Origin of the sequence: Methylophaga thalassica MP, assembly GCF_000214595.1 — a bacterium.
In the GTDB taxonomy this organism is placed as follows: Bacteria; Pseudomonadota; Gammaproteobacteria; order Nitrosococcales; family Methylophagaceae; genus Methylophaga; species Methylophaga thalassica.
The window spans coordinates 1-56,546 of the sequence record NZ_AFIG01000002.1 but is presented as its reverse complement, the minus strand read 5'-3'; the positions used below and the strand labels follow the sequence as shown (position 1 = coordinate 56,546).

General features: G+C 41.4%; 65 protein-coding genes and 3 pseudogenes (1 of these 68 running past the window's edge). 35 read left to right on the top strand and 33 right to left on the bottom strand.

The genetic code is table 11. The annotated features are described in order from the left end of the window. The 3 genes in view from phnE to MAMP_RS11075 are tightly spaced (at most 9 nt apart) and all read left to right on the top strand, a layout consistent with a single transcriptional unit that may run on beyond the window. Positions 1-552, top strand: partial view of a phosphonate ABC transporter, permease protein PhnE gene (phnE, locus tag MAMP_RS11085; protein ID WP_007146138.1) — the 3' portion only. 255 nt of this gene lie to the left of the window's left edge; only the last 552 of its 807 coding nucleotides appear in the window; its start codon lies off the left edge, out of view; its stop codon occupies positions 550-552. A 9-nt stretch (positions 553-561) separates the two neighbouring features. After that, positions 562-1,578 carry a phosphonate dehydrogenase gene (locus MAMP_RS11080; protein WP_007146137.1) on the top strand — a complete coding sequence of 339 codons (1,017 nt, stop codon included), beginning with the start codon at positions 562-564 and terminating at the stop codon, positions 1,576-1,578. After that, positions 1,566-2,435 carry a LysR family transcriptional regulator gene (locus MAMP_RS11075; RefSeq protein WP_007146136.1) on the top strand — a complete coding sequence of 290 codons (870 nt, stop codon included), beginning with the start codon at positions 1,566-1,568 and terminating at the stop codon, positions 2,433-2,435. Before MAMP_RS11080 ends, MAMP_RS11075 begins: the two co-directional genes overlap by 13 nt. Positions 2,436-2,874: 439 nt before the next feature. Here the strand turns inward: MAMP_RS11075 and MAMP_RS11070 are convergent. The 5 genes from MAMP_RS11070 to MAMP_RS11045 all read right to left on the bottom strand — a co-directional run bounded on the left by MAMP_RS11070 (position 2,875) and on the right by MAMP_RS11045 (position 9,881). Beyond that, positions 2,875-4,037, bottom strand: a protein-coding gene (locus MAMP_RS11070; RefSeq protein ID WP_139031926.1) for an IS3 family transposase whose coding sequence is annotated in 2 segments (ribosomal slippage) — positions 2,875-3,782 and positions 3,782-4,037 — 1,164 coding nt in all. Because the reading frame shifts where the segments join, the coding sequence is not laid out codon by codon here. A 48-nt stretch (positions 4,038-4,085) separates the two neighbouring features. Continuing rightward, entirely contained in the window at positions 4,086-4,439 is a 354-nt protein-coding gene (locus MAMP_RS11060) for a hypothetical protein (protein WP_007146132.1), read from the bottom strand. Further along, positions 4,436-6,505, bottom strand: coding sequence for a hypothetical protein (locus tag MAMP_RS11055; protein ID WP_007146131.1), 2,070 nt, complete (start codon positions 6,503-6,505; stop codon positions 4,436-4,438). Before MAMP_RS11055 ends, MAMP_RS11060 begins: the two co-directional genes overlap by 4 nt. Next, the gene (locus MAMP_RS11050; RefSeq protein ID WP_007146130.1) at positions 6,502-8,424 is read right to left on the bottom strand and encodes a hypothetical protein; all 1,923 of its coding nucleotides are present in this window, start codon (positions 8,422-8,424) and stop codon (positions 6,502-6,504) included. The genes MAMP_RS11055 and MAMP_RS11050 overlap by 4 nt, the downstream gene beginning before the upstream one ends. Then, entirely contained in the window at positions 8,424-9,881 is a 1,458-nt protein-coding gene (locus tag MAMP_RS11045; protein WP_007146129.1) for a site-specific integrase, read from the bottom strand. The genes MAMP_RS11050 and MAMP_RS11045 overlap by 1 nt, the downstream gene beginning before the upstream one ends. Before the next feature lie 95 nt (positions 9,882-9,976). Here MAMP_RS11045 and MAMP_RS16635 point away from each other — a divergent pair. The 4 genes and pseudogenes from MAMP_RS16635 to MAMP_RS11025 form a co-directional block, all read left to right on the top strand. Next, a pseudogene (locus tag MAMP_RS16635) lies at positions 9,977-10,240 on the top strand (endonuclease); the annotation flags it as partial. Continuing rightward, positions 10,226-10,504, top strand: a complete 279-nt coding sequence (locus MAMP_RS16630; protein ID WP_454557343.1) for a sunset domain-containing protein — start codon at positions 10,226-10,228, stop codon at positions 10,502-10,504. The pseudogene MAMP_RS16635 and the gene MAMP_RS16630, both read left to right, overlap by 15 nt. A 14-nt stretch (positions 10,505-10,518) precedes the next feature. After that, positions 10,519-10,689 (top strand): carbon storage regulator CsrA, encoded by a 171-nt coding sequence (csrA, locus tag MAMP_RS11035; protein WP_007146127.1) that lies wholly within the window; start codon positions 10,519-10,521, stop codon positions 10,687-10,689. Positions 10,690-10,931: 242 nt separating this feature from the next. After that, entirely contained in the window at positions 10,932-11,399 is a 468-nt protein-coding gene (locus MAMP_RS11025) for a hypothetical protein (RefSeq protein ID WP_040576531.1), read from the top strand. Positions 11,400-11,438: 39 nt separating this feature from the next. On the opposite strand, the gene MAMP_RS11020 is transcribed toward MAMP_RS11025, so the two are convergent. After that, positions 11,439-12,122, bottom strand: coding sequence for an AcaB family transcriptional regulator (locus MAMP_RS11020; RefSeq protein ID WP_007146125.1), 684 nt, complete (start codon positions 12,120-12,122; stop codon positions 11,439-11,441). Positions 12,123-12,296: 174 nt separating this feature from the next. Here MAMP_RS11020 and MAMP_RS11015 point away from each other — a divergent pair, with 174 nt between their 5' ends. The 10 genes from MAMP_RS11015 (at position 12,297) to MAMP_RS10975 (ending at position 17,696) form a co-directional block, all read left to right on the top strand. Beyond that, positions 12,297-12,608 carry a hypothetical protein gene (locus tag MAMP_RS11015; RefSeq protein WP_040576530.1) on the top strand — a complete coding sequence of 104 codons (312 nt, stop codon included), beginning with the start codon at positions 12,297-12,299 and terminating at the stop codon, positions 12,606-12,608. Positions 12,609-12,790: 182 nt separating this feature from the next. Next, positions 12,791-13,588, top strand: a complete 798-nt coding sequence (locus MAMP_RS11010) for a PRTRC system ThiF family protein (protein WP_007146124.1) — start codon at positions 12,791-12,793, stop codon at positions 13,586-13,588. 93 nt (positions 13,589-13,681) lie between these two features. Further along, positions 13,682-14,590, top strand: a complete 909-nt coding sequence (locus tag MAMP_RS11005; protein ID WP_007146123.1) for a PRTRC system ParB family protein — start codon at positions 13,682-13,684, stop codon at positions 14,588-14,590. Then, positions 14,590-14,994: a hypothetical protein gene (locus MAMP_RS11000; protein ID WP_007146122.1), complete on the top strand. Its 405-nt coding sequence runs from the start codon at positions 14,590-14,592 to the stop codon at positions 14,992-14,994. The genes MAMP_RS11005 and MAMP_RS11000 overlap by 1 nt, the downstream gene beginning before the upstream one ends. A 117-nt stretch (positions 14,995-15,111) precedes the next feature. Then, positions 15,112-15,471 carry a hypothetical protein gene (locus tag MAMP_RS10995; RefSeq protein ID WP_139031925.1) on the top strand — a complete coding sequence of 120 codons (360 nt, stop codon included), beginning with the start codon at positions 15,112-15,114 and terminating at the stop codon, positions 15,469-15,471. Between the two features lie 68 nt (positions 15,472-15,539). Beyond that, a complete protein-coding gene (locus MAMP_RS10990) occupies positions 15,540-16,097 on the top strand; it encodes a hypothetical protein (protein ID WP_007146120.1) in 558 nt (185 codons plus the stop codon). Continuing rightward, a complete protein-coding gene (locus tag MAMP_RS10985) occupies positions 16,097-16,321 on the top strand; it encodes a PRTRC system protein C (protein ID WP_319946203.1) in 225 nt (74 codons plus the stop codon). The genes MAMP_RS10990 and MAMP_RS10985 overlap by 1 nt, the downstream gene beginning before the upstream one ends. 10 nt (positions 16,322-16,331) lie before the next feature. Then, positions 16,332-16,499 (top strand): hypothetical protein, encoded by a 168-nt coding sequence (locus MAMP_RS16200; RefSeq protein ID WP_007146118.1) that lies wholly within the window; start codon positions 16,332-16,334, stop codon positions 16,497-16,499. Between the two features lie 127 nt (positions 16,500-16,626). After that, a complete protein-coding gene (locus MAMP_RS10980; RefSeq protein WP_007146117.1) occupies positions 16,627-16,812 on the top strand; it encodes a hypothetical protein in 186 nt (61 codons plus the stop codon). An 8-nt stretch (positions 16,813-16,820) separates the two neighbouring features. Next, on the top strand, positions 16,821-17,696 hold the full coding sequence (locus MAMP_RS10975; RefSeq protein ID WP_007146116.1) for a hypothetical protein: 876 nt from the start codon (positions 16,821-16,823) through the stop codon (positions 17,694-17,696). Between the two features lie 71 nt (positions 17,697-17,767). Here the strand turns inward: MAMP_RS10975 and cadR are convergent, their stop codons facing one another. Next, entirely contained in the window at positions 17,768-18,175 is a 408-nt protein-coding gene (gene cadR, locus MAMP_RS10970; RefSeq protein WP_007146115.1) for a Cd(II)/Pb(II)-responsive transcriptional regulator, read from the bottom strand. 97 nt (positions 18,176-18,272) lie between these two features. Between cadR and MAMP_RS10965 the strand changes: the two genes are divergently transcribed. The 7 genes from MAMP_RS10965 (at position 18,273) to MAMP_RS10935 (ending at position 23,040) form a co-directional block, all read left to right on the top strand. Continuing rightward, entirely contained in the window at positions 18,273-19,169 is an 897-nt protein-coding gene (locus tag MAMP_RS10965) for a cation transporter (RefSeq protein ID WP_007146114.1), read from the top strand. Between the two features lie 9 nt (positions 19,170-19,178). After that, positions 19,179-19,685: a signal peptidase II gene (lspA, locus tag MAMP_RS10960; RefSeq protein WP_007146113.1), complete on the top strand. Its 507-nt coding sequence runs from the start codon at positions 19,179-19,181 to the stop codon at positions 19,683-19,685. Between the two features lie 21 nt (positions 19,686-19,706). Continuing rightward, positions 19,707-20,996 carry an ISL3 family transposase gene (locus MAMP_RS10955; RefSeq protein ID WP_007146112.1) on the top strand — a complete coding sequence of 430 codons (1,290 nt, stop codon included), beginning with the start codon at positions 19,707-19,709 and terminating at the stop codon, positions 20,994-20,996. Positions 20,997-21,165: 169 nt separating this feature from the next. Next, positions 21,166-21,363 (top strand): hypothetical protein, encoded by a 198-nt coding sequence (locus MAMP_RS10950; RefSeq protein ID WP_158005168.1) that lies wholly within the window; start codon positions 21,166-21,168, stop codon positions 21,361-21,363. Further along, positions 21,360-22,097: a PRTRC system protein B gene (locus MAMP_RS10945; protein WP_007146110.1), complete on the top strand. Its 738-nt coding sequence runs from the start codon at positions 21,360-21,362 to the stop codon at positions 22,095-22,097. Before MAMP_RS10950 ends, MAMP_RS10945 begins: the two co-directional genes overlap by 4 nt. Positions 22,098-22,200: 103 nt before the next feature. Further along, complete coding sequence (locus tag MAMP_RS10940; RefSeq protein ID WP_007146109.1) at positions 22,201-22,548, top strand: hypothetical protein; 348 nt, start codon at positions 22,201-22,203, stop codon at positions 22,546-22,548. Between the two features lie 81 nt (positions 22,549-22,629). Continuing rightward, entirely contained in the window at positions 22,630-23,040 is a 411-nt protein-coding gene (locus MAMP_RS10935) for a hypothetical protein (RefSeq protein ID WP_007146108.1), read from the top strand. Positions 23,041-23,109: 69 nt separating this feature from the next. Here MAMP_RS10935 and MAMP_RS10930 read toward each other — a convergent pair whose 3' ends face one another. Continuing rightward, complete coding sequence (locus tag MAMP_RS10930; protein ID WP_007146107.1) at positions 23,110-23,508, bottom strand: hypothetical protein; 399 nt, start codon at positions 23,506-23,508, stop codon at positions 23,110-23,112. A 306-nt stretch (positions 23,509-23,814) separates the two neighbouring features. Between MAMP_RS10930 and MAMP_RS10925 the strand changes: the two genes are divergently transcribed. From MAMP_RS10925 to MAMP_RS10915, 3 genes are all read left to right on the top strand, one after another. Continuing rightward, positions 23,815-25,233, top strand: coding sequence for a protein kinase domain-containing protein (locus tag MAMP_RS10925; protein ID WP_040576527.1), 1,419 nt, complete (start codon positions 23,815-23,817; stop codon positions 25,231-25,233). Positions 25,234-25,552: 319 nt separating this feature from the next. Further along, complete coding sequence (locus MAMP_RS10920; RefSeq protein WP_007146105.1) at positions 25,553-25,924, top strand: MbcA/ParS/Xre antitoxin family protein; 372 nt, start codon at positions 25,553-25,555, stop codon at positions 25,922-25,924. 62 nt (positions 25,925-25,986) lie between these two features. Beyond that, positions 25,987-26,670, top strand: coding sequence for an RES family NAD+ phosphorylase (locus MAMP_RS10915; protein ID WP_202796135.1), 684 nt, complete (start codon positions 25,987-25,989; stop codon positions 26,668-26,670). Between the two features lie 678 nt (positions 26,671-27,348). Here the strand turns inward: MAMP_RS10915 and MAMP_RS10905 are convergent. The 7 genes from MAMP_RS10905 to MAMP_RS10870 all read right to left on the bottom strand — a co-directional run bounded on the left by MAMP_RS10905 (position 27,349) and on the right by MAMP_RS10870 (position 32,781). Continuing rightward, positions 27,349-28,644 carry a DUF5623 domain-containing protein gene (locus MAMP_RS10905; RefSeq protein WP_007146102.1) on the bottom strand — a complete coding sequence of 432 codons (1,296 nt, stop codon included), beginning with the start codon at positions 28,642-28,644 and terminating at the stop codon, positions 27,349-27,351. A gap of 377 nt (positions 28,645-29,021) precedes the next feature. After that, positions 29,022-29,300 carry a DUF5983 family protein gene (locus MAMP_RS10900; RefSeq protein ID WP_007146101.1) on the bottom strand — a complete coding sequence of 93 codons (279 nt, stop codon included), beginning with the start codon at positions 29,298-29,300 and terminating at the stop codon, positions 29,022-29,024. 239 nt (positions 29,301-29,539) lie between these two features. Further along, a complete protein-coding gene (locus tag MAMP_RS10895; protein WP_040576524.1) occupies positions 29,540-30,004 on the bottom strand; it encodes a hypothetical protein in 465 nt (154 codons plus the stop codon). Between the two features lie 115 nt (positions 30,005-30,119). Continuing rightward, positions 30,120-30,557, bottom strand: coding sequence for a hypothetical protein (locus MAMP_RS10890; protein WP_007146098.1), 438 nt, complete (start codon positions 30,555-30,557; stop codon positions 30,120-30,122). A gap of 176 nt (positions 30,558-30,733) precedes the next feature. Next, the gene (locus MAMP_RS10885; RefSeq protein ID WP_007146097.1) at positions 30,734-30,934 is read right to left on the bottom strand and encodes a hypothetical protein; all 201 of its coding nucleotides are present in this window, start codon (positions 30,932-30,934) and stop codon (positions 30,734-30,736) included. Positions 30,935-31,473: 539 nt separating this feature from the next. Further along, a complete protein-coding gene (locus tag MAMP_RS10880; RefSeq protein ID WP_007146096.1) occupies positions 31,474-31,938 on the bottom strand; it encodes a hypothetical protein in 465 nt (154 codons plus the stop codon). Positions 31,939-32,133: 195 nt separating this feature from the next. Beyond that, a complete protein-coding gene (locus MAMP_RS10870; RefSeq protein ID WP_007146095.1) occupies positions 32,134-32,781 on the bottom strand; it encodes a hypothetical protein in 648 nt (215 codons plus the stop codon). A 298-nt stretch (positions 32,782-33,079) separates the two neighbouring features. On the opposite strand from MAMP_RS10870, the gene MAMP_RS10865 reads away from it, so the two are divergent. The 5 genes and pseudogenes from MAMP_RS10865 to MAMP_RS10840 all read left to right on the top strand — a co-directional run bounded on the left by MAMP_RS10865 (position 33,080) and on the right by MAMP_RS10840 (position 37,413). Next, positions 33,080-33,706 carry a glyoxalase superfamily protein gene (locus tag MAMP_RS10865; RefSeq protein ID WP_007146094.1) on the top strand — a complete coding sequence of 209 codons (627 nt, stop codon included), beginning with the start codon at positions 33,080-33,082 and terminating at the stop codon, positions 33,704-33,706. Positions 33,707-34,271: 565 nt separating this feature from the next. Then, positions 34,272-34,625 carry a class I SAM-dependent methyltransferase gene (locus tag MAMP_RS10860; RefSeq protein WP_007146091.1) on the top strand — a complete coding sequence of 118 codons (354 nt, stop codon included), beginning with the start codon at positions 34,272-34,274 and terminating at the stop codon, positions 34,623-34,625. A gap of 31 nt (positions 34,626-34,656) precedes the next feature. Next, a pseudogene (locus tag MAMP_RS16440) lies at positions 34,657-35,635 on the top strand (IS3 family transposase); the annotation flags it as partial. Between the two features lie 194 nt (positions 35,636-35,829). Beyond that, positions 35,830-36,778 (top strand): annotated as a pseudogene (locus MAMP_RS10845) (IS3 family transposase). A 23-nt stretch (positions 36,779-36,801) separates the two neighbouring features. Next, a complete protein-coding gene (locus tag MAMP_RS10840; protein ID WP_139031923.1) occupies positions 36,802-37,413 on the top strand; it encodes a hypothetical protein in 612 nt (203 codons plus the stop codon). 314 nt (positions 37,414-37,727) lie between these two features. On the opposite strand, the gene MAMP_RS10835 is transcribed toward MAMP_RS10840, so the two are convergent. The 6 genes from MAMP_RS10835 to MAMP_RS16150 all read right to left on the bottom strand — a co-directional run bounded on the left by MAMP_RS10835 (position 37,728) and on the right by MAMP_RS16150 (position 41,538). Continuing rightward, the gene (locus MAMP_RS10835; protein WP_272941596.1) at positions 37,728-38,063 is read right to left on the bottom strand and encodes an OB-fold protein; all 336 of its coding nucleotides are present in this window, start codon (positions 38,061-38,063) and stop codon (positions 37,728-37,730) included. Positions 38,064-38,481: 418 nt separating this feature from the next. After that, complete coding sequence (locus tag MAMP_RS10830; protein WP_007146084.1) at positions 38,482-38,799, bottom strand: HigA family addiction module antitoxin; 318 nt, start codon at positions 38,797-38,799, stop codon at positions 38,482-38,484. Positions 38,800-38,812: 13 nt separating this feature from the next. Then, positions 38,813-39,103: a type II toxin-antitoxin system RelE/ParE family toxin gene (locus tag MAMP_RS10825; RefSeq protein WP_007146083.1), complete on the bottom strand. Its 291-nt coding sequence runs from the start codon at positions 39,101-39,103 to the stop codon at positions 38,813-38,815. A 68-nt stretch (positions 39,104-39,171) separates the two neighbouring features. Then, the gene (locus MAMP_RS10820; RefSeq protein ID WP_007146082.1) at positions 39,172-39,480 is read right to left on the bottom strand and encodes a hypothetical protein; all 309 of its coding nucleotides are present in this window, start codon (positions 39,478-39,480) and stop codon (positions 39,172-39,174) included. A 367-nt stretch (positions 39,481-39,847) separates the two neighbouring features. Continuing rightward, a complete protein-coding gene (locus tag MAMP_RS10810; protein WP_007146081.1) occupies positions 39,848-40,915 on the bottom strand; it encodes a tyrosine-type recombinase/integrase in 1,068 nt (355 codons plus the stop codon). 425 nt (positions 40,916-41,340) lie between these two features. Further along, the gene (locus tag MAMP_RS16150) at positions 41,341-41,538 is read right to left on the bottom strand and encodes a hypothetical protein (protein WP_007146079.1); all 198 of its coding nucleotides are present in this window, start codon (positions 41,536-41,538) and stop codon (positions 41,341-41,343) included. Between the two features lie 649 nt (positions 41,539-42,187). Between MAMP_RS16150 and MAMP_RS10805 the strand changes: the two genes are divergently transcribed. Together MAMP_RS10805 and MAMP_RS10800 are read left to right on the top strand one after the other, a co-directional pair. Beyond that, positions 42,188-43,186, top strand: coding sequence for a PRTRC system protein D (locus MAMP_RS10805; RefSeq protein WP_007146078.1), 999 nt, complete (start codon positions 42,188-42,190; stop codon positions 43,184-43,186). Then, positions 43,186-43,449: a hypothetical protein gene (locus MAMP_RS10800; RefSeq protein WP_007146077.1), complete on the top strand. Its 264-nt coding sequence runs from the start codon at positions 43,186-43,188 to the stop codon at positions 43,447-43,449. Before MAMP_RS10805 ends, MAMP_RS10800 begins: the two co-directional genes overlap by 1 nt. A gap of 204 nt (positions 43,450-43,653) precedes the next feature. Here MAMP_RS10800 and MAMP_RS10795 read toward each other — a convergent pair whose 3' ends face one another. The 3 genes from MAMP_RS10795 to MAMP_RS10785 all read right to left on the bottom strand — a co-directional run bounded on the left by MAMP_RS10795 (position 43,654) and on the right by MAMP_RS10785 (position 45,872). Further along, positions 43,654-43,839, bottom strand: coding sequence for a hypothetical protein (locus tag MAMP_RS10795; RefSeq protein WP_040576521.1), 186 nt, complete (start codon positions 43,837-43,839; stop codon positions 43,654-43,656). Between the two features lie 226 nt (positions 43,840-44,065). Next, positions 44,066-45,286, bottom strand: a complete 1,221-nt coding sequence (locus MAMP_RS10790) for a TraI domain-containing protein (protein WP_007146076.1) — start codon at positions 45,284-45,286, stop codon at positions 44,066-44,068. Positions 45,287-45,446: 160 nt separating this feature from the next. Further along, the gene (locus tag MAMP_RS10785) at positions 45,447-45,872 is read right to left on the bottom strand and encodes a hypothetical protein (RefSeq protein ID WP_007146075.1); all 426 of its coding nucleotides are present in this window, start codon (positions 45,870-45,872) and stop codon (positions 45,447-45,449) included. Positions 45,873-46,343: 471 nt separating this feature from the next. Here MAMP_RS10785 and MAMP_RS10780 point away from each other — a divergent pair, with 471 nt between their 5' ends. Then, entirely contained in the window at positions 46,344-46,871 is a 528-nt protein-coding gene (locus MAMP_RS10780) for a DUF1385 domain-containing protein (protein ID WP_139031922.1), read from the top strand. A gap of 32 nt (positions 46,872-46,903) precedes the next feature. Here the strand turns inward: MAMP_RS10780 and MAMP_RS10775 are convergent, their stop codons facing one another. The 9 genes from MAMP_RS10775 to MAMP_RS10735 form a co-directional block, all read right to left on the bottom strand. After that, complete coding sequence (locus tag MAMP_RS10775) at positions 46,904-48,454, bottom strand: conjugal transfer protein TraG N-terminal domain-containing protein (protein WP_007146073.1); 1,551 nt, start codon at positions 48,452-48,454, stop codon at positions 46,904-46,906. 3 nt (positions 48,455-48,457) lie between these two features. Next, positions 48,458-48,820 carry a hypothetical protein gene (locus MAMP_RS10770; protein ID WP_007146072.1) on the bottom strand — a complete coding sequence of 121 codons (363 nt, stop codon included), beginning with the start codon at positions 48,818-48,820 and terminating at the stop codon, positions 48,458-48,460. Beyond that, a complete protein-coding gene (locus MAMP_RS10765) occupies positions 48,820-50,175 on the bottom strand; it encodes an integrating conjugative element protein (RefSeq protein WP_007146071.1) in 1,356 nt (451 codons plus the stop codon). Before MAMP_RS10765 ends, MAMP_RS10770 begins: the two co-directional genes overlap by 1 nt. A gap of 10 nt (positions 50,176-50,185) precedes the next feature. Continuing rightward, positions 50,186-51,172, bottom strand: a complete 987-nt coding sequence (locus MAMP_RS10760; RefSeq protein WP_007146070.1) for a TIGR03756 family integrating conjugative element protein — start codon at positions 51,170-51,172, stop codon at positions 50,186-50,188. Continuing rightward, on the bottom strand, positions 51,172-51,591 hold the full coding sequence (locus tag MAMP_RS15730) for a TIGR03757 family integrating conjugative element protein (RefSeq protein WP_007146069.1): 420 nt from the start codon (positions 51,589-51,591) through the stop codon (positions 51,172-51,174). The genes MAMP_RS10760 and MAMP_RS15730 overlap by 1 nt, the downstream gene beginning before the upstream one ends. Further along, a complete protein-coding gene (locus MAMP_RS10750; protein ID WP_007146068.1) occupies positions 51,584-54,307 on the bottom strand; it encodes a conjugative transfer ATPase in 2,724 nt (907 codons plus the stop codon). The genes MAMP_RS15730 and MAMP_RS10750 overlap by 8 nt, the downstream gene beginning before the upstream one ends. Then, positions 54,307-54,708, bottom strand: a complete 402-nt coding sequence (locus tag MAMP_RS15925) for a TIGR03751 family conjugal transfer lipoprotein (protein ID WP_083821527.1) — start codon at positions 54,706-54,708, stop codon at positions 54,307-54,309. Before MAMP_RS15925 ends, MAMP_RS10750 begins: the two co-directional genes overlap by 1 nt. After that, positions 54,665-55,993 (bottom strand): TIGR03752 family integrating conjugative element protein, encoded by a 1,329-nt coding sequence (locus tag MAMP_RS10740; protein ID WP_007146067.1) that lies wholly within the window; start codon positions 55,991-55,993, stop codon positions 54,665-54,667. Before MAMP_RS10740 ends, MAMP_RS15925 begins: the two co-directional genes overlap by 44 nt. Continuing rightward, a partial coding sequence (locus MAMP_RS10735; protein WP_040576520.1) for a TIGR03749 family integrating conjugative element protein occupies positions 55,993-56,546 on the bottom strand: 554 nt, incomplete at its 5' end. The genes MAMP_RS10735 and MAMP_RS10740, both read right to left, overlap by 1 nt.

Genomic DNA, 56,546 nt, shown 5'->3' with positions numbered 1-56,546 from the left:
GCCGGTACCGCAATTGCAGTTATATTTTCTGTGCCTATGGCATTTCTGGCAGCGCGTAATACCTCACCTCATGGTGTGATCTTTCAGCTGGCGCGCATCGTTCTAAATGCCCTTCGATCCGTTCCGGAACTGATTATGGGGATTATTTTTGTGGCTGCCGTCGGCTTCGGTGCCTTACCCGGTGTGCTGGCTTTAGCGCTGCATTCCATCGGCATGGTAGGTAAATTCTTTGCCGAAGCGATTGAGCACGTGGATGACGCTCCGGTGGAAGCCGCCCGTGCCGCTGGTGCCTCACCGATGCAGGTGCTCTATCACGCAATTCTTCCCCAAGTGATGCCGCAGTTTGCCGATGTCGCAATTTATCGCTGGGAATATAACTTCAGAGCTTCGACAATCATGGGCATGGTAGGCGCTGGCGGTATCGGTTTTGAACTTATGGGTTCACTACGCATTATGCAATATCAGGAAGTATTGGCTATCCTGCTAGTGATTCTGCTGATGGTCACATTGGTCGATGCCTTGAGCGGCCTGTTACGCAAAAAATTCAAGTAGGAGATAACGATGAAACCAAAATTGGTAATTACGCATAAAGTACATGAAGAGGTGTTGGCCATATTAGCACCGCATTGTGAGTTGATCACGAATCAGACCCCGTTCAGCTTATCACGCAACGATACAATGAAACGGGCGAAGGATGCAGAAGCCTTGATGGTATTCATGCCGGATCGGGTAGATACCATTTTTTTAGAGTCTTGCCCGCAACTGAAGGTCATTGGTGCGGCATTAAAGGGCTATGATAATTTTGATGTCGATGCCTGCACTGAACACAATGTCTGGCTGACCTTTGTACCAGACCTATTAACAGTACCCACAGCTGAATTAACCATCGGCCTAATGGTCGGATTAATTCGGCATATACGGGCGGCGGATCAACATGTACGTATTGGAAACTTTAAGGGCTGGCTTCCACAGTTTTACGGAATGGGAATTGAAGGATCCACTATTGCGATTATCGGCATGGGTGCAATTGGTCAGGCCATTGCACAAAGGCTGAGCGGTTGGGGTGCAACCTTAGTCTATACCGACACTCAGCCTCTGGATGCAGAACAACAAGCAGCATTAAAACTTGAATTTTTGTCTTTGGACGACGCCCTTGCTCAGGCCGATATCGTGATTATGGCACTGCCATTAAACTCGCAAACGCAACATCTTTTAAATACACAACGTTTACAGCAGATGCGGCCCGGTTCATTTTTGGTGAATCCCTGCCGTGGGTCTATTGTTGATGAAAGTGCCATTTTAGATAAGCTTAATAGCGGCCATTTAGCCGGATATGCCAGTGATGTTTTTGAAATGGAAGACTGGGCACGTCTCGACAGGCCAAAGGAAATCAATCCCAATTTATTAACACATCCCAACACCTTGTTCACGGCACATATCGGTTCAGCGGTGAGCAAGGTCAGGTTAGCCATTGAAACACGTGCGGCTGAAAATATTCTCAGGGTTTTGAACGGCGAGCCTCCATTGGATCCGGCCAACCAATTACCCGCACAAAAGGAAATAGCATGCTCAATCTGATCTGGCTGAAAAGTTTGATCATGGTGATTGAGCAGCGCAGTTTTCAGGCAGCTGCCGAGCAGCTGGGATTAGCCCAACCAACTATCTCGCAGCATATTCAGAAGCTGGAAGAAACGCTCTGCGTATCCTTGATTCATCGTGTGCGTAGCGGTTGCCAGCCGACTGAATATGCCCTTCGTCTTTTGCCGTATGCGCAGAGCATGTTGCGACTACAAGACAGAGCCTTGCTGGCTGTGAATCAACCCTCCATGAGAATTGGAGCCAGTTCAAATATCGGCATTTATCTGTTGCAGCCTTACCTGCAGAATTACCGGCATAAACAAGCGTTTATAAATGACAAACTGGATATCGTAATAGACAGCAACCCAGTCGTTGCCGAAAAACTGGAAAATGCTGAAATCGATATCGCCTTGATGGAATGGTGGCCAGGTAAAGCTGGTTTTGAATCTCAAATCTGGAAAACTGAAGCATTAGTCTTGATTACGCCTCCAGATCATCCACTTGCAAAACTGTCATCGATCAGTAAATCAATATTGTCCGGGCTGAATTTGTTAGGCGGAGAATCTGGCAGCGGAACAGGAAGGATACTCAAAAACTACTTGCAGGAATGCCAGCATTTTCCCACTGTATCAATGCAACTGGGCAGCACAGAGGCCGTTAAGCAGGCGGTTCGGGCAGGCATAGGAATATCGCTGGTATTTGCATCGTCTGTTGTTGATGAGGTGCAACATGGAAGTTTATGTGCAATCCCTTTAGAGGATCATGCGCTAACAAAAGACATCCAGCTGGTCTGGCGGCAGCAATCGACCATTCAGCAAAAACAGCCGCAATTTGTTGAATATTTACTCAGTTCATAGGTCAATCTTTAACAAAAAATATGATACTGCTCCCACGCAAATATAGATTCACCCAACGTATGACTAGGCAAGCACTTTAAAAACACAAATGATTCTTAGGATCATTGGGTCAGAATAGTTTATTTTCGAGCAAATATTGGGAGATTTGGTCACTACGACATTTAAAGATAGCCGTTTAAGTTAATACTGAAACAGGCAAGAGAGAAGAGATTGTTTTAGGTGGCGGGTTCAAGATTCAAACTGGCTGTTTTATCTCTATCTAAAATAAGGCTACCGAGCGGCAGCTTTGCGGACCAATAAGCCATAGTGGGGTTGTCAGCTTTAGTCACGACACATATTAAAATTGTAAGGCCGATACACTTTATTGCATACTAGATTTCTTTAATTCTTGTAATTCTCTACGTAGCTCGAAATTCTCTCTAAGAAGATTCTGTAGTGGTCAACTAATTCCGGACACGGGTTTAGACAGAGCTTCCGCCTTTGCAGGAGGGAGCCCATCGTTGAATTGATGTGGCCGTTGCCAGTTATAATAATCCATCAGGTAATAGCTCACATCACGCATTGCCTCACTTATGTTTCGATAACCCAGTCTCGGCAACCATTCAGCCTTAAAGCTCCGAAACAAACGCTCCATGGGGGCATTATCCCAGCAATTACCACGTCGGCTCATGCTCTGAAATATGCGGTAGCGCCATAACCGTTGCCGGTATTTTCGAGCGCTGTATTGGCTACCCTGGTCGCTGTGGAATAACACACTCTGTGGTTTACCCCGCGACTCATACGCCATATCCAGTGCTTTGACGGCCAAGTCTGCATCAGGCCTAACCGACATCGCCCAACCCACGACACGGCGGGTATATAAATCCAGCACAGCGGCCAAGTAATGCCAGCGATGACCTGTCCAGACATAGGTAATGTCTCCACACCAGACTTGATTCGCTCGGTCAGGCTCAAACTCCCGATTAAGCACATTGGGTATATCCGGCCTTTCAATAGTCGCTAGCTTATAGGCATGAGGGCCTGGCTGTTTGCAAATCAGCCCCAGCTCAGACATCAGCCGTCTGACCTTGAAGCGGCCAATCTCTATCGCTTCGTCCCGTAGCATGCCGACAAGGGTGCGACTCCCGGCGCTGCCCCGGCTTTTTGTAAAGAACTCTTTCACTTTAGAACGCAGTTGAAGTCGCTTTATATCCGGCTGTGTACGACGTTTCTGTCTGTCATAAAAGCTACTCAGGCCAACACCAAACAGTGAGCAAATAAGATTTAGCCTACCGTGCTCTCTCAATTGCTCTATCAGCGTGTAGAGCCGAGCTCGTCCGACATCAAGAGAGCGGTAGCCTTTTTTAATATGGTTTTCTCCTGCTCTAGGCGTTTTACTCGTGCTTCCAGCTCCTGAATACGCTGCTGTTCCGGTGTCAGCGCCTTGGATGCAGGCGTATGTCCATCTCGTTCAGCTTGTAACTGTTTAACCCAGCGACGTAGGGCTGACTCGCCCACATCAAGAGCTTGGCATGCTTCTGGAACACTGTAGTTCTGGTCTATCACCAGACTCGCGGCTTCCAGCTTGAACTCAGCAGTAAAACTTCTTCTTTGTTTTGTCATTGAACACCTCTTCGAAGGTCATATTACCTCCTTAAATGGTGTCCGGGATCAGTAAACCACTACATTCATCATCTTCTCCAAACAGAGGTCATGTTCGGCCTTAAGTTTTGAATATCGAGCATTTGCCTTCTTCTTTTGAGATGTAATAAGCTTTATCGAATCGGAATTTTCTGGATCTCTACTAGCGGCAGAACATCTCGTGTTTTCAGTATTTTCAATTGAATCACACAAATCAGGGTATCTTTCCTGTTTTACAAACCCTTTCTTCTTACCCGCCTCAATCGCTACATTATCTTTAGTGAATTTAAAGGAAGGAGAATTAGTATCAATGATCTGAGCTTTCCCAGACTTCAGTCGTTCAAAAGCTTCCCAGTATAAAGCTTCGCCTCTTAATTCAGTCACTCGATGATCTCCTTAACAGGAATTAAATTGTTTCGTGCTGCAAGGTGTTGCTCTACAACAGATATTTCTTTTTCTCGCTGAAGTGAAAAGGGACTTTTTTCACCGTATATGGAGATTTCTTCTTTCCATACTTCGATTTGATCAGCCATGATTTCGGCAGTGTCATCGTTGAAAATAGCATCACTACAATCGATACATGGAAGAATCGAGGTAAATGCGACTCTATCGCAAGGCTCTATGGAAGAGCACCCTCCTACTACAGTTCTCCGATATGATAGTCTGCCTGATCTTACTTCTTTCTCAGTTAGAGCGCGGTCTTCGTAGATTGAAGGGAGTATACCTTTATTTTTTTGCCTCTGAAGAGTTGCACCTGCGCCACCAAATAGGATTCCTTCATAATCAGAAATGTCATTACAAATAGCATCAACCTTCATGGTTAAAACTTCTTCTTGAAGTTCATTTATAAAATCGAATAATCCTTCATTCTGATTGGTACCTCTCTCTACAAAATTATTCGCATAGGCACTTCCATCAGTATAATAAACCGTCATTTTTTCTATTGGATGTTTGAGTTGATTGGCAATTACTGGAATTGATACTCCTCCACGAGCAGCATATACAACTAATGAACGGCGATACATGTGCCATGCAAAAGGGAATTCCTTGCCGACATCTATACCTTTTTTAGAAAAGTCGACCCATGGGTTGAAACTCTGCATCTCTTCTAGGTCTTCATTTGTAATGACAAAGGCCTCTCGACGCAGTGTATTGTTAGTACTGGCTCTCCATCCCTCTTTGAATGGCCGAGGGTTCACAACAAATATAGGCGTCTCGCTGTCAACCCTCGAACTATGGTTAGGAAAAAGAGGGTACTTATCTTGATTCACAGAATCCATATTCAGCGAATAATAGAACCTGTAGATTAACCTTGCACTGGCAAGAGCGCACTGATAGTAAAGTTCTGCTTGATCTGCCGTAACCCAGAACTGTTTCTTTGGAGAATTACCAGCAAACTTGAATGTATAGCTATCAAACCCGCAAATTACTTCTTCCCCATAAGTAACCCTTCGATAGCTATTTAAAGGGATTGCTCGTACTTCAGAGACCCTCATGCCAGTAAATTGAGAAATCATAGCTGCTGAAGTTTTTTGAATATAGCTAATATAGTTTGTTAATTCCTGAATGCTATCAACTTGTAACTCTTCTAATAGGTTAGCGATATCTGGATATGTTTCTTTAATATATTTCCATACCTGTCGAGCGATAGTAGCGTTACTCTTACGCCATTTCCCGAATTTGATTTCCCCTTTTTCTGCTCTCTCCTTAGTCACTTCGTAATGTTCCCAGGCTTTCTCTACTTCCGTTACGACCTCCATAAACTTAAAACAGGTCTCGGTACTTTGTTCGATAAGCTCGCTGAGCAACCTTATTGGAATGACAGGTGTTTGGATTTTTTCTCTAATTGCTTCATCCACGCGCTCCTGAGCTTGTTCAGCTACCAGTTTAGTTAAATCCACAGAGGGTATAAGGTTGAAATCGTTTACCTGATGCGATAGTTGCGAGAGGTGTTTAATCAGATTGTATAGACTTGCAAGCCTAACCCACTCTTGGTACCGACTTTCCGCCCCTTCCAATCTACATTCGATAAATTCGGTTTTACCTAAAACATCTGCGAACTTAATTCCAGAAGATAGAGCATATCTTGCTAAGTATTTTATTTGTATCCATAGCGCCATTACGCTGTTTACTGATAGCTGTCTTCGATACCATAAATTTAGAATGATTAATTTAGAATCTTGAATGATAGAATTGGCGAGCGGACTCTGTCTTTCAAAGACTCTATGATCTTCGGAAAATATACTTTCGAAATATATACGAGCATTTGGTCTTGACGTGTATAGAGAAAAATCCCAAACATTATCAGCAAAAACAGACAGAATGTCTCCGTTTCTTCGCCGACTTATAACATGGTTAGAATCAGGGGTAGAAACATCAGTAGATAGTGAATCAGGCGAAGTATGCTGAGCAATCCCTATAGTGTCATAGGGTACTAGTTGAACATTCACGAGTATGCCTCCAAATCAGCTAGTAGATCAAAATGACTCTGCCAATGCTTTGACAAATCTCCTTGCTTTACTTTATTCATAGCATCATCAACTAAAGATTTTTTAGCTGGAAATTGCTTTATTAGCTCTTCAAGTATTTCATCAATTCTATAGAGTATTGGTGCAAACTTAATGGCGTAGGAAGCTTCGTTTGCTGCGCGTTTCTGCGCGTATGGAAGCAATACCTTTAAACTAGTTATAAGGTGAATATCCTCTTCGTCAGCATGTAAAACATAATGCCTACAGAAAAAGCATGTTTCGCTTCTACTGCAGTTTGGCTCGGGTGCTGAGTCGGTAAAACCTTCGCTACGCTTAGCTTGAGATAAATCGTTAGCATTACAGTGGCCAGCAGGCGTTTTATGTAGACCGTTATTTATCTGTACAGGAATGTATTTGGCGCTTCTCGATGAATCTATTGCTTCATTCCACATTTCGTTCATGAATGTAGAAAGTTCTTTTAATCCAGCTATCTTCGGTGGATTGGAATAGCTCTTGAGGGTAGTTTTCACGTCATTCTGTAGTTTCCAAGCAACGGTATTGATGTCACCATTACTTAGATTCCAAAAAGACCATGAAACACCTTTTCTTAGCTCTCTAGGGGTATGCCACTTAACATTAGGTAAATGTCCTATTAGCCATTCTTTAAGAGTATCAATGGAGACTTTATTCAAAGGGGCGCATTTACCGATTCCAGAGATTCTAAAAAATCCTACTCTTTGAACATCTAAATCGAATTCAATTTCTCCCCACTGACGAAGCTTTTCATATTTCTTGTGGAATTGGTAAAACTCTTTCCCCATTGTTGGGTAAACTGTCTTATTACCCGCTCTAACCTTTAGCCCAGTGAAACTGTAGCCTCTAGGCGCTTTACAATTGATCGGCTCAGATTTCTCACAAGAGCTTAATCTTAATGCAGAGGTGACACCATTATTGGTACCTACAATCCCAATAAATGCAAGATAGTAGCAATACGTTGCAGAGTTATAGAGCGACTTTCGCTGTAAGTCTGTATTTAGGCTATTGGTCTTGTCTAGGCGTTTGATCCAGTTATCGTAAACAGACATTACACCAACGCATTCTCGCCAATCTGTATATCGACCACGCACTTCTTCTCTAGATACAATGCCAGCATCATCATTCACAAAAGATTTTGTATATGAAGCTTTGCTCAGGTGACTAGATCTTGAGAAAACATGTTTACCAAAGCCCCAATGACTTAAGTCTAATACAAAAGGAAACGGTTTTTCATTGATTAGTATGTCTGTGAAGCGCTCAAAAATAGCAAGCAATACTTGCACAAATTGGTTGCGTTCTAAGTCGTCTCCTGGAAGAGATTCTGACTTACCTTCTTTAATATGAGGTATCTTTAAGCTGACCTCGTTATCTGTTAACTCCAAGGCCCATGCCAATGCTTTTTTGGTAGATGATAGTTCAGCTGAAGCAGAGCGCTCTTTCAAACTACCTTCCGTACCGTCAGCTAAACGCGTGCTCAATACTAGATGTTCATAATAGCTATATACCGACTCAATCCAATCCTTATCATTAGATAACGACATCCCTTTACTATCAGCGAAATCAATAAACCTGGCTATCTTGCCTGCATGGCTATAAACAGTAGCTTGATTGTATGTGCTAGCTCGTAGTCCTTCGATTATTCGTTCGACATACTTTAGCCTGTCTTTAACGATAGATTCCTTAGCGACAGAACGGCTCTTATGGTTAGGGTTTCTTGCATTACTCCTTACTGAGTAACACCAACTTCCTACATCACAAGTTCTGCATGAGTTGTCGATATCGAATTCAAGCACTGTCATTTCGGGTTTCAGAACTTCTGTTATCTTGTCTGTAATGTGGATGATTATTTCTGGACGATACTCCATCAAACTCGATTCTCCCCGTAGATAGCTTCGAGAACTTTGTATCCGTCAAGAATAATAGCTTCATGCATTTCATTAATCGAATTAACGTTAAGCAGCGTTTCGTCAAAATTGACATATAGTCTAGAAGTAGCAATATCGTTATGGTTAAGAGCGGTTTTGACAGCTAGTTCCATATGAGTTGTTGTGAATCTTTTTTCAGGATCGTTGGCAAGCTTTCTAACAATGTTCATACCAAAGGTAGCTCTAAGGTCGTGCGGCGCAAACTCATCAAGTTCAGGCCGATCTTGTCTTACACGAGCAATGAAATTGCGAATATTTGCCCGAAAAGTGCTTCCGTTTTGAGGACTGAATGCAGGAGCATTGACAACCCAATGAGCAGCTTCATCTTGCCTCTTCCTGATCTCACTTCGCGAGGAATAGAATGGATTAGATTGCTCTGTTAAGAATACATAATTTTCATCGCTCAAACCGAAGAAGCTGCTTTTCATTCTTTTAGCGTTTAGTTCGCTATTTATATAGACGAACAATTTCTCAATAAGGGTCTTGGGGAACCTAAAGTTATTAGGCTTTCCAAACTTAGTATCGATTGGGAATCTACTTCTGTGAGAATGAATAAAAACCCAACTTTTACCAGTACGTTTAAGTTCGTCATATGCCTCTTTAATGTGGCCTACACGAAGGGTACATGCTGATTGAATCCGCGCTCCCGTATTGAGCATAGTCAGCATAATTAATTCGGTTGCTACTGAGCAATACTTTCGCTCCAAGCCCCACATTATTGCCTGTTGCTCGGCTATGGATAGAGGGCGCAATTCTCCACCATCCATTATTCTGTCTGGCCGAGTTTCTGCTTTTGTAACCTTGATAGAAATATCGGTTGTTTGGACCTCTTTAAATCGAGATAAACCCTCATTATTCAAAGTCTGAACATACCTCTTAAAGCTTCTAAATGGTCTAGATCCAATACGAGACTCATCTACAAGATTGTGGTTGAGTATACCTCTATAAAAAGCAATGACATGGCCGACATGTTTACTTGCGGTACTTGGAGCCATTCCTAGATCAATAAGTTCTTGTAGTTTATATCTGAAAAGATAGGTTGGTCGTCTTCTCGTTTGCGCTGGGAATTCAAGTAAATCTAGATCTTCGTCTTCAATGAACTTTAGATAAAAACACAAGCTTTTTGCTCGATCCTTGATTGATTCCATTTTTGATCTAAGAGCAGTGTTTAGGTGGCAAAGAAGGTAAGCATTGCCCAGATCCCATGGAACTCCGTTCCCATTCAAAATTACTGGCATCTCTGGCCAAAACCCAGGCTTTCTTTCCCATTGCCAACCATCTTCAAGACAACCTGCTGGATTTGTATAAATTGCTTTTCCTTCTTGAAATTTCTTTATATACACAACTCTTGCTTGTGAACGAAAGTGTTTGGAGGAATTAAATCTTCGTCTAGCCACTAAATTGCCTCTTAATAAATCATATGTTCATTTGTATATTTTTATAGGTAGATGTCAACTATGATTTTACTAGGTAGTGAACAGACAGAAGTAATTATCGTTTTGGAGTGTTGCCAGAATTAGTAAGTCAGTATGGTGCTTGTCCCTTTAAGGTAGATTTTAATGCACGGGTGGCAGAGCCTAGGCCTGAAGCCCGTGGCTTAATTGCTCGGGTTCAATTCTACATGCACGACCGATATAACTTGCCAATGAGCAGACAGCAACAAGAGCTATATATGGCATGGAATACACAATATCCACCAACTGCTTGGGAAATTCTTAGAGACGAACGAATTGCCCGACGTATGGGAAATCATAATCCTTTTGTTACTGGCCAAGTGACTTGGAACTTGGGACATAAAAATTCTGGCGATGGTGTTAAGTCCGAAATGAGAACTTCAAGTGTTGCTACCAATTTAATTAGTAACGACCAATCTATAAGAGGAAACCGTAACAGCAAGGTCTACCACTTACCAAAAGGCTGCCCCTCATATGAAAAGGTAAGCCCTAGAAATATCGTGCCATTTGATACTGAAATTGATGCACAAAATGCTGGCTATCGTAAAGCTGGAAACTGTAAATAACTAAAGAGGCTTATATGTTAATACTTACAAGAAGAATAGGTGAATCACTGATCATTGATGAAGATATTGTTGTAACTGTTCTAGCAACTAAAGGTAATCAAGTTCGTATAGGAATAGAGGCACCTGATGATGTGCACATTGTGCGTGAAGAGTTATTGGATAATGATAATAAACCAAAGAAGTAACTTATGTTTGAGAAAACCCAATGGATACTTAAAGAAACTGAGTCCTATCTTCTAGATTTCAGAGTTAATAGTTTTCTTCTCAATAAGGCAGCAAGGTGGGTTTGGTTTCCTTTAAATTATCTTCTATTTGGTCTCAGAGAGTTATTTAAACCAATAGTAGTTTTGTTGTATTTTTATTTTTCTTTTTTTGTATAGGAGCGATATTTATAGAACAGGTTGAAACTCAATCTTTAGCCGCTAGGGTGGCCTTGTACTTATGCCTTTTTCTTCCAATTGCTTTGGTTATTTTTGCAGTTCCAAGCACATACGCTCTTAATGCCGTTGAAAAAGATCAAGTTGTTTACGTATCTAAGCTAATTCATGATGCTGGGATTAATACATTAGAAAAGATTGAGCTACTTGAACAAAATATTGAAAGCATATTCTCTCGTATAAATTCACGAGTAACGTTTTATAAATGGTTCCTTGGTGTTGTCTGGGCTATTTCTGTGTTTCAGCTAAATATTTATATAGGATTTATCTCAAAAATAGAAGATAAAGGTCTAACTGGAATAATGAGAGACAGCGCTGAGTCATTGGTCTTTATGGTGATTTGTTTCATTAGTGTTTTGGTTATTGTCCAAGGCTACAAGCGTGCTTCAGAAAAGTTAATAAAAACAATTGAGTTTGCTGCTGTAGAGCGGAAGGCTGTCTACTTGGGAATTAGTTGAAGATGGAAGTCGGATTTACCGACTTCCATTTGCTAAAAATTAAACTGCAGCTGCTTTTTTCGTGGAGTTGTTCTGACGTTGTTTATAAGCTGCTCGTTTTGCTTCAGCTTTTTTCTGGTCACTGTCTTTCTTCTTGTCTGCTGCAATATAAGCTTGTTGACCAAGAGCCCTGATAGCATCTGCTGTTTTGAATATACGTACCTGCCAGGCATGAACCCTGTCCTCAGAGTGAGAGAGTGCAATTTCACCAGCCATCCATAACGTTTTTAGTTTCATCGTTAAATTATCCAGTTGGCGAATCAGATTCATAAAGGCCATACCTTCTGGACATGTAATTTTTATATTGAGGTCAACACTATCATCGGTTATTGCAGCGATTTTAAGACCAACATCATCTATCAGATGATTGGCTTGTTCCATATCTCTGTTCATTTCTGTAGATAGTTGCTTTATGCTTTCGGTAATCTTTGCAACATTTTCATCTGAAAGCTCGCGTAATCCAAACTTACGAGTTAACAAAGTCGCTGCAGTCATTTGCGTTTGAATGTGATCAAAAGTACGGCGAAATATACGTTTTGCTTGAGCTGACTGAAGCGTAACAGTCATCTCCATATAATATTCGCTTTTGACCTCTTCTTCGGTTAAAAACTGTTTAACCTTCTCCATTTCTGCATTCTGTTTTTGTTCTCTTTTAGAGTCAAAAGCTTCCAAGTCTTCAGCCATAATGCTCACCTTGCTTTGATAAATATAATCCTCAGGCTGGCATTTAAAATGACTATGTTGAATGAGTCTATGAATAACCGGATATTGGTCTATGCCGGTTAATAAAGAGTCTAGCTTAAAACAACGAACTGCTGTTATTGTCTGTGTAGTACTTAGTAAGGATGCAATGGTGTCATGACAACGATTGGAGCTGTAATACTTTTTTTCTTTTGTGCCTTAGCTGGTGTCTTTTACGCAATGCTTGCAAGCATGGGTGTATTAATGAGTTTGGGAATATGGAATCAGGGTCGTAATACAGTTGAACTGACTTTTGCATCTTTCTATTTCACATTGATGCTATTCATTTTTCCAATGCTAGCACTAATTACTCTTGTATATGTGGAACCTGGTCCTGGTGTAATAGGAGCACTTATATCTACTTCTTTGACTTTTGGTTGGGTGGCCAGAGTTACGTACAAACGTTTAAATTCTGAAGATACTGAGTAGCACTCCTTTATCCTAATTCACTCTGATTCTTAGAAATCTTTCTTTGACACAGCCCTTCTACACTTTACTAAATCCTCCATAGACATCATCAATTTTTTAGACGTTGCTTAAACCGACTTGCGTGATTTTAACTTCGTGAGAACCTGAAAGTGTTGATTTAACTCACTTGAAAGGAGACTCTCATGAAATATTTCGTACCCCAGTCGTTTCTTGAAAACAGACTGAAAATTGCTGTAGTTGGTATCGGTGGCACAGGTGGTGAGGTTATGGATGCATTAACCCGCTTAGACTTTGGATTAAAAGCCCTTGGTCACCCTAAAGGAATCCACGTTACAGCTTTTGATGCCGATGTCGTAGAACCGCACAATATTGGTAGACAGCGTTTCTCTGAGTCAGACGTAGGTCACTATAAATCTATTGCTCTTACACATCGAATCAATATGTCCTACGGATCAGATTGGGATGCGGAGCCAAATTTCTTTGAACCATCAATCAAAAATGTTGAACCTTTTGATTTGATTATCGGATGTGTAGATAAAGCTTCTTTTCGTGTAAAGCTTGGACAATTAGCTAAGTCAGGCAAAACTTCATACTCCCCTGTTCTCTGGCTTGATATGGGGAATGGTCAACATGCTGGTCAGTGCGTGCTTGGTCATGTCATTTCTTCATATAAAGACTCACTCCGACTGCCAACGGTGTTCGACCTCTACCCCGACCTCGCAAATCCTAAGCATGATACTGATGATGCTCCACGTTGCTCACTGGCTGAGGCGCTAACTGGAGAAAATGGGCAAGACTTATTTATCAATGGAACCTTAGCAACTTACTCCATGAACATTATTTGGCAGTTACTCACAAAAGGGGAAATAGACCATCATGGAATGACTGTGGATGTTAAGAACCTTAAATCAGCACCGATGCTAATTGATGAGCAGGCTTCGGCTTTTTATGGTTACTCGAAAGAGTCAAATTCAGCCTGAAACCTATTATTTACGTGCAGTTGCGCGAATTCAATTTCGTGATCAAATGGTAATAACCCAATCGGGTAATAAGTAAATATATAGGAGAAGAAAATGAATGCACCTCTTGCTAATACACAAATAGAAAAATCAGTTTCATTAGATATAGAAGATGTCATGGCAAATGTTTATGACAAGCAAATGATTCACCTGCCAATAAATATGATTTCGGTTCGGGAGGGATTTAATCCTCGTAGATACTTTTCGGAAGATAGACTCAATGAAATGGTTGCAAGCATTCAGGCACAAGGCATCCTCCAACCAATAGTAATCAAACCAAGCAATGATGGAAAAACATTTTATTTAATTGCTGGTGAAAGACGATATCGGGCAGCAACGATTGCAGATGTAGAGACTGTTCCTGCAATGATTCGACTTGTTAGTGATGAAGAAGCACTGGCAATGGCGGTGGCTGAAAATAGTGAGCGTCAGGATGTGAGTGCTGCCGAGGAAGCAAAAGCTTGTCAGAGAATGCTTACCCTATGTAAAGGTGACAGAACCGAAGCTGCACTGGCATTAGGTTGGACTGAAAAGAAACTAGAAGCACGACTGACGCTTTTACACTGTACAGATAGCGTATTGGATGCTCTTGACCAGAGAAAGATTGCAATTGGTCATGCTGAGTTATTTGCAGGACTGACAGCAGAGTTACAGGACTCAATTCTTGTAAGCGTGATTGAAAAACGTGTCAGCGTTTCTGTCTTGCGTGATCAGTTGGGTAAGTTTGCATTCAAACTCTCTGATGCGGTATTTAATCTGACTGGCTGTAATGGCTGCCCTCATAACTCAAGTATTACAGCTGACCTATTTGATGAAAGTCTCTCAGATGGTCATTGCTTGAATCGTGACTGTTATGAGAATAAAACCAGACAGCATCTTGAAGAGAAAAAACAGAGCTGTCGCAAGAATATCCTGTCATTTGGCTCGATGTTGAGCGCCCTGCTGACACTCGATGTCATTTAATGCGAGAAGGTGAAAAAGGGGTTGGACGTGAGCAGTATTCTGCTTGCCAAGGCTGTGGAAACTTTGGTGCATTGATGAATACAGCTAAAGGTAAAGAAGGCCAGATAGAAACGGGCTTATGTTTTGATGTGTCATGTAACAGCCAAATGGTTAAAGCACATCAAGATGAGTTGGAAATTGAACAACAAAAAGTCACGGAGTTAAGCAGCCCAACTCATACTACAGCCATCATTCAATCCGATAAACCAAAGGAAAGAAAAAAATCGGCTGATACACCCAAGCGTGTCAAAGAGTATATTCAAGGAAAACAATACAAAGCTGCAGCTGCCACTGTTTGGTCGAATACTAAATTAACTAAGGTCATGTCACTGATTGCGTTAACAGAAGCAATCAAGCATGTGTGAGTCACGGACAAACTTGAAAAAGGGCTAAAAACATACGGAGCTGAGAAATTGCTCTCTATGACTTCTCGTTCAGAGAAGGTGTCCTTGCTACATAGCTTAGATGAATCAACTCTGGATATGACTATCAGTGCTTTTGCTGCAACGCTTGCAGGCGGCATTGCCCCTGAACGAATTCAATACGAAGAATCAGACGGAATAAAAACAGCCCATACCATTCTCAAGGCTGAAAACGTAGATATGCGTTCTCATTTTCTTGTTGATGAAGAATATCTACAGACCTTAACAGTTAGTGGTTTAAAAGCTCTAGTAACTGAATCAGGATTCTTAGCATGGTATGACGCAAAGGATGGAAAACAAACCGGTCACTGTGAGAAAGAAATACTCAAAGGTAAACGTGATGATCAAATAAAAGCCATTTTTAAAGCTGGATTTGATTGGAGAGGTTATTTACCCGTAGAGGCTCAGTTGCGCGATTAGAAACCTGCGTTACAACTAATGCATGGGGCAGACCTACTGCCCCGCTTATCTCATAAAAGGATCAAACAATGGAAAACAGCATTTTAACCTTTCTCAATAGCATACATGGGGCGTTGGCTGAGAGTGAACATCTTCGTTTGGATATTACACGTTCGGGAGACTCTTTAGACATCATCGTGTTGCCATTACTCAGTGATGATGAAGCCAAAGTACCAGAAGAAGCTAAACAAGTCCGTAGCGCCCTCTCAATGCCTCTGGCTATGAGAAATATGTCACTTGATGAGCTAAGTACTGAATTCGGGGAAAGGCTTTCTGGATATGGTCAGGCTCGTCAGCAAGCAAATGATTCGTATCAAGAATTATTAATGTCATTAAGAGATGCCACGGCTAATGCCAAAAATTCAAAATCAAAAGCCGAAGCTAAAACTAAACCAAAAGCCAAAAAGAACTCCCCTGCGGCTCAGGATGAAGAAAAACAATCTCAACCAACCAGCGAAGCTTTGTCTGCTAATGAAACACAGCCAGAAGCTGTTTCTGAGACAGATTCAGAAAATGAAGTCTCAAACGCAGCAGATGACCATGAGCAGCCTGCAAGTGCCAACGAAGCTTTTAAATTTACTTTCTAATGGGGGAGTTAAATATGTCAAAAATAAAAACGTTAACTTGCATCTTTCGAAGTGGTTCAGTACAAATGCCTGATCCAGACCCGAGCATGAAACCTGAGCAAGTCAAAGAGCTATACAGTGCAAACCATCAACACCTTGCAAATGCTGTTGTAGAAGGGCCGAGTACGCAAGGCGATTATATGGTGTATGAGTTTGTCCCCGCCCCAGTTAAGACTAAAGGGTGAGGAATGAATTATGAATGCATCATTAGACGATCTTAAGGACTTTGCCGAGAATCTTATGGCTGTCTGTAATCATCAAGTTCAAAAGAACAGACCTTTATCAAAAATCAGCATAGATATTTTGGCAAAACAGTTCATATACAGAAAACAAAAAAACAATAAACAAAACTCAAATCCATAGTTCTTAGTTTTTTAGTTCAGTTAGAGACCGGCTTTAAAGTCGGTCTTTTTTATAGTAGTTGCGTGAAATGAAAGTCGTGTGAGACTAAAAAGTAAGTGTATTAAACAAGACTAAGAAGGAGGCACGCATGGCTGATCAGCATCAATCAATAATTGAAACACTGACTGAATGGTCAAAGTTAAACGTCAGGGACAGCTCACAGAATACTTCAGATTTTGCTCAGTCTGATGATGAGAAACGAATTTTTAACATCGTTACTGCTAATCGAGGAAAAGCTCAGCGGTTACCTGCCAAAATATTGTTACCTGTGTGAGTCAGAACATGATTGTCTTACCAACTTTTGAAGAATCTGCCTTAGAGCAAACATATTTACAATTCACTGATGTGCTTGCATTTACGGATAAAGAGAAATGGATAACAGGTGAAATAGGGTTATTTTTGAATTCATTAAACCTTCTTGATCTGAACAAGCTCTCATTTAACCTGAAATACAGTAATCGTGGAGGAATTAATCAGTTATTTCAGAGTGGTCTTAGTGAATGGGATAGACGTTTAAATCAGTCTACTGATGAAAGTCATAATTTTTTATCACCCACTCTTGGTATACAAACTGACTATAACGATAATTTTCGTGAAAAGCTTTTATTGAGCGTTTCTGCCACACCATACGCTTATGACATAAAACCACTTTCATTGCTGCCTCATAATGACCGTAACGTAGTAGTTAGATGTTTAGCTGAAATACGAGCTATTTTTCTTTACAACCCTAATGTTAACGACTTAACTGATTTTGCCGGATACAGAGTAGAAATTTATGAATATCTCAAAGAGTTTTTACCTGATGAGGTTATAGCTGCAGGGATAAATTCAATAGAGAATTACTTGGATGAAAACCAAGCTGAATTAGAGTTTTATTCAATAGAGGATCTGGAAGAATTTCTAGATGATTTCTGTGAGTATATGAAGCCCTTTCCAAAATGGGTCTCTGAACTAGATAACGGAATAGGTAAAGAAGATCCGTTTAAAGCTCTATCCAGACTAAAACGTTTGATAGGCAAATCTCATCATGACGATGTTGTTGAGTTTCTCAATAAGACTATTAATTCAATCACGGATTATCTCAATCATTTTCCCGATAAAAAGTCATGGTCAGACTTTATAAACCAATGCCATGATCTTAAGGGTATTCGGATTTAGTGGTTGATTTTACTCTGCATTACAATGAGGCAAGCTAAGATCCCATCGGATTATCTGGTTGATGCTTCAACCTACTGCTTATGCGCACTTCCCTTGCCGATTCCAGCAAGAACCCCACAAGCCTCAACTTCCCGGCCATCGCTACAACCCGCTCTCAGCGAAACGAGTTGTTTCTCAAGCGCTTGCAGAGCAGTTATTTGCGACCGCACATGAGAAATGTGGTCATCAAGCAAGGTGTTGACAGCGGCACAAGGCTGATGAGGGTCGTCCTGATAGCGCTGTAGTTCGCGAATCTCAGCCAATGACAGGTCGAGGATTCTACAGCGACAGATGAAGGCCAGCCGCTCACTATGCTTCTCGGTATAGGCGCGGTAACCGTTTTCCTGCCGATCAGGCGGCGGCAACAAGCCCTGCTGTTCATAGAAGCGGATCGTCTGGGTATTGACCCCGACTGACCGAGCCAACTGTCCAATGCGCATCAGACTCCTCCTCAACGGATTCTTTCCGCTTTATTGACCTTATAGTGACTATATGGTTTTAAATGATAACCCAATAATGTTCAAGTGGAGTCGTATTATGAGCAAAACCTGCACAGACGCCTGTGGCTGCGCTGCAACGTCCCCAGCAGATACCGATAGGGGGAGCTCCTCCGAAGCATCGGGGAAATGGGTCAGCGTTTATGCCGTGCCGAAGATGGACTGTCCTTCAGAAGAACGAATGATTCGCCTGGCCCTGAATGGCTTTGATGAGATTCGGGCGCTGTCTTTCGACCTGTCGAACCGCCGGTTGAAGGTCGTGCATGATGGAGAGGCTGATCCTTTCACTGCGAAACTGACGACCCTGGGGCTGGGAGCCTCGCTTCAGGAAACCGTCGCTGCCGATCCGGAGACCATCAAGGCCGCCGAATCCTCCGCAGCCTCTGCTACCCAAGAGTCCGCCACCCTGAGGTGGTTGCTCGGCATCAATGCAGTCCTGTTCGTGGTTGAAATGACAGCCGGTCTGATCGCTCAGTCCACCGGCCTGATTGGTGAGTCCCTCGACAATTTTGCCGATGCGGCAGTCTACGGGCTCGCCCTTTATGCCGTTGGGCATAGCGTGAAAATGCAGGTACGCGCCGCGCATCTTGCGGGGGTGCTCCAGTTGATTCTGGCTGTTGGCGTGCTCGCAGAGGTGGTGAGACGCTTCGTCTTCGGTAGCGAGCCGGAATCGATGGTGATGATGCTTATCGCATTCGTCGCACTGATTGCCAATACCACTTGTTTGCTGCTGATATCCAAACATCGAGAGGGCGGGGCGCACATGAAGGCAAGCTGGATATTCTCGGCCAATGACGTGGTGATCAACCTGGGCGTCATCACCGCCGGCGCCCTGGTCGCGTGGACCGGATCCAATTATCCGGATCTGATTATCGGTACCATCGCGGGGGTTGTCGTGCTTAACGGAGCCAGACGCATTCTGGCCCTCAAGGGTTAGGCAACATCCATGATTGGCAAATACCTCTCGCCGTATGCCCTGTTGTCCATCTCCGGCCTGATAGCCGCGTCTGACCAGATTGTAAAATGGCTGGTCCAGCAATCAATGGCATATGGCGAGTCGGTTTCGGTGACGCCATTCTTTAGCTGGGTGCACGTATGGAACACCGGTGCCGCATTCAGTCTTTTTGCCAATGGTGGAGGCTGGCAGCGCTACTTTTTGATCGGAATCGCGGTGGTGGTCTCAATTTTGCTGATCAAGCTGGTCCTTGAGAACCGTCACAAAGGAGAGGCCATCGCCTACAGTCTTATCCTTGGTGGCGCGATGGGTAACCTGATTGATCGGATATTTCGTGGCTATGTTGTGGATTCCTTTGATGTCTATTGGCGAGCCTGGCACTGGCCGGCTTTCAATGTCGCAGATATTGCAATTGTCCTCGGTGTCTTACTTTTCGTTTCCTCAAGCTTGTTGCGTGAAAGAACAAACACCAATGTCGAAACAGATTGGTCTGACTGAGGTCTGCATCTATAAACTGCCATGACGGAAATGCCTAACAACATCTTGCACCTGCCTGAGTACCAGGTCCTGGGCTGCAAATCCACCGACGACGATATGCACTTCCAGGTGGACGCGCCCGATCCCATCGCCTGCGAGGAATGCGGCGTCCAGGGTGAGTTCGTGCGGTTCGGCAAGCGTGATGTTCCCTATCGTGATCTGCCCATCCACGGTAAGCGGGTCACCCTCTGGGTGGTCCGCCGCCGGTACAACTGCCGGGCCTGCAAGATCACCTTCAGGCCCCAGCTACCGGAGATGGTGGACGGCTTCCGCATGACGCTGCGGTTGCATGAATACGTGGAGAAGGAATCCTTCAACCACCCCTACACCTTCGTGGCGTCACAGACCGGCCTGGACGAGAAGACGGTACGCGACATCTTCAACGCCCGTGCCGAGTTCCTGGGGCGTTGGCACCGCTTCGAGACGCCCCGCATTCTGGGCATCGACGAGCTGTACCTGAACAAGCGCTACCGCTGCATCCTGACCAACATCGAGGAGCGAACCCTGCTTGACCTGCTGGCCACCCGCCGTCAGGACGTGGTGACCAACTACCTGATGAAGCTGAAAGACCGGCAGAAGGTCGAGATCGTCAGCATGGACATGTGGAACCCCTACCGGGCAGCTGCCAAGGCGGTGCTGCCACAGGCCCGTATCGTCGTCGATAAGTTCCATGTGGTGCGTATGGCCAACGATGCGCTGAAGAAGGTACGCAAGGGCCTCAGGAAGGAGCTGAAACCTTCCCAGAGCCGAACCCTCAAGGGAGACCGGAAAATCCTGCTGAAACGCGCTCACGAAGTCTCAGACCGGGAACGCTTCATCATGGAGACCTGGACAGGCGCATTCCCGCAACTGCTGGCCGCCTACGAGCACAAGGAACGCTTTTACGGCATCTGGGACGCCACCACACGACCCCAGGCAGAAACCGCCCTGGACGACTGGATAGCCACCATTCCGAAGGGCCAGAAGGAAGTCTGGAGCGATCTGGTCAGGGCTGTGGGCAACTGGCGCGAAGAGATCATGACCTACTTCGAGACGGACATGCCCGTCACCAATGCTTACACGGAGTCCATCAACCGACTGGCCAAGGACAAGAACCGTGAAGGGCGAGGTTACTCCTTCGAGGTGATGCGGGCACGAATGCTCTACACTACGAAGCACAAGAAGAAGGCTCCGACTGCGAAGGTCTCTCCGTTCTACAAGAAAACCATCGGTTACGGACTGCCGGACTTCGCAGAGGAACTCAACTACGGGGTCGATCTATCAACCATCTGAGGGTGGTATCAGGTTGGTGGGGTGAAAGTGCCCCATCAACCATTAAATCCCTATACCCGATCTTAATACAGGCGTTGAGACTGATAACCCCCCAGTTGCTATGGCGTACATGCTTGCATGGTCAGACAATGGCTTTTGGTGGGATGTCCAATCGGATGTATTTAATAGCATGATGGAAGCTGGAGAAACACCAACCTTTTATGGATGGGCTTACGGTGATTATGCTGATACGGTCAAATTAGCTACCGAGAGAATATACAGAGGTACAGGATTATTCACGGATATGGCAAAGATGACAGCAAAAATAGAGCAAAACTTGCCTGATTCACAAAGTATGGATAATGAAGTTAAGGAGGACGTAAAATGACACCATATTCTATAAAGACACATAAAGCCTTACTTTTTCATACTGTAGATAAGCCAGAAATGGATGGACTGTTCGACGAAGACGCCATTCATTCTCTCAATACAAAGCAGCTCTCTCTAACAATCCATGATGTTAAGCAATCTCCTACTGGGTCAGTTATAGGTGCAGGACGGCTTATCAGTGAAGCAGATAAACAGGAGTTACGAGATTATTTAAACGGTGAGGATGGTGTTAAAACTCAATGGTTACCATCTAATCTGTTGATGATTAACAGTCAGAAAATGGTGTGGTACGTCCCGTCTAAGATTCGCACCATGCACATCAAAGCCGGTGATGAAGTTTTACATATCAAACTTAAATTCCCCTCCCTTGTATTCCATGCAGATTGTAATGGTCGTTTAAAGGTAGTGGCCTATGTTGGGAATGGTCGTCCGAAGCTTACTCAGCCGCTTTACCATGCCCCGCTTTGGAACATATATGCAAATACATCTCTGTGTAGCGGTACGGCAGTCACCACTGACATCATCTCTGTGGAATCTATGGCGATTTGGGAAGAGGCAGTCTTTAATACCGTCTTTACACACTCTAATCACAACAACGTGCTTTCAAATAATAAAGCAGGCAAACAACGCTCGTATATGGCTTTCATCAAAAAGAAAGCTAAGTCAGGAGCAGCGTTTAATGTTTCAGATATGACGCCACTCAGAATGACTCTGGAAAATTGGGCAGCATAAAAAGAAGTAGTTCACAGCCAGATAAAAATGAATGTGATTAAATTCGCTTTTAATTATTTGGCTTTATAGAAATTCAAGCAATAAAAAGAGGTGCTTATTAGCCATGAAAACCCCTACCCCGCCCGTATTCTCATATACATTACAACACTATGCTGGTCATCACGTTTTATGCATTACTGATGATTTTGATAATAGTAGGCCGAGTATCACTGTGACCAATACAGCTGAGTATGTTTTGAAAGATATAGCCAATGAAATTGGACAATTACCTGAGCTAATAATCTACCGAGATACACAAGGACATTGGGATAGAATGTTGATGAGTCAAACTGGGACGTTTATCAGGATTGAGCCAATAGTATCAGGTTTAAAGGTTCCTGTTCTGAGCCAAGATACAGCAGTGCAATTGGCAGTAACAAGTACAGCCAACTCACTCTCTGGTGTCGCTTAAGTGGATAGTATCAGTTTGAATGATGTACGGGTTTGAATATTGAAACTGATAGATAAAGATATAGATTGTAGGAGATTCAAGTTGGACAAAGATACATTCGAAAAACGACTAAAGAGACGAGATTTGGGAAGTGCTATTGTGATCTACTCGATTGCAGTAGCCTTGTTGGTCATATCAGTGCCTTATGGCTGGAGTTTGGGAAAAGAAGGCAACCTGATTGACAAGTATTTCATGGCAGTATTCGCTTTAGCCGGGGTTGGCATGATGAATATGTTTTTTATAAATACTATTTTGAAGATACTTAAAAGAACCTATTTGAAGTCATACTGGATTGAAGATCAAGGCGATGTTGTAAAGCTTTTCGGAGCTGTTCCCTTGCATGATATGTCATTTGTCGAGAAAGATTTATTGGCTAATAGAACAGGTTATAAGATTGTCAGCAATGCGTTCGATGAGTTTGGATGTACTATGGCTGCGGTTAAACTTAGATAAAATTCAAATTCATATTTAAGTAATAACACTAAACTAAAAAGGCACCACCGGAAGGTAGTGCCTTTTTTATTATGAGTTTGCAGCTAATTGATTCTTAGCTGATGAAGGATGTATTCCGAACTGTTTAAAGTACTTCGAATCATCGGTTGTAAAATATGTATTAACTTCACTTTGGCATGCTTCTTCAAGAACCTTCTCAAAGCTCTGAGAAAGATCATCAAAGATAATGAAGTGCTGCCCCCACGAGCTTCTAATCCTAACACCTTTAATCTTGTCGCTTTTGGTGTTCGGTGGCCCAGGTCGATTAGTTTCAATCATCACTGTTTCATAGCCAGCAACAGCTTTTGGATTTAGTGCTAATCGTTTTGGTGTATCGCTTTGAGCATTAAGAAGTGCTGGCCTATTAAAACCAAATTCTTTCTCAATGAAATGATATTCAGGGAAATGGTCAATGATTATGTGTCCCATAATACTCTCCTAAAGTTACGGGATACATTTATCCCAAGGAGGATAGATATACCCCTTGGGTGAACTAAATCAGCTTACTGATTAAATATAGAGTGCCGTTTTGTGGTGCGACAAAACCTATTGTGTAACAGAGTTACAGCGATAGATATAAATTACTATTCACCGCTTTTTCTGTCAAACGAACTATTGTGATGGAGTTCATAAAGAATAAAGTCTTTGCTGTACACTCTGTTGTTTTGAGATCAATTGTCTATCGTATTTAGTGTCTGACGGCTATTAAAGGAATATTAATATTGTGTCGAAAAAATTCGTTATAAGAAGAATCAGCTGGTAGGGGATTGGAGGCTCGAAAGTAAACTAGGAGTCGGTGGAAACGGTGAGGTATGGTCGGCTACTCATATAGCCAAGTCATCAGGTGCAATAAAACTATTAAAGAATATTAGATCCGTTGTTTATGACCGGTTTAGATCTGAAGTTGAAGCTATTGAGAAAAACCAAGATATTGTTGGTGTTATCCCTTTAATTGACAGTTTTCTACCTGAAGATATCTCTAGTCAAGTACCGTGGTATGTCATGCCTAAAGCTTTGAAGTTTACCGATTGGCGAGATGGCAAGAGTATTCTCCAAATCGTAGAAGGGATGCTAGAACTTGCAAAAACTATACATGAGCTTCATCAAAGAAAATTTCACCATCGAGATATAAAACCGGCCAACATTTTATTCCTCAATGATAGATTGTACATTTCCGACTTTGGCCTTGTTAAATACCCAGATAGACTTGATATCACGCCTGAAAAAAGTGATGTTGGACCAAAATATACAATGGCCCCTGAAATGAGACGGTATGCCCATCAAGCAGATGGTGAGGCAGCTGACATATACTCTTTTGCAAAGACTCTATGGATAGCCATTGTCGGTGACATGCAATGTTTTGATGGCCAGTACAGCCCTTTATCAGTCATTAGCATTAACTCTGTTTGTACTGGACTTTACACTAAATCACTCAATGAATTATTGGCTGAATGTACTGATAACTCTCCTGAGCTGAGACCTAGAATGAAAGATGTTATCAATAGAATTGAGGATTGGATTCGAATAAATAATGACTTTCATCAGCAAAATCTCACCGAGTGGTTTGATCTTCAAAACAGACTTTTTCCAGCTGGAATGCCTGAATCTGTTACTTGGACAAATAGCGAGAATATCATCACGGTATTGAATGAGATTGGAAAGACAAAGTCCTTGAATCATACCTTCCTACCGGGAGGTGGTGGTAATACGTTTATTGGTGCCGAGCATGCTAAAGAAGTTGGGATGATTGCAATCAAGATTTCAGATAGTATTTATGACTATATAAAACCTAGAAAACTGACATTTGAATCGTTCGGACTTAACCCAAAATGGAATTATTTTAGGTTAGAAGTTGAAGATATTGAATTGACCGATGTTTATGATGGGAAACGATCTTTCACCTGCTACGAAGAATTGGTGGAGCTTCAGGCTAATAAATATGCTCAAAGATATCATTGGGATATTCACGAATACCAAGGTGAGCCACTAACTGAAGATGCTCGTTTGGTCTGTAGGTACTTTAGCGGATGTTTTGTGATCTTCAGTACACGTTCACCTTATAACCTTGACCCAACAACTTATGATGGTCGACATAATAAGATGACCGAGCAAGCGTTTAGAGATTATATTTTTCGTAACGCATCGAGGTCATAGTTGTGTGGATTCAGTTTTATCTCTCTGTAAATTTTCAAGGTCACATATAAAATCAATGACTTACATATTTGTCATATTTGTGTAAATCTTGAAATTAATACTTGTTTCTCTTGTGAATCCAGATTTTGATATGAAATAAATCTAGAATTATGTTGTAGGTAATTTCTATCTAATTGATTTCAGTTGATACCGAGTCTATTTCATAATGTGTGCTTACACTTTGCGCTATGAAAAAGTGTGCATAATTGACAAATAATCTATAAAATGTGAATTAGTGACTAGTATGGGATGTCCATATAGATAACAAAGAGGGGGATGTATGAACGTTATTCAACAACAACTTCCAGACAGAAATGCTGTGCTTAGTAAAGCTATCCTGAGAGCTGCTGAGCAACTTGGTCTTAACCAGACTGAGACTGGCGCAGCAATTGGTTTGCATAGAACCTCAATTAGTAAGCTTAAAAGCCATGCTTTACTGAATCCAGAAACTAAAGAAGGTGAATTGGCTCTCTATGTCATTCGTATTGCCAGAGCTTTATTTGCTTTAACTGGCGGTGATGAAACATGGATTAAACGGTTTATGCGTTCTCATAATCAAATGACCGGTGGCGTTCCTGCTGAGCAGATTGCGACTATTAGTGGCTTAATGACCGTCCTTCGGTATGTGGATGCTATTCGAGGTAAAGTATAGTGATATGGAAGGCCTGCAATGGCCAGGGTCATATAAAACCTATATCTGGAACCCTTCATCGCTTGGTTGAAAGTCAAGAACAGGTAGCTACTATGGGGTATGTGGATGACATGCATGAGCAGTCATTGCTAGAAACAATGCTTGATGAGGTTAAACCACCCTACCCTGAAAACCTTAATGGATATCATTATTTGTTGACGACACCTTTCCGATATCCACCTCTTAAGCATGGTTCTCGGTTTGGTCGAACAAATGAACCAAGTTTGTTTTATGGTGGTTGTAGTCCAGATACGACATTAGCAGAGGCGGCTTATTATCGGTTTGTTTTCATAAGCACCATAGCAGATGTAACAGCATTAGATAAGATTAGCACAGAACACACAATGTTCAGTGTGGACTATTATTCCAATAATGGAATCCAACTCCATGCGCCCCCTTTCAGCCAGTTTGATGCAGAATTAAAACACCCCGAAAATTATGCTCATGCTCAGGATGTTGGATCTGATATGCGAGCTTCAGGCGTAGATGCATTTGAGTACTGCTCTGCACGTGATACTAGTAGTGGGTTTTGTGTTGCTCTATTTAATAAATCACCGTTTCAAAGTTTAGAGCCTAAGAGCAAGGCTGCTTGGTTGTGCATCACTACATTGAACCAAGTTTCATTCAAACGTGTAGATTCATCCGAAACTTTTCATTATCCAGTTATAGATTTTCAGGTAGACGGTAGACTACCTTTACCTGCGTAAGATATACAAAATAGCACTCTCGCATATGCGTACAGGCTAAATTCGATTGAGAGCTGTAAAGCTGGATTTATTACTCAATGAATGGTTCCAATCTTGAGGCCTCAAGTGATTTCAATGATTATTTTTGGATTTGAAGAAACCTCGTTAAAACAGCCAATCTGGAAATAGCTTTTATACCACCTAATGCGCTTTATTTGAGTAAATCCAGCTATTGGTTGATTGTAAATCCAAGGTCTGAATGTGTAGATATTGTATGCAGTTGTTTCTATTTAACATTGAATCTAGCCATGTACATATGCTTACGTCTTCTTGTATTCACGAATTTTCTCCAACATGAATTCTGGTGTTATATCTGGGTGAATAAAACACCACATGGCAATAAATTCAAAAACTCCATCCTTGTACAAATCGTGATTCAGAACATAGTCGTCTTCAAGTGCTTCCTCGATACACTCTGGGAATTCATACTTCCAAGACCGCTCGGCATATTCGATTCTAAGTTTAGTTTCACTCATCTGATTCGGATGCATAACGTGCATAACCATCATCTTATTTTGTTAAAACAATTAGTTATTAATAGTACACATACTTCTATACAAAGTGATCAAAAAAAGAGAAAAGGCCTATTCACCACTTATCGATGAATAGGCACTAAACATGTGACTTCTTAAAAGTTTTTTATAGAAGCTTAGAAGTGAGCTTTATGGAAGTGGTCAGCTTTCCAGTCATTCGTCGTAAAGGTTCACAATCGACATAACACTCTTCTAATAAACGTTTGAGGTGCTTTAGTAATTCCACAACGCCTTTTGAGGAAGCCACTTGCGAAATAAGCGGGTCATTGCCATCAATCTCTCCGTAATAGAAATAATCATATAGATCCGTTATTTTTCTGCTGTGCTCTGCAAGAAACCAATCTTCTAATGTGCTCTTGATAGAAGATAAACGGTTATTAACAGTTCTTGGCTTTGCAACTGATTCCTCAATAGCTTTTATCATTCTCGCTGCTAGTTGATGGTTCTCAACCGACATTTTTGCATTGGGGCGACGTTCATTATCCACAGAGTCCCAGTATCTCATTGGTGCAGTTTTCTTGCTTGGAGTCCTATAGATAGTACCTTTAGCTACTGCTCTGTTTTTATCCTGGGGAGTTTTACATAAAGGGCTGTAAAATATTTCGTGCCCTTCAGCTGACGTGCCTGTCCAGTTTTCAAGTGTTAGAGGCTGAGGGATATTGTCAATTTTAGACATTAAACCAGCAAAGTCATATCCTGTCGTAGCGTCAGTTGCAACATACAGTTTGGACATACCGGGGAAATACATTCCTGGCCACTTAGAAGGCTGTAAAGACCATTTATGTTTTGCAGCCCATGCCTCTCTTTCAGCATTAAATACAGAATTTGGATAAGGCTCATCTATTAGTATGAATTGACCAGTCTTTGGATCATACCAATCAGTTGCGTGATCAGTTTTAGGTAATCTATTTTTTGGGTCTTTCTCTGGATAGGCTGCAAAGATGTCTTGACTTGGTTTCAATCCCGTAGCTTCCATAAATCTTAATGCTCGTACAGCTTTGCAGATTTTTTCTACTGCCGCCTGTTTACTATGAATGACGACATCACTAACAAAGTGATCGGGAGATGCAAGCCTAAATTCAGCTAGGCCGTTTGAATACTTAAGTTCGTTTTTTGTTGCTGTATCAAGCAAAGGTTTTGACAGCTCTATTTCAAGGAGCTCTCTGCCACGCTCATGACTTTCTCGATCATACCAATAGACAGTGAAGAATAATTGGTGTTTTGAGATAGAAAGATTCTTATTTGTTAGGCAGTTTCTAGCATGATTATAATTTTCATAACCAGCTTCTTTAGCTGCAATATCCAAAGCTTCGTGATGATGTATGCTATAAGCTTTCTTGAGCTGTTTGGCGCGACGTTTTATGCCATTGAGGGTCGATGGACGGACTTTTTCTGTCAACATTTCTAATCTCCCAGCTTGCCTAAAAGCGTCACTCGTCTGCCACCACTAAACAAGCCCGATTAAAAATATTGAGCTAGTAGAATAGATATAATCAGTAGTGCTTCAAAAGCTTTGCAATGACGAGTGACAGGCTCCTACCAAGAGCAATACTTTTATAAGCTATATGCAAAAGAAATGCAACCGAGTGACATTTGTTGATCCGGTTTGTAACAGTCAAGGAAATACTCAGACATCAAGTGACTGGATTGCTGGATAGTAATTTTATGTTTAAAGCTAAGGGTTAAACATTTCTAAGTGAATATAGTGTATGGACTGTATCTCAAAACAACCTGTGAACAAGCTGCTTTGAGATACCCCCGTAATGGGGGGATCAATGTTTACCAGTCGTGCAGAATAAACTCTTCTAACGTATCGGCATCACTGTCCAGCTCAATCATCCCAAATCCTTTATCGAGAGCAAACTCAATAAGTTTTTGTAGTGAATAGCTGTAACTTGGTCTGATATTGCTAGCTTTTTCATCTTGGTAAAGCTTAATGAAATAACCAGAATTTCTAACCATTACCATATTTGTCTGATATGCAGCTGCTTTTAGTGCAACATTATCAGATTCTTCAATATGGCCAGTGCTTAATGCCAGAACGCTGTATGTTTCCATCTTTGTCTCTCCAATTTAATAGAGAAACTGGTCTCCCTTTTGGGGAGGCCAGCTCCCCTTGGGATAGATTTATCAGTCGCTCGCTTGCGAATTGACTGTGACTAATTTTATGTTTGAATCTTTCATTGCTGACCAATATGCGTCATCAAAGACTTTCTCTTCTACGAATATTTGATCAGTGACCGTGTTATCAATGGAAGTCGTCTGAAGTAATGCATAAAATAACATCTGACAAACTCCTATAACGAAACGTGGCCAGCGACTAACGTGGAAGATAATTGTTCCTCGTTGATGCCTGGTGACTCATTTTCTGCAACCAAATAAACATCTTCTGCATAATTGGCTTGGATAACGCCATAATCCTTGTTGAATTTCAGAAAATCATTGGCACTTCTAAGTCCATAAATTTGCTTGGCCAGAAATGTTTTACCCATGCTATGAACCGCGTAAGGCAGTTGATTAACTTTGGCTTTGGCTTTAAGTCTGAGTCGAGATTGATATAAGGCACAATCGTTCACTATCGTCGTTATTTCCTCCCAGGTATAGCTTAGAGAGGAACCTGGCTTCTGATTCTGCCAAAACTCGGTAGCAATATTAAAAGCGTCTTGTTCTATTGCTTCGTCACATGACTCAATAATGCAGGCATTTTTATATCCTGACCAACATCCACCTAATCCATAAGCAACTAGAAATTTCTTTCTCATCATCATTCTCCTGATGCGAGAAGTACTCACTCCCCAAAAGGAGTAAATACCTCCCAGGGGGTGAGTTAAATATCTGGCCAGTCGCCAGATAATGCTTGTGATTAATTAACTATCCTTACGCAGCCAGTTTTTTCTGGTACATACCGCTCGTCCACGCACTAGTCGGGACTCGCAGCGGATAGATTTCATGAATTTTGTCGAAGAACCTTAAAGCTACTCTTGCATGATGATGTGCAGCGAGAGGGTTAATGCCCCAGTCATACCGGACATCGTTATCTCTAATCACAACACTTAATGCGTAGTAACCTACCCAGTGAGTAAGTACAATGCTATAAAAGTTGTTCTCAGCAATTATGCTACCGCCTCCATAGCTTTCGTTTTCAACCTTATAAAAGCTATCTGGTAAAAGACTGACTAAGGTTTCTTCTAAATTCTCATAATCCAGATTGGTTTGATCAATATCTAGCTCACCTCCGTTGTAATAACCGTGAACATGTAGATCCTCGATATACACAGTTTCAGCATTTGCTAGTGTGAAATTTCCAACTCCCATGGTACTTCTCCTAAATTAATTGTGTGCTATCCTCATTCACATGAAAAAACACACAGAACTAAAGCTTGTTCATAAAAATACTGAACAACCACTTTCAGAAGCCTTAATTCGTGCCATCGTGCTTGAAAACGATGATGAAAAGGCTGCCGAAATTGTTAAAAGAATTAATAGTCGAGCTAAGCTGACTTCGGTAGTAAACAGGCCCGAGTCACTACTTCCTCATCAATCAGGCGAATAGCCAGTTTTAAGTCAGATTGCACTTCGGTACCCATTGTGTTGCCAATCAATTCTTCTAGCTTTAGCCTTCTTAAGGCTAAGTCTTCAAGGGGGGAATTTTCGATCCAATCAATCAATTCTTTGAGTAACTGTTTTTGCATTTCCTTTCTCCATAAAAAAAGGGATGCCAGCTACTTCCCAAGGGAATAGTTAACACCCCTTGGGTTTTCATCATCATTCAGCGTACTGAATGAACGTTGAGTCCGGTTTTGATAAGTCCGGATTACTTTTCATGGCAACATCGTCACCAGGAATCGTTATTCCAAAATAATCTCCTAAAATTACTTTGGAATACCCTCTCTGTGGAGAAGGTATTCAATTGCATATCAACTTAGTTGATTTGCTCCTATCTGTTCTGACTTATATTTCTCATACAAAGATACATGGCAGTACAGTCCATCTGGCCTTTTAACACTTTCTTTATAACCCGGGTGATTTACCTGACAGCCTGTACAGAACCAGTCTTGAGGATTGTGTAACTTACCTCCTGGGCGAAAGTCTCGTTGGTGGATTTTTCTTGATGGATATCTTTTCATCGTGATTGTCTCCAGTGTTTAGGAGACCACTCCCATACAGAGGGAGTAATCCCCTGTAGGGTGTTGATGCTTTGTCGTCCCAACGTATTGGGAGAGCTGTTTTTCTATTGAACTTGTCCAGCACGGACTAGAGAAGACATGTACTCATCTTCAGAGTCAGGATGCATTACTTGACCACAAGCTGCACACTCATCCCATGGATCAGATGCTGACACTGTGGTCTGATTACAGCCACGTGGACAGTAAACGGTAACGCTACCTTTAGCTTGTGGATCACGAAGTAAATGCATTTCTGCTGCTTGAGTTGCATCAGATACTGCGTCTTCGAACTCTGGAAATTGCTGAAGGAAAACTGATTCACACCAGGAAGAGCCAGATGTTATCGCATTAAAAGTAAAGTTATACACGCGACCCACGGCTAATTCGTAGTAAGAAACTGCTTCTTCGAAATTACATGAAACGCATTCAACTTTTGCCAAAAATTGATATATACCAATATCAGCATAAAAATTGAGTACATCTTCAAGGTTCAATGAATCTTGGCTATTCACCGCTTCTTCTTTAATCATGGAAATTCTCCATAAGAAAAAGGGGCAGCCGTCCCGAAGGGGTAGCATACCCCTTGGGTTCGTAGGCAAAGCAGTTTACTGCTTTGATAATGAGTGCCAGCTTAAAAGTGTGACAGAACTTTCAATGCAACTAGGTTGCAAAGATAATTTGAATTTATCTTATGCGGAGGTAGGTGTCAAACGTCGCACATTAGTTTAGGTAGGTAGTTCACCTAATTCAGTTTTATTTCCATAAAAGAGCGTGAATGATGGATGGAAGCTATCTACATATCCTGATGCATTCACTACGGCTTTTTTTATGTGAAATAACTTATCGTCTTTTTTGTCCAGGACAAATAGCTTTTCACTCGATGCCAGCCTGATATGTCTGATGAGCTGAAATAGCAGCTCTGGAGATTTTGCTTTTGTACCCGAAGCAACAATGACCGGCGCAGCACAATAAAGAATGTCTGAATCGGCTGTAAACATCTTGGAGTGCTTCAAATTCTGCTGAAAGTCTTCTATGGCCTTTGTCGAGTCCTGATTTTTAAGGTTAAACAAGTTATAAATCTTGATTGTTCCACCATGATAATGAGATGAAAACAGATTTAGAATGTTACGCATTAAAGGGTCGAGTTTGAATTCAACATACATCTCGTCTTGTTTGGGCTCTATAAAGAATGGCAGCTCTTGGGAACGTAAGTAATCAGTTTTCGACTCGTTATTTAAAGGTAATGCACTGCCAGGGTTGAGCAGAATTAAATTAGCAATTAGATCCCAACTATTACCAAACTGTAAGATTGTTTGGTCTCTAAAGAAAATCTTAGCATTGTCGTCTTCTTCCCATTTGGCATAACATTTCATACTGCTATAAGTCTCTCAAACTGTGGAGACTTATATTGCATCATTCCAGAGATATCTTCAAAAACTATGCACTCTCATCAAAAAGCCCGGTTTCATGCAGCAAAATAGCGAAAGATTTATAGCTATAAATTTTCTCTGGCATCTAATTCTCCAGTTTGCTAATCTTAAATCTGGCTTATCGACGCCGGCTACCCACTATGCAAACTCGAACGAGACGATGCAAAAAACTATATGGTGAAATCTTTTTCCGTGATGTACGGGCAGTGGGTACTCGTAATAACATCATAGGAGTACAAAGATGATTACCAAAATCATACGTGGCAATACTGCCCACATAGACTCTTCTTCTGTTAGTAAACTCAAGGCCCAGGCTAAAAAGCTTAAGCGTGCTGAAAATATCACTCACACTGAAGCACTTGAACAAGTAGCCAAGAAATTTGGTTTTGATAATTGGCACCAGGTCATAGATGGAAATAAAATCTTTCAGGAAACTGAACGATGTCTCAATCATGGAATCTTCGCCGTATTCAACCTTGAAGATGCAATAGAGATTTTTGATACCAAGCTCTATCTCACTGAGGACGATCTAGCTGAGGTTGTCATTCACGATGCTTATTATCAGTACTTCATTCACCTAATTGAAGAGGATGATGAAGATAATAGGCAACTGAAAGACATCTATACTGAAGAAGAACTTAAAGAAATTTTTGATAATGAAATATCAAGTAAGAAGTTTTATCGCATTAACTTCATGATTCCGGGACTGAGTGACGAAGGTGCTTGTTATTCGTTGAATACCCTTCTTGATAAAGCCATAGTTAAATTACCCGAACTCTATATAGTCAAAGGTAAGTTTGTAGAGAATGACTATATCTTCGATAACGAATGGTTCGAAGATGATGAGAGCTATCTTCCTGAGCATTGACCACAAAATCGAGCCAATATTTTTTTCAGGTATTTGTATCGATCCAAACTCACTACAGAATTTTGATAATAAAGATAATTCATAACGTACAAATTAGACATTTAGCACTGGTGGAATAGGCCGCTTATTGAATTAATCGGTGAAGATGACGAAACCCAATAATTAGTGCTTGTTCTCGATGGTGGTGCTTGGGACCGATGTACAAACCATGGGAGGATTTGATGACTCAGAAATTGCTATCGCTAAAGCATTAGACCTTATGGGTAATAATATAAACGACATTCATTAATATAACTTTCAGATTGATAAAAACATTAGGTTTGACGGGTCACCAGATCCGTCAAAGACTATAAGCCAACTAGTCTTAGTTGTATTTCCATGCTAGAAATTGACACATTTCTTATACCGCTACGAACTCCCCCAGTTTTTTAATTCGATACGAAATCATCACGTGATCGTCACCATTCTGGAGGGCACTTGCGCGATCAAACTTCCATGAGAGATTGGATTTGAGCTTTAGGGAATCACCCTACAGCAAGCAAATTCAATCACTCTGGAGGAATAAATGAATCTGTCACCACAAAATAGCTTCAGCCCTGATAACAAAAAATCAACGATGGCCTTAGTATCGAGGATTAAAAGTGAAGATCAGGACTTTGAATGGTATCCCACTACTGAAGAAATGCTTAAAGTCATAAAAGATGACATCGATAAAATGGTTGATGACTATGATATCAATCCTAACCCTTCTATTCTTGATTGTGGGGCTGGAGATGGGCGGTCACTCAAATATCTTACTGAAGGTCAACGATACGCGATAGAGAAGTCTAAGCCCCTTATCCAGGCTATGGATAAATCGATATTTGTTATTGGTGCTGAGTTCCATTGTAGTGGTTTACTGATCCCGGACACCATTTAAGGAGGTAATATGACCTTCGAAGAGGTGTTCAATGACAAAACAAAGAAGAAGTTTTACTGCTGAGTTCAAGCTGGAAGCCGCGAGTCTGGTGATAGACCAGAACTACAGTGTTCCAGAAGCATGCCAAGCTCTTGATGTGGGCGAGTCAGCCCTACGTCGCTGGGTTAAACAGTTACAAGCTGAACGAGATGGACATACGCCTGCATCCAAGGCGCTGACACCGGAACAGCAGCGTATTCAGGAGCTGGAAGCACGAGTAAAACGCCTAGAGCAGGAGAAAACCATATTAAAAAAGGCTACCGCTCTCTTGATGTCGGACGAGCTCGGCTCTACACGCTTATAGAGCAATTGAGAGAGCACGGTAGGCTAAATCTTATTTGCTCACTGTTTGGTGTTGGCCTGAGTAGCTTTTATGACAGACAGAAACGTCGTACACAGCCGGATATAAAGCGACTTCAACTGCGTTCTAAAGTGAAAGAGTTCTTTACAAAAAGCCGGGGCAGCGCCGGGAGTCGCACCCTTGTCGGCATGCTACGGGACGAAGCGATAGAGATTGGCCGCTTCAAGGTCAGACGGCTGATGTCTGAGCTGGGGCTGATTTGCAAACAGCCAGGCCCTCATGCCTATAAGCTAGCGACTATTGAAAGGCCGGATATACCCAATGTGCTTAATCGGGAGTTTGAGCCTGACCGAGCGAATCAAGTCTGGTGTGGAGACATTACCTATGTCTGGACAGGTCATCGCTGGCATTACTTGGCCGCTGTGCTGGATTTATATACCCGCCGTGTCGTGGGTTGGGCGATGTCGGTTAGGCCTGATGCAGACTTGGCCCGTCAAAGCACTGGATATGGCGTATGAGTCGCGGGGTAAACCACAGAGTGTGTTATTCCACAGCGATCTAGGGTAGCCAATACTACGCCTCGAAATATCGGCAACGGTTATGGCGCCTACCGCATTTTTCACAACCATGACCCGACTGCTATTGCTGGGTAAATGCCCCAATGAAGCGTTGTTCGGAGCATTAAGCTGATGGTTGCCGAGAACTGTTTATCGTACACTAAGYGGAAAACAAAGCTGCCGAGTGGAYTATCCGGTTGAAAGGCAGATCGTCTTCCGTGAAGATTAGTCGAACCGCATTTCGATGGACGTTAACCTGCGTTAAAAAATACGCCTGTTTGAGTTCTGAGCCCGTCGTCTCAAGTCCTTGAACAAGAAAAATGCCCAGCTCAAAAAATTACTGCGAATCCATGCTGACAATGAAGCCCTCAAGTGGCATTGAACCGAAAGTACTGACCGTCAGGAATAAGCGGGAGGCGGTGCGCTCTATGCTGTCACAAACAGCTATTTCTGAGCGCAGAGCCTGTTCCTTGGTCGGTCTGAACCGCGCCACCATGCGATACCAATGCCAGTCAACACAAGAAACTGACATGGTACAGCGTATTAAAGCGATTGCCTTTGAACGACGTCGGTTTGGTTACAGGCGAGTACATCAGCTATTACGTCGAGAGGGACGCCATGTGAACCACAAGAAAGTTTATCGGTTGTATCGAGAAGCTGGACTGGCGGTACGTAAACGAAAACGACGCAAAGGTCTCATGGTGGAGCGTCAGCCTTTATTGCTACCAGACAGACCCAACCATACCTGGTCGATGGATTTTGTAATGGACGCACTCGCCAATGGTCGGCGCATCAAATGCCTGACCATCGTTGATGACTTTAGCAAAGAATGTCTGGATATACCGGTTGCACATGGAATCTCTGGTGAGCAGGTCGCACGAACACTGAACACTATTGCTGCCTTTAGAGGCTATCCGGTGGCAGTAAGAACTGATCAGGGGCCAGAATTTACCGGAAAAGCGCTGGATCAGTGGGCATATCAACATGGTGTTGAATTGAAACTGATACAACCGGGAAAGCCCATGCAAAATGGCTATATCGAGAGTTTCAACGGTAAGTTTCGAGATGAATGTTTAAATGAGCACTGGTTTAGTGATCTGGCCCATGCCAGAGAGCTGATCAATCAATGGCGAATTGACTACAATGAAAATCGGCCTCACTCTTCACTTGGCTATCAAACGCCATTGGAGTTTGCTGCTGCCAACCGACAAATTGATTCAAGAACCACGGGCATTACTAATTTAAAGTTGGACTAGATATTGGGGGCAGGTCAGAGCAATTGGCGCAGGTAAAATATAAAGAAACAACAATTATGGCTGGCGAAGTATTTTTTAGTGGTTATCCATTGCCAAATGACATGACTTCAGATGTTAAATATCTAAATAGTAGGTATGCGCTCTGGCAGTCAGAACATTTGTCGTATGCGGGAGTGTACGGATATAGAGGTATTGGAAATGTGCAAGAAAAAGTAGCAAAAATCGAGATTATAAAAGACATTACTGTTTTAGAGATGCCTTTAAACTTTCATCCCGCGAGTTGTTTTTTTGAATGGAAGTTGCAGGGGAATCGTTATGATGTTTCATATTCAAACCCAAGAAATGACATGTCCTGGGATAAGGAGGTAACGCAGCCAGATCATCATATAGATAAACATTTTTATGAAATTATCAGTCACCTGGGATTTGATAGAAGAATATCTGGATTTATTAGGCGCTCACTAGATGAGGATGAGTATACTACTGGATCCATTTATGAGTTTGCTTTGATGGATAGATCGGCTGCAAAAATTCTTAGTACTGCCAACCTTCCTAGCACTGTTGATGATTTCTGGATGCTTATAGAATCACAAAAGCAAATAGGAAAAAGCTTAGAGAGTGCTTTATTTAAATAGCAATATGAAACCAGCTTGAGATGATAGTTTTCACTATGGACTAACATGCTTGAATAATATGTACTTATCAGCAATAAACTGACTTTTGCATTTTTTTGTCTGTTTTATTGCATTCTCATCCTTAAATAATCCTAGTAAATTTAATGCTGAGTAAGACACTTAAATTATTTCGATGTGGGGTATTTTGTTTCAGAGCTTATCTATTTGGTGAAAGTTAAAATTCATTTAGATAATGCCTTGCCTCAGGGTGAATACACTGTTTCGGCAGTCTGATGGAGGCCAGTTTTTTTGCCGTAGCAAATTACACCGCCTAGTTATACATTTTCGATACTGCAATTTTTAAGTTGAATTAAACCGAACATTCCGTAACTGTTAAATAAGCCTTTTACAGTAATTTTTTGTCCTTTATTAAGATCAAAAACTTTACTTGCTGATGTCGACCCCTCTGGCACCAGGCAGATAACGTCACTATTTAGTGCTCTTTTATTTGGTTCTGCGGTAGTAGCAAGTATATGAATTCTATAATTCTCTTTACGAATATCATTAATACTTGATATTTCTCCATACACTTCAATTTCTTGATTTTTATAAAGGTGCTCAAACTTCATTTTGTTGTTTTTCAACGAATCAAGTAAGTCAACTGCCGAAATAGGCTTAACCGTATCAGCGAAAATTGAAACAGAAAATAATAGGCTTGTAAAAATAAAAAAATATTTATTAAATTACCTTATTCATTAAGTCATGCATAACGCCGCGCTCAAGGGCATTTTTTAATTTCACGTTTTGTGTGTTACCTTTATACAGCAAAGCAACGAATTACAAGGGGTGTAGCATTTTGTTATCAATGGCCGCCAAGCCCAAGTCCCCCCCCCAAAAAAAATTAGTGCTACAACCACACCGACAAGAATTTTACCAATATGATCGAAACCCCATTGTTTGACTGGGTCATCTATAGGTTTTGATGGCGACGTTGTAGTTGAATTTACTTGATTATTCTGACCGGTTTGCAATCTAGATTCATTTTTTTAGTCTTTAGTAACTTTTCATCGTCCAAAAATGATTTAGTTATTATGCAACCTCGACTAATCGTGCAGCATGATCAAGTTTTTCTGTGAATGATTCGTTATGTTGAGCCTGCCACATGTCATTCATGATCTGTAAGTTAAGCCAGAAGCCAGATGTAGTGCCAAGTACTTTTGATAACAACAAGGCCGTTTCTACGGTTACGCTTCGACGACCAACGCAAAGTTCGTTTACAGTCTTGCGACTAACCCCCATGGCTCTTGCTAATTGTCCTTGGCTGACTTCTAAAGGAATTAAGAATTCTTCAGTTAGCATTTCGCCTACAGGAGTTGGGTGAGCAGGTATTTTCAATTCTTTCATCATAATAATTACCTCATCATTTATATTCATGTGGATCTAGGTAAAGGTCAATAGCTTCACCATCATCCCATTTGAATATCAACCGGTATTTCCTGTTCACACGAATTGAACACCGGTCATTCAGTTTCCCAGATAAGTGCTCAAAGCGATTGCCGGGCGGGACTTTTAAATCATTCTCTGCTTCGGCGGCATGGACTATATCTAGTTTACGCCTTAAAGCACCTTCGATAGCTTTAGGTATTCCACGGGCTGTTGTGCCGTGAAAATAGAAGTCTTCAAGCTCCTGGTCTTTAAAAGATTTAATCATGATTTATAGTAACATGTAACGTTATGCGTTACAAGTATATTTTAATCGCCAAGTATTACTTGTATAGCTTATTCTGAGCAGCTTGTAAGCCACTCCTCAAAGCTCTGATGTGTGATGTGGTTCGATTCGAGATCAGGTATTAACTCGAGCCTAATACAATATTGTGCTCCGATAATGGTATAGCTGGCTAGTTTTACTGCTTCTTTTACACTTGGTAATGTTGCCAAGTGAACTGAGCCTGAAATGATCACTACAGCACCCTGGTAGGTCTCTTCAAAATATACAGTAATCCTGTCATCGTCATAATCATCATCATGCAGTTTTAGTGGTCTTGGAGGAATGAATGCTGTTTGTAGATCATTTCTGACTCTAATCACGAAACCATCCTTGTGACTGAATGAATTAAACGTGGATGAAGCATGTAAACTGAAGCATCAATGTCATAGCGATGGATGACAATTTCTGCTTCAACTAACTCTGAAATAGCTCTAAAAACACTCGAGTATCTTTTGCCAGTTTTTTGTTTTAACTCGTGCAACTGAACAAGTGATACATATGTGCTTGGGTCCCCGTTATCGCTAATTCTATTGAGGACATCAAGAGCTGTTGTGCTCAGGTTATCTACTTGCCCTGTTGTAATAACAATATCTAAAAGTCGATCCCAATGGTTATCGCTTAAATAGTAACTCCTAGACATTAGAGAATAGGTACATGTTGATGACATATCTGAATGGGAATAACACATTAATCGTTACTCCCTATGTAAGCGCTCGTGATTGATTCCCTGCTATGGCCAAGGTTTTCAGAAACCATGAGCCTGGCTATCCTTTCCTCAATCATATCTATATCTCGTGCAATTTTCGGTACATCTTTTACTGCTGCAGGATGACCTGTAGTGCGTGTATATAGTCTTTGTGCGTAACCATGTCTCAGGCCGTGTGGCGTTATACCTGTTTCTCTTGAAATTCCATTTCTTTTGGTTACCCGGTAAAAATGTTTAATCCAGCTCTTTGGATCTGAGCGACGAGGAATCATTGACTCATTAGTGTCATAACTATATGACTGAAGCTCTTCCAGGTATTGCCGTTGCTCTGCTGATTCAACAGGTACAGTTCTGGGTCGGCCACCTTTAGTGCCACGACGAACATGAATGAATTGCCCTTCTCTGTCGTAATCCAGGTTGGGTCTAAATAACATTGATTCTTTTGCTCTAAGTCCAAATAGATGCGATAGCTTTAACTGACGGCCACAATACTTGCAGTCATCACTTACTTTTTGAATTAGCTCATCAATGTCGTACTTGTCATCCCAGCTTTTATCTTCTTTCGCTACATATTCTCTCTTCATTAATTCTGGTTTGGAAAATAGCTCTTTATCACTAAGTCCAGTAATGACACCCTCTTTACCCATCCACCGCAAAAAGGTTCTTAGAATAGATACTTTTTGCACTACAGAGGCAGTCTGGAGGTCTTCTCTAGCTTCCCAGAAATGTGTCAAAGCTTTAACGTGCTTTTGACGAATATGGGTAGGCAACGTAATCCGGTACCCCAGGTCATGGAGTGTATGTGCCATAGAGCGTATTTCATTAAATCTATTTGCTTTTGTTTTTTCAGAAACAGGTTTCTGACGTTTTGCATGTTTAGAATTATTCCGATAGAGCACTTGCTGAACGTTATAAACAAATATGGTTCTGACCGTCCAAGGTTTACCATTTCTATTTAGTCGCCCACGCATTTCTGGTGCAGCAAATACATACACACCATCAGTAACTGTCAGCTGAGGTTTGTATGGTTCGTGTAATGAATGATCCATTTTTTTATCTCCAGTTTTTATCTATTTACATAAGCAGCTTTTCCTCTCTATTCACTCATTAGTTTTCATCAGTAGTTATCAATCAATCACCATACGATAGGGAACTCTCATCAGGTGCAGCTCTTAACTGCGGCATCATCTTAAACGTGAGTTATATCTTTCATGGAAGGCTTGGTTCAGACCCGACATGATGCTTCTATCACTGCAAAGCTTTGGTAGATGTTCGACCTACCCCTTCACAGACATTTTTACGATAGTCAGCCACTTTGTTTCTCCCTGTCAAAGATAGACAAAGTGTTCGGTTGGTTTTGATACACACAAAAATACGATCGTGATTGAATTTGTTCCCAATAATCCCCGCCAGCAGGATGCTCGATCACGTTATGTCCGCCCTAGTAAAACGCTACTCCGATCGCAGACTTTGTTTACATCAGGTTTTTGGCCACTCTTTTTGTGGTTTCGTATGGATTACAGGCAAGCCGTAGCTCGCTGTACTTAGATTGATGCGTGTCTCCATAGAGACAGCCTACTTGTTGGACTTTGATCGCCATAGCAATCCGATTGTTACCGTGTCCATGATGAATTTCAGACATAGATATCTGACAACATGCATTTTTCAGCATATTTCAGTTCTTTTGTCTTTGTTTTGAGTGGGCATCGTTTGATAAACAACGCCTAGAGAGAGCCATTTGATGTGCAGTTGGCTTGCTGCTCTCTTCAGACCCAACGGGCCCTTTTGAAGATTGGGTACATTTTCAGATCATACCCCCCTAGTCTGTCAAGTATTTTGACGGAGTGATTTTTTCTCTAAGTCCGGAATAAAGATCTCATTATTCCTACATCGTCTTGTTTTTACTGTGGTTTCTATTCTGGTTCGTCCCCTCAGTCTCCAGCATGTTTTTTTTCAATCCAATTTAAGTGCTTTTTTGAGAAAACTGAGAAATATGTGAGTTTTTGTACTTAGGGTGTCCTGCCGATGTCTCGCAGGACTTGTGATGGATCGTTTATTCAAATTTTAGAGAGGATTGTTGATGAGAATATCTTGGACGTGTTCTACAGGAGTCCTGTGGGACTCTTAGGGGCTTGATTTTATAGGGGGGCTCGATGTAACCTACTCATGCACGTCATTACTGACGCTCCTGCGCATAACTTCCACGGAAGTGTGCATCAAAACGGCCATCTCTAGGCCACATTTCATATTTAATTCTGCGCACTTATTCTAGCTATCACGCCTTCTCTGTGCGCGTTTCTAATTTCCGTGGAGGAACGTTCGTGAATAAAACACCTGTTATCCGTGCTGTAGACGTAGGTTATGGCAATACTAAATACATACGAAATGTTATTGATGGTATAGCTGTGGCTGATCATTTCCCTTCTATTGTGAACCGGCCAAGCGTTAATAAAAACAGCTTTCAAGAGAGTGAAGATATTTACCAGGTTGTTGTTAATGGCAATAACTATGAAGTAGGTCCTGGCGTTGATGCTGCTCTAGAGGGTGGAGTTCGCATAATGCACGATAATTATATCGAGACTGAGGACTATATGGCTCTATTATACGGTGCCATCTCACAAATGAATGTTGATGTAATAGACCTTCTCGTTGTGGGATTACCAGTCGATTTGATGGGTAGCAAGCGGGCTATTTTGGAGAAGATCCTTACAGGTACACATCGCGTTGGTAATCGAGATGTTCAAGTTCGCAAAGTCAACGCAATTTCTCAACCCTTGGGAGGTTTCCTTCACTACGCATCACAAGCTAAATTGCTAGAAGAGTTGAGCAGCACTCGTAACCTACTTATTGATCCTGGCTTTTTCACCGTGGACTTTCTTGTCTCAACGGGATTGAGAGAGATTAGTGGTAAAAGTGGTAGTCATCCAACAGGTATGAGTGCTTACCTTAAAGCTATAGCAAAGGGAATAAGTGAGGATTTAAAGATTAATTACGACAATATCTCTCATATTGATGAAGGTATCAGAAAAGGTCAGTTTAGATTGTATGGCCAGAATATAGATTTAACAAAATACCACCAAACTGCAGTCAGTGAGATTATGCCGGCAGTCGATGCAATATCCAATAAAGTGGGTGATGGTAGAAGCATAGATCAGATCATCCTTGTGGGTGGTGGAGCAAAAATCTTTCTGGATCCAATCAAGAAACTACTTCCAAAACATAACATTCACTGTGATGAGAATTCTGTCGTGGCAAATGTACTTGGTTTTCAAAAGATTGGTGAAGCCTGGTTTGCAAAGCTAAATCGTGAGGTAGCCTGATGGTTGAACAGATTAGAATGAACCAAAAAATACCTCGTAAAGAAGATCCTGAACTATACGAATATCTATCTATGTTTAGTGATCGTGGCCGCGCTTATCAGGCAAGAAAGTTAATGCTTTTAGGTCTTGTACAGCTAGGTAAACTAAATGGACAGGCCCAAACTGGAAACACTAAGCAAAATGAAATTCATCAGCCACGACAAACTGACGTTGATAATGAAATCGAATTAATATCACAAGCTGGAGTCGATGCTTTGTTTTAATCCTGGCTAGCTTTCTGATTTTTTATTTGAAAAAAAAGCCCCTGACATGTTGAGTGACAGGGGCTTTTGATTATTTCCGTGGAAGTAATCTCTTGTGTTAGTTTTTTTTGTGTTTTTTATGTTTTTTGGAATAATGATGTTCTTGGTAGCTTGCTACCGCATAAACACCCAGTACTAATACACCTATTAATGCTGCAATTTCCATCACTCTTCCTCCATAGCATCACGTTCAACTAACCCAAAGATCCAAAGGGTTAGTCCAATACCTACTATTATAGACGTATTAATTAGACCAACACTGTCAAGGATATATCCTGCAAGTCCAGCAATCATGAGAGCGATTGCCATTTTCCTTACATCATCCTTCATATCTTTGTAGTTTTGCCTCATATATATTCTCCATTAAAAAAGGGAGAACATCCCCTGAAGGGAGACATTCTCCCTTCAGGGTTGAGGTTTACTGCTTCATCAGAGGCAGCGACATATTCTAAATACTAACCTTAGTCAGTATTTTATAGCACAGCATAAAGTAGCTGTGAGACTTCAGGTACTTGAAAAATCAAGTACGCAGAACTCATTAAAAATAATCTTACCTTTGTTTATTTATCCTGGCAATTTAACCTTTAAGTATAATTATGCGGTCAGAGGATATTCCTTTCACAGCACCTTCCTCAATAACCTGTCCAAGGAGTCTCAGATCATTAAGTAGCTCAGATGGACTATCGGTATAACTCCGGAATGTACTCGGATATTTAACTTTAATATTATTACCTTCAGATTTTGCGTATTCAGGAGTAATACGTTTTTTTTGCATATCAATTTTGAGTCTTGCAACAAAATTCTGAGGAGTTACCTCATCTTCCGGTTCAGGTGGGTAGTCTTCAATGCTTTGAGGTGGGTCATCCATTTTAGGTGGGATATCATTTGATGGTAATGTTTCTACCTGGCCACTTGAGGGGGTAATAGTTGTAGGTGTATCAATACCAGTATGCCGCATATCTGTTTTTGCACTTACTATCGATATTTCACCAGTCTCCTTATCAATGAGCTCATTAGTAGAACTTTGAGGTTCGTTATTCTGTGTTCCTTCTTCAAGAGTATTCATTGCTGCTTCAAATGTGATTTCATCTCGAAGTGTCGATGTTGCCCGTACAATAATGGAGTAAAGAGGGTTATCTTGAATCTTTCGTGCACCGGTGAGTATATCTAGCATACAGTCCATAAGCTCTAAATCACTGTAGATCCACTCAATACCGTGAGTCGGTACAATATCTCGAATATGTAAAGCAGTGGTTGTATATGAGAGTGACCTAGTTATGCCCTCTTCTTTCTTCATCCTGTAGTGATGATATTCATTCATAGAATGTTTCCAACAAATCCATTCACCCGCGGCTTTATCTACTTTAGTAAATCCTATTATCTTTACTCCAAGCATTTGACCGCCAAAATCTCTTAGAAGAGCGGTAATGAATAGTCCATACGTCCAACATTCTCCTCTATGCGATATTTCCTCTGGTTTGCATTTAAGTGGAAGTAAAGTTCCTAATCTGAGTTTTAGTGTGAGTGCAACACGCTTAATGGCAACTTGAATAGCGCCACCTTTCTTTGCATACTCTCCTTCATGCCCAAAAGGTCTCAATTGCAGCATCTCAGCAAGTCGCTCTAATGCAGGTAAGTAATAATTATCAAAGTATTCTCGCGTACATCCGGCGTCATTTCTTATTTTCTTAATGAGTCGTTCATGAGGACTGAGCAGATCGCTTGCAGTTAGAAATGGTATTCCGTCTGATGGAATTGTGGATGATGCAGGTGGTTTTTTTTTTCGTCGACCAAACATCTTTGTCTCCGGGAGGTAAGTCCGGCAAATTTAGATGTTTAAGCAATAAATGTGTAGGAATAACCGGATATTGGTTAATGCCGGTTAGATAAAGTGAATAAGGGATTAAGGTATCATCAAAGGAAAAAGCCCCATTCATTTCTGAATGAGGCTGGCATGTCTACATCACGTACTGAAGCTTTTTAGCATCGAACGATACTGTAGCAGGTTCAAACCGGGGTGGCTTAACCGTAACGCCTTTATTGTTAATATTTTCTATCATGTACCAAGCGTGCTGGTTATCATCAAAAAAATAGGATAAACGCGTCTTCATTCCTTTACTGTCCAGGCATACTGTTGTGTCATATTGAAACAAACTCAAATCACCTTCTGGCTTCCAAGTTGTGCTCTCCTCACTATTTGGATTTAAGCGTAGTAAAAGAGGTGATAACAACAATTTTACTGGTGATAAAAACAACCTTGATAGTACCGTTTGATGTGTATCAGGATCGTATTTTCCTTGGCGCTGCAGTGAAGCAATGACTTTTTGATCGTAACAAAAAACAAGAAAAGCAGTAGTGGCTAATGTGGGAATGATATCTTGCATCTTTCTTTCTCCTCAAAGTTGATTAAAGCAACCCATGGAGATAGATCTATCCCCCATAAGGAGAGATAAATCCCCTTATGGGTTGATGCTTCCATACATCCGTAGAGGTATGGGAATTAACATCGTAACCGGTCTATAATCAGTTACATATGGGCACAACATGAAGTGGTTGTGGCACTTCCTGTAACTAAATTCTATAGTTACAAAGAAGTCTGAATCATATCGCTTTATATAAAGCCATTCAAGCTTATACCATTGTCTTTGAGTACACAGAATATGAACTAGTAGACACTTCTTTTATTAAGCTCTATAGATTGTGCTCTCAGAGCTTGCGCTATCAATGAAGCGTTATAAACTTATAGTTATAGACATTCACAAGAATAATCATTGTTAGCACTGTAACAGGCTGCACAAAAGACCTTGATAGTTGCTTTCTGACTGGATGTGTTCAACATTAAAGGTTTATTAATCATGAGTGATATAACAACAGTTTTTCTTCTAGTAATAGCTTTCATAACTATTCCAGGATGGCTATTCATGTTTTACAAAAAAATAACAACAGAAGTACATGAGCAGTCGATTCCTTATCGACTAAAACCAATGGTTAAGTTAATGCCATTTATAGCTGCCATTACTGTTGCTATAGCCCTGTTGCTGGCTATATTCGATGTTTTTGTGAGGGTAGCCCCATTTTTTTTCTTAGCATCATTAGTCGCTGTCGGTTTACAAATCTTGTTCATACTCATTGCACTGATAAGTAAAACTGCTCGTCACAAAGCGATTAATTCTACTGAGGGCAAATTCATGGTTGTTTTAGCCTTATTGACGTGGGCCGCAATCAAGTTTTCATGGCAGACATTCAGATACGTTTTGAAACTACATGCAAAAAGCAAATCGGCTTCAGGTCGAGATTACCAAGACAGAAATGTCTTTGGTTATCATGGACATGAATCAGAAGCGCAAAAAGCACGCCGATTGTTTGGTCAGTATTACGAATAAATTAAATACCAAGAGAGCTATGCTCTCTTGGTTTACTTCGTGATTGCACCTTCAGCTATGGAGGCCCCTTTTTGACCAGCAGCTCTGCCTTCATTTGTCATAGCCGACGTTGTACTTGTAGGTGCAGATGCGCCATGCTCACCAGCCCAGCCTAACATTTGCAAAAAGTAATAAGGTACAGCTGTATAAATTCCAAGCATAATAATATCTATCATTGATGCCATGAGCTGATTTTGATGATCGAAGAATCCCATTATCCCAGTGTTACCACTAGCTTCACTCAAGACCTGAGCTAATTTATTATCAAGAAAGTCGGCAACAGCCCATATAGATGTCCAGAACTTAACTGCAAATATTGTTATGGTTGCTGTCTTTATAGTACTCCATGAATAGTTACCAACTATAAGAACCCATGGTAATAAAAAATATGTGGTCATCAACATGGTTGCTTGAACATACGGGGCCATTTGTGTAACTGCATAAGTTACTGGAGCGATAAGAACTTCTGCCAACCAAACACCAGATGTACCAATGATCGAGCCACCAACATCATAAATGGCATCCGTGAAACTTTCTCTATCTAGGCCACTAGACTTTCCATTTCCACTTATATCAAGGCCTTTAGTCATTTCTGGACCTTCATTCTTTAGCATTTGCCTGATAGCTTGATTTTCTGCTTCGAGACTAGATTCAGCAGTCCATGTCGTTATTTTATGCATTAAAGGGGCTGGAAATTCTTCTACAAGTCCAGCCTTGATACCTTGTGGAGAGTTCCACCACTCGCTACAACTAGGATATCCATATTCAGGTGTAGCACCCTCTTGATCTTTTGAGACATATGCCTTGTCACTCTCTCGGTTTTTATCAAATCTGAAACCAGGAACTTGATGTTTTGCATAGGCTGAATTGTAATAGTTTTGGTTAAAGTACTTCGAGCCTGGCCAGTCTATATCATTAATTTCGAATTCATCCGGCAATTGTCTTCGCTCATTATAAAAATCAGCTACAGCAGGTTTGTAGCATTCCTTTACGAATCTTTCTGTTTGTCTTTTTAGATGAGGATTTTGAATGTTTGTAGAAGACATTTCATACGCCGCCTGACGCATGTTGATTTCACAAGGTAATCGAACAATAACGGCATCATTTATACCACCAGTGATAGACATAACTATATAGAACCATGGTGGTGCTTTAGCCTCCTGATTATTCAATAGATTTGATTTGAAAATCGAGTCAAATCTTGTGCCCGAGTTTCCAGCTTTTATTGTCTCACCGGGAGTTCCAGTATCAGCTTGACAGGCCTTAGTATAGGAAATAGCACCGAATTGGATTGTCATATAGGGTGACACAGCAAGTATCATCATAAAGATGAGTCTAATGATGTCTATCTCTAGTCGTCTAAGTGATGTAACAGCAGCAGCTTTTGCTTCTTGGCTTTCAATCGGTTTGATAACATTATCGATTATGACCGCGAAGAAAGGTAGATATGCTAAACCAGTGCTAGATATTATCCCCCACACTATTTCATACAAATGCCACCCAAAAGTGGTCATAAACATCTCAATAAAACTACCGGTAGCCATAATTTAACTCAATATTTGGGCAGGAAGAGCTTCTACGACAAAGATATCGAAAGCGATAATATAAGCAGCAATTCGCCAGCGCATATGTTTTGCGTATAAAGTCTGTGATTCATCTAGCTTTTTGTAACTAGCTATAGCTTGGATAATTTCATCCCAGAAGATAATGATGACTGCTAGAAGTAACCATCTTAAATATCGTAGTTTCGACTCGATAGAACCCATTGCTTGAAGTAATGCAGTCGCTGTTTCATGTGTTTCTGCAACTACATTTAATAGACCATATGACACGATAATCACTAATGTCGTTACCACAAGGAATTTTAACGATCCCTTTAAATATCGATGTGCTCTTTTCGAACCAGCCATTATTCTCTCTCAGAATCGATAGTTTGATTAGGCGTGTTGCTGCGTCCAGTTGGGGTTCTTACTGCATTGCCAATACGCTCTTTTAGTGCATCAATGTCTCTAATTGTTTGTGATGTTGATGACGCTAAACGTTTATTCATTTCATGTTCGAATAGTGTTTCGTCAATTGACTGCTGGAGGCGGTCAGTATATTTCTGGGCAGATTCTTGAGCTGGTCCATTTTGTGAAACATTAGGTTCTTGTGAGCCTGAGCCAAGAAGCCTGATCAGCATCAATGCTTTCTCAATCACTATTGCAGTTGCAACCTCTAGTATTAAACGATTCTTAAGAATAGTTCTCTCTGCAGGTGTCATCTTCCTCAAAGATTGAATAGTGCCGGATGTTATAACTACGCTGGGAGAGGATATAGCCAGCAAGTTATCACCGCTTAATTCCATACTCCCATCGATTAAAGCATCATATTTTGGAGTTAACCTTTCGACTTCTTTATTGATTTCAAATGCCATACCTCTGGAAGGTACTGTCTCTGTAGGCCGGTCGGAATAAGTTCTTATCTTTTCTTCACCTAGTAATGACCGACTGAAGACCATCAGTTCATTTGGAGAAGACCATAGTTCAGCAACTCTACCGCTATTATTTGTAGCAGCCATATTAGAATTTGCACCGCGATTTAAGGCCTGGTTATAGCCTGCTTTAACTATATCTGTAGGTATGTTGATTGGTCTCTGCCCTCTCCCTCCAGCCTTAGTGCCTTCAAGCCATGTAACACCGTTATCACCGTTGTTTTTTTCTACCGTTTCTTTGGCTTCAACAACATCTACCGATGCACTCCTATAACCTCCATTACCCATCTGGTCTTTCCAGTCGTGTGTGCGAGAGATATCAATCCATCCTTCCAATGGGTTTCCACCTTGAGAAATAGTCTTTTGCATTTGTTCGCAGCTTTGTGTCGAGACCCTGACGCCTTGTTGTGCTCTTGCCATACTATTCATAAGCATTTCATATAAACCAGGATTGGCACGCTGCAGCATTAAAAGAGGTAGTGAGGCAATTGCTCCAGTAGCAGCATCAGTTACCTGTTGTTGTATTGCATCAACACCATTCTTTACTTGGTTTAATGTGTTAGCGACGCCAAGAGTTGGATCAAATGCACTACAATTGAAGCCACTACCCCAGTCAAGTGACCCTCCGAGAATTATGCTGTTTGTAATTGGTGAAGCTGGTGCTGAAATTGAGCGTTGACCACCAATACTGTAATACCAGCCCGACTCTGAGTCAGGAATTTGTAATCCGACAGCTGTTGCATTTGCTGAGAACATGAGGGAAGTAACTAATGCTAAATATTTATGTTTCAAAACGTGGTCCTTATGGGTATGACATGAAATTAACGCTATATAGAAAAAGCTGGCCTTTTCTTTCACAGCATTGATAAGAACGCCATAACGTCCAAGCATAGTTGCCGGTTAATGCGTTGTTACCATTTCCATCCCAACCAGCTAGAGATGTAGTGTCGTTCTCACCAAATACAGTGCAGCTATTTGATATTTTTGGAGCAAGCATTTGCCACTTTCCATTTTTATTGGAATTTTCCTCTAATGCTCCAGGTGGCCATATACGTCCGTTATAGCTAGGAGTGCCTGATAAAGACTGATATACATGTGGCTGTCCACTTCGTGTAACAATATCGCCAACACGTTGAGCTATTACTGCTGCTGCTTTTGCATCAGATGATTGAGAGATAAAACCGCTTCTTGGGTAAACAGATCCCCATGTGTTCGATGGGTAGCTTCCTATTTCTCTTCTTCCAGGAATAAGAGCATCTGGATAAGCTGTCTCAGGGATTCCAAGACGCCAGGCAATAGAGTCTGTTCCAGATACAAAATAAGGATTGAACGCAGTGGCTTGTGAAGGACAGCTATAGCTAAATGAGATTGAGGAAACTGGGTGTCCAATAGCATCACTAGACTTGAATTTCAGCGTGTTTAGATCTGTTCCTTTGCTTGTTTGATTACTTCCAGCATCTATAGAAGCGGCTTTATTAATTAGTGAGCCCACGGCAGATTGAGACACACTGCCAACTATACTATTTGCCTCAGTCCATGGATTACTTCCAATTCCATTATGAGCACTAACAACAATATCTGGGTTGTGATGGGCAATTTTTGGTGATGTTTCAACATCACAGCTATTCCCAGTGCATCTAAGCCAGAAACATACGCCAACCAATTTGTAGTCTATGCATGAAGCGCTCGCTGCAGAAGCTATAATGTCAGCGGTATTGATAGTCTCTGAGTCAGCGTTTACTGTAAACGGAAGTAAAGCAGATAAAGTAATTACTAAGGCCTTATTCATTATTTACCTACCTTTCCGTAGTAGATTTTTATTGCCTTGTTAACATCACTTTCACCATAGATTACCTGTTGACCGTTATTAAATACGACAGCAGGTAATTTAGTTATTTCATACTGCATGGCTTTAAGAGAGCCCTCATAGGCAGAAATCAATTGGGATTGAATTTCACTTCCTTGAGCTAGGATTCGTTCTTTTGCTTGTTTCTGAGCAATTAACGGATCTGAAGAAAGTCCTTTACTCAATTTTTCATTGAATCTATCAGGCGCACTCAGATCATATGTTGTCAGTAATGACACTCTCTCAGCTAGATGAATATTAATTAGTCGAGTATTTTTATCGTAGAAGGCTTCAACGATAAGTTGATTGGCATATGTAAAGTTGGATGATAACAATAATAAAATAAATGTCAGCTTATGCATCTGCGGCCTCCAAACTGTGTTCACGGCGAGCTTTTTTAATTCTCTCAGCAACTATTTCAGCAGCATCAACACGGTCACAGCCTGTTTCTTCCATAATCTCGCGGCGCTCTGCTTTTTCGTGTTGTTCAGTCATGGCTAAGGCCAGTGATATTGCTGGAGGTATAGCTCTGAATAGAGGATCAAGGTTGTCAGTAAGAATCACCCCTTCTGTATATTGTCCTGGTGATTTTCTGGCTGCTAGCAGCTTTGATTCTTGTTCTTTTGTGAGATCCTTAAACCGTGATATTTGCGTTACTTCATCGCGAGGCATGACTAGACAGATCCACCACTCCAGCATAGCCAACATTCGACGGCTATCATCCGGAAAATCTTCTAAGTTTTGAGTAGCAATCCAGAACCACGCCCCTAGCTTCCTCCACATCTTTACTATCTTGATTATGTATGGAGCTAAAGTGGCATTCTTTGTGATAATGTGCCCTTCGTCCGTGAGCATGAGTGTTGGCCTACCTTCATGCTGTTCACGTTCGACGAGAGCATGGACGTGATTCATTAAGCTCATGTAGGCAACAGTTAATTTATCCTCATAACCTTCTCTAGCGAGTATGCCCATGTCGAAGATAGTTATGTCTACGTCGGGCCACTCAGTGCCTACTCGGTTAAAAAGCTTTCCTTCAACACCGGTACAGTAAAGTTCCATCGCGTCAGCCATCTCAATAGCTCGTGCAGTTCTATTTTGGTCCAGATCTTCTGTCTGACGCATTGCAGTAACAACATCTTCTGTCAGTACTTGTGTTCGGCCATCATCTTTGGCGCTTTGTGCTGCTCTGTATATTGCTTTTCTTATTACCAACCTGTCAGCACGATGAAGCATGTCATCTTCTTTCTTCTCACCACCAGTGATCATTACGCGAGCTGCTAACTCCATCTCACCTAAATAATCACGGTCCTCTTCCTCATCATCGAGGGTTGATTCATCATCATCTTTGGTTACAACTTCCTCTTCTGACAGCTCAAGAAGCTTCATAGCATTTGTAAATGGTGGGAGTGAGATGTCAGCGCTAGGTGTAACTGACATTTGATTTACAGTTAATCCATGTTTAACCATATACTCACCAAGAAGACCAAAAGAGTCCCCAGCCTCAACAATGAAGATTCTTGGCCTATGAACTGCAACAATCTTCATGACTGCATCAACAAGAGATGCAGACTTACCCGCACCTGTGGGGCCTATAATTAGTGCATGTGCATTCTTCTTGCGGTCTTGGTTGTTTAATGGATCAACTAAGAGTGGTTCGCCACCACGATTGAAATACATAAGGCCTGGATGATTTGTACCCTTAGACCGACCATATACAGGCAGCAATGAGGCAATATGACGAGAAAAAACAAGTCTCGAACGACGCTGTTTTTTTTGTACCATTAAGCTATCAAACTTCATAGGTAGACTTCGGATGTACATGTCCTGTTTAAGTAAGTCTTCCTTTTCCGAAATTGGCTGTAGTCTGTTACTTAGTAGTAAAGAATCGATGATAGAAACAGCATCATCTAGTTTTTGAAGGTTATCGGCACGAGCCAGAAAGCTGATGTAAACCGGGTATAAAGTATTGTTCTTTGCTAATTCATGTTGAGCGATTTTAGCTTCCTGTTTGGCTATTTCTGCTTCTGCATTGTCTCCCACAGCTGAACGCATAATTCGTCCAAGATGGTTAGTAACTTGATCTCTTGGCTTTATTTCAATGCTCATCGACATTACTGTGCCTTCAGGCATCCTGTCGAACATAGCAAATGTATGCTCACCTGAAGATCGCTCAGCAGTGAAGACTCCATTTTCAGGTACTCTTCTCAATGCTTGAACACTAATGGCCGTATGGGGCATTCCATCAAAATACCAGACGCCTTTATCAGCATCTGAGCGTGGACGGGTGAGAGTCAATTGTTCAGCTAGATCATAACCGTATGGTAAGTTTTCATCTCCAGGATAAGGTGCAGCTTTTAATAACTCCTCACAATCGCCTTTAGTGATAACAGGATTGGGGTTAAACCACCGTAACATCCATTCATATAGCTCCTTACCACCTCCAATCCGTATTCTGACTCCAATACCTATAAACTGGGTTATTAACCTTTTACGAATTCGACCTAATTCTCTAACATCTCTATCGTAATCGGACTTGTAGTTTTCAGGAAAATATCTATATAGACACATGCGTACTTTGCGTCTTTTTCCCTGCCATCTCCCACCAGTAACAACCTCATCATTGAAAAGTCCGTTTGGCTGACCAACTTGTCGTAAATGCTCATCCATTACATCGAGGAAGTGCTTTGTATATGGTGTGTCTTTTGCCCTTGGGTGTGCATATTCTCGAATCTGGTCTGTGAGTGTTCTTACACTTAGTTCATCTTGAACAAAGAACTGTAAGGTCCATGGCGCAACATTATCTTCAGGTATTGTTTCTGTGATAGTGGCTTGTAGTTTTTCCTGTATTTCCAGTATGTAGTCATCTGTCTTCGCTTCTACACCAACAGGCTCAACTTCAAAAAGCGCACCTATACCTTTGCCATCTTCAAGTAAGAACACCTGATTTTCACTGTCATACTCTCTCCATGGAAGTAGATTCGTGAACGAGGGTTGTTCAATATAGTCTTTACGAACATCTTCTTTTCTTAATGGGGTGTGAGTAGTTGTTGATTTTCTCTCAAATAGACTATTAAGCATTACAGTTCACCTGGCATTGCATATTCAGGACGTTCATAGAAAGGGAAGGCTGTTGAATATCCCGGAACTGGTAGGCGTGAGGCCGTAGATAGATGCGGGTAGACGTACATTACTAGTGTCGGGTTGGGGAGACGAGGAAACTGTTGCTCGATTTCGCTGTTTACATCACGCGTATATCCAGCTAAGTCTACGTCTTTATTACCAGTGAGTCGGTCTCGAATCCCTGATGTAGAGGATACTTTTTTCTCGCTACCAACTAGCAGGCTACTTTCGTGATTACGATATAATTCCTTCATAGTTGGTCCAGTTTGAGGGAGTAAGTCATCTTTTGTTTGGTATGAACAAGCTGATAACAGACTAATCAAGGCGACGATTGATATCTTTACTGTTGAAACGCGCATGTCTTAATTTCCTGCCATTAGGTTTGTAGTTAATAGGTAATTCAGCATCAATGTGGACTGCTACGTTAGAACCTGTATCTACATAGATCACATCGAATGTTTGTTGTTGTCTTTTTTGTAGCCATTCACTGATTGCAGATGTGCCACCGGAAAGAGTCTCATAGGCAGAGTTTCTTAATGCATCGCCCGTAACTGATGAAGTTGTGTCTCCTTGAGGCGATACTATGCGTGTAGTTTCAGCGTCTGCGACCGCTTTAGCCCCTGCTTCAATACCTTTAGCAAAGATTGAACTTGCAAGAAAGGCACCTGCATTTGATATTCTTTTTCCTGAGACACAGGGAATACCACGGTTATCTGAAATCCATGCAAGTCGATTAACATTTCCTGAGCCATTGCTATTCTGGAGTTCTTGATCACCTTCGTTTAACGTCTGGATTGTTCCATCTTCAAAAACATAGGTCACCGATGTTAGATCCGCTCTGACACATGAAAGAGTCCAGTCACCAGTGGCAGTACCCGAAAAGATCATATGGCTTACTTCTGGCAGCTCAAGACCATTTGCGGTCAGGTTTTCATTTCCAACTATGATCTTTACTGGGTAAGGGTCTTCGACACTGCCATTAATAGGTACACGTCCCATTAATGCTGTCATTGATGTTGATCCTATTAATGTGGAGTTTTTAGGAATTGTGTAAACAGGTTCAACTATGATCTCTTGATTCGTGCCGCCAGTGATGCTTTGGCCAATGCTATTATCTAGAGCACTAGTATCACCAAGAATGTCAGATGCTGTATCCAGTGTTGTTGATGGACTGAATGAAGTTTGAGTCATTCCTGTTTCATCTAAAGTCGTTGATGCACCAATGGGTTCAACCCAGATATCGGTTTGCGGCTGTATGTCTGGTATTTCAATGTCCATATCAAAGCTATCTAGCTCTGGAGGATTTTCATTTTGGGTGTTTGTTAATTCATCTACACGCTCCATCAAATAATCTATTGATGTTTTTGTGTTTGTATTCTCTTTAGGACGGTTGGCGAGCTGCTCTTTTATTTGATTTTGCTCTGCTATTAACCTGTCATTTTCCTCACGCATCTCTTGCACAAGTGCTGTTAATGTTCGGAGTGTGTCATCAGTAGTATCTCCATCAGGAACATAATTATCCCTAAGTTGCTTAACTTGCTCGGCAGCTTCTTTATCAGAATTACGAGCTACAACTGCTACCAATATCACTATCAGTCCTAATGCGATGATAGGAATGAGTTTGTTAGTCCTTTTTTCAGCCATTAGAACGACTCCCAAAATGGTCGATCAGAAATTAGATAAAGAGCCGTGGTATCCGTTATCTCACCAGCTGGCCCTAGAGAGGCATGTTGAAATGTTGCTGCCAGCCACTTCCCTCGAATTTGGCGTGGGTCTAGAATTACTCGTTCTTTCTGTTTGTTCTCAAGTTTTACTGCTGTGATGTATAGGCCACCACTGGAAAATGAGATAACAGGGGTCATATTTATTATTAACCCTCTGATCAGGTGACTGTCAGAATGCTGAGCAACATTAATACGATGTATACCTTCGGGAATGCTGATAAGCCTCTCAGGTGCATATAGATGATGAGCTGCTACTCTTGTTAAGGTCTCATATCCATAATGTGTTGGCTTTTTATCATCAGAATTTGAAGAAGGTATATCTTTCTCAGACTCTGGATATAAGATGGTAACCTGCTCTTTGCTACCACGAGATTCACTGGAAGAAAGATGTATTACTACAGTCTTTTTAGTTACAGTGTCTTGTGCCAGGATTCGTTTATCCGTAAATTCTTCTTTGCTTTCCCAGTAAATTG

Bases quoted from the DNA above. Each gene is read 5' to 3' on its own strand.
- MAMP_RS11080 (WP_007146137.1), top strand. From the start codon at position 562: ATGAAACCAAAATTGGTAATTACGCATAAAGTACATGAAGAGGTGTTG.
- MAMP_RS11075 (WP_007146136.1), top strand. From the start codon at position 1,566: ATGCTCAATCTGATCTGGCTGAAAAGTTTGATCATGGTGATTGAGCAG.
- MAMP_RS11050 (WP_007146130.1), bottom strand. From the start codon at position 8,424: ATGGAGTATCGTCCAGAAATAATCATCCACATTACAGACAAGATAACA.
- MAMP_RS16630 (WP_454557343.1), top strand. From the start codon at position 10,226: ATGGGAAATCATAATCCTTTTGTTACTGGCCAAGTGACTTGGAACTTG.
- csrA (WP_007146127.1), top strand. From the start codon at position 10,519: ATGTTAATACTTACAAGAAGAATAGGTGAATCACTGATCATTGATGAA.
- MAMP_RS11020 (WP_007146125.1), bottom strand. From the start codon at position 12,122: ATGGCTGAAGACTTGGAAGCTTTTGACTCTAAAAGAGAACAAAAACAG.
- MAMP_RS11015 (WP_040576530.1), top strand. From the start codon at position 12,297: ATGACAACGATTGGAGCTGTAATACTTTTTTTCTTTTGTGCCTTAGCT.
- MAMP_RS11010 (WP_007146124.1), top strand. From the start codon at position 12,791: ATGAAATATTTCGTACCCCAGTCGTTTCTTGAAAACAGACTGAAAATT.
- MAMP_RS11005 (WP_007146123.1), top strand. From the start codon at position 13,682: ATGAATGCACCTCTTGCTAATACACAAATAGAAAAATCAGTTTCATTA.
- MAMP_RS11000 (WP_007146122.1), top strand. From the start codon at position 14,590: ATGCGAGAAGGTGAAAAAGGGGTTGGACGTGAGCAGTATTCTGCTTGC.
- MAMP_RS10995 (WP_139031925.1), top strand. From the start codon at position 15,112: ATGACTATCAGTGCTTTTGCTGCAACGCTTGCAGGCGGCATTGCCCCT.
- MAMP_RS10990 (WP_007146120.1), top strand. From the start codon at position 15,540: ATGGAAAACAGCATTTTAACCTTTCTCAATAGCATACATGGGGCGTTG.
- MAMP_RS10985 (WP_319946203.1), top strand. From the start codon at position 16,097: ATGGGGGAGTTAAATATGTCAAAAATAAAAACGTTAACTTGCATCTTT.
- MAMP_RS16200 (WP_007146118.1), top strand. From the start codon at position 16,332: ATGAATGCATCATTAGACGATCTTAAGGACTTTGCCGAGAATCTTATG.
- MAMP_RS10980 (WP_007146117.1), top strand. From the start codon at position 16,627: ATGGCTGATCAGCATCAATCAATAATTGAAACACTGACTGAATGGTCA.
- MAMP_RS10975 (WP_007146116.1), top strand. From the start codon at position 16,821: ATGATTGTCTTACCAACTTTTGAAGAATCTGCCTTAGAGCAAACATAT.
- cadR (WP_007146115.1), bottom strand. From the start codon at position 18,175: ATGCGCATTGGACAGTTGGCTCGGTCAGTCGGGGTCAATACCCAGACG.
- MAMP_RS10965 (WP_007146114.1), top strand. From the start codon at position 18,273: ATGAGCAAAACCTGCACAGACGCCTGTGGCTGCGCTGCAACGTCCCCA.
- lspA (WP_007146113.1), top strand. From the start codon at position 19,179: ATGATTGGCAAATACCTCTCGCCGTATGCCCTGTTGTCCATCTCCGGC.
- MAMP_RS10955 (WP_007146112.1), top strand. From the start codon at position 19,707: ATGACGGAAATGCCTAACAACATCTTGCACCTGCCTGAGTACCAGGTC.
- MAMP_RS10950 (WP_158005168.1), top strand. From the start codon at position 21,166: ATGATGGAAGCTGGAGAAACACCAACCTTTTATGGATGGGCTTACGGT.
- MAMP_RS10945 (WP_007146110.1), top strand. From the start codon at position 21,360: ATGACACCATATTCTATAAAGACACATAAAGCCTTACTTTTTCATACT.
- MAMP_RS10940 (WP_007146109.1), top strand. From the start codon at position 22,201: ATGAAAACCCCTACCCCGCCCGTATTCTCATATACATTACAACACTAT.
- MAMP_RS10930 (WP_007146107.1), bottom strand. From the start codon at position 23,508: ATGGGACACATAATCATTGACCATTTCCCTGAATATCATTTCATTGAG.
- MAMP_RS10920 (WP_007146105.1), top strand. From the start codon at position 25,553: ATGAACGTTATTCAACAACAACTTCCAGACAGAAATGCTGTGCTTAGT.
- MAMP_RS10905 (WP_007146102.1), bottom strand. From the start codon at position 28,644: ATGTTGACAGAAAAAGTCCGTCCATCGACCCTCAATGGCATAAAACGT.
- MAMP_RS10900 (WP_007146101.1), bottom strand. From the start codon at position 29,300: ATGGAAACATACAGCGTTCTGGCATTAAGCACTGGCCATATTGAAGAA.
- MAMP_RS10895 (WP_040576524.1), bottom strand. From the start codon at position 30,004: ATGAGAAAGAAATTTCTAGTTGCTTATGGATTAGGTGGATGTTGGTCA.
- MAMP_RS10890 (WP_007146098.1), bottom strand. From the start codon at position 30,557: ATGGGAGTTGGAAATTTCACACTAGCAAATGCTGAAACTGTGTATATC.
- MAMP_RS10885 (WP_007146097.1), bottom strand. From the start codon at position 30,934: ATGCAAAAACAGTTACTCAAAGAATTGATTGATTGGATCGAAAATTCC.
- MAMP_RS10880 (WP_007146096.1), bottom strand. From the start codon at position 31,938: ATGATTAAAGAAGAAGCGGTGAATAGCCAAGATTCATTGAACCTTGAA.
- MAMP_RS10870 (WP_007146095.1), bottom strand. From the start codon at position 32,781: ATGAAATGTTATGCCAAATGGGAAGAAGACGACAATGCTAAGATTTTC.
- MAMP_RS10865 (WP_007146094.1), top strand. From the start codon at position 33,080: ATGATTACCAAAATCATACGTGGCAATACTGCCCACATAGACTCTTCT.
- MAMP_RS10860 (WP_007146091.1), top strand. From the start codon at position 34,272: ATGAATCTGTCACCACAAAATAGCTTCAGCCCTGATAACAAAAAATCA.
- MAMP_RS10830 (WP_007146084.1), bottom strand. From the start codon at position 38,799: ATGATGAAAGAATTGAAAATACCTGCTCACCCAACTCCTGTAGGCGAA.
- MAMP_RS10825 (WP_007146083.1), bottom strand. From the start codon at position 39,103: ATGATTAAATCTTTTAAAGACCAGGAGCTTGAAGACTTCTATTTTCAC.
- MAMP_RS10810 (WP_007146081.1), bottom strand. From the start codon at position 40,915: ATGGATCATTCATTACACGAACCATACAAACCTCAGCTGACAGTTACT.
- MAMP_RS16150 (WP_007146079.1), bottom strand. From the start codon at position 41,538: ATGCTGAAAAATGCATGTTGTCAGATATCTATGTCTGAAATTCATCAT.
- MAMP_RS10800 (WP_007146077.1), top strand. From the start codon at position 43,186: ATGGTTGAACAGATTAGAATGAACCAAAAAATACCTCGTAAAGAAGAT.
- MAMP_RS10795 (WP_040576521.1), bottom strand. From the start codon at position 43,839: ATGAGGCAAAACTACAAAGATATGAAGGATGATGTAAGGAAAATGGCA.
- MAMP_RS10790 (WP_007146076.1), bottom strand. From the start codon at position 45,286: ATGTTTGGTCGACGAAAAAAAAAACCACCTGCATCATCCACAATTCCA.
- MAMP_RS10785 (WP_007146075.1), bottom strand. From the start codon at position 45,872: ATGCAAGATATCATTCCCACATTAGCCACTACTGCTTTTCTTGTTTTT.
- MAMP_RS10780 (WP_139031922.1), top strand. From the start codon at position 46,344: ATGAGTGATATAACAACAGTTTTTCTTCTAGTAATAGCTTTCATAACT.
- MAMP_RS10775 (WP_007146073.1), bottom strand. From the start codon at position 48,454: ATGGCTACCGGTAGTTTTATTGAGATGTTTATGACCACTTTTGGGTGG.
- MAMP_RS10770 (WP_007146072.1), bottom strand. From the start codon at position 48,820: ATGGCTGGTTCGAAAAGAGCACATCGATATTTAAAGGGATCGTTAAAA.
- MAMP_RS10760 (WP_007146070.1), bottom strand. From the start codon at position 51,172: ATGAATAAGGCCTTAGTAATTACTTTATCTGCTTTACTTCCGTTTACA.
- MAMP_RS15730 (WP_007146069.1), bottom strand. From the start codon at position 51,591: ATGCATAAGCTGACATTTATTTTATTATTGTTATCATCCAACTTTACA.
- MAMP_RS10750 (WP_007146068.1), bottom strand. From the start codon at position 54,307: ATGCTTAATAGTCTATTTGAGAGAAAATCAACAACTACTCACACCCCA.
- MAMP_RS15925 (WP_083821527.1), bottom strand. From the start codon at position 54,708: ATGCGCGTTTCAACAGTAAAGATATCAATCGTCGCCTTGATTAGTCTG.
- MAMP_RS10740 (WP_007146067.1), bottom strand. From the start codon at position 55,993: ATGGCTGAAAAAAGGACTAACAAACTCATTCCTATCATCGCATTAGGA.